Source organism: Endozoicomonas sp. PH6C (genome assembly GCF_059322965.1).
The window spans coordinates 5,139,173-5,196,843 of record NZ_CP185342.1 but is presented as its reverse complement, the minus strand read 5'-3'; the positions used below and the strand labels follow the sequence as shown (position 1 = coordinate 5,196,843).

Below are 57,671 nucleotides of genomic sequence, written 5' to 3'. Positions count from 1 at the left end.
GCTCAGGGGGGCTCACGTAAAGCTCATTAATAGTTGTGCAGCTGTTTTAACGAATGCAGGTGAGAGTATGACCATAGGATGTGCCTTAAAGACACTTTTGTTTTCAGTATTTTTGTTTTTTTATCAGCAGGTGCTGGCAAACGACACCTACGGCCTTGAAGAATTTCGCAGGTATCGTAAGGCAAACACAAATCCACCTTTAAACGAACAACAAAGGCAGGCTTATCAAAGCCCATTTGAAAACATCCGCATTGGTTTTGTCGGACTTAATTTAACCTCTGACGACCTGTCTGGAGATGAGCGATTTGAAATCAGCGGAAATTACGAGGTTGATGAGCAAGATTTTGGACGTCTGATCAGATTTTATTTTCATTATGTGAACAGGACTAACGATCGATATGATCAAAAAACTCGCATTCAAAGAATGCTGAGACTAATACATTATATGTTCGCTATAAATATAAATCAGACCAATGTACAAAGTCCTGACAAGAAAGCGCTAATTAAAGCAATAGCACAAAGCCTCTTTGAACATTTTTTTTCGTCTGTAATGAGAGGTGGCCGGAGAAATCCTTATTTTCATTATTTCTCTTCAGATTGGGGAGCAAGTCAGTCCAATCATGTTGGACTTAATAACAATTTAGTCCTGATGCTTCTGGCTTTTCTTGGTCCTCATTTTCTTTCTGGCAATGACTTTACTAACAATTTTACCGTGCTGCGTAAGAGATATACCGGAATAACCTACAATCGGGCATTTTTCCTTGGTTGGCTTTCTGAAAATATTAATGAATACAGTTCACCGAGCAGCATTGCCGGTCAATTTATGGCAGCCGGATTCGACACGGAAATAGCACTTCTAATTGGTCTGACTGCAATGGCATCAGCAGCTTTCCACAGCATCAACTCAGGGCGGGAATGGCCGGGGACACTGGAAGCATTGCTGCGAGGGTACTTACCCTACGAGATTATGGCTACTATCTACTGGAACTTGGCTCGTTTTTGCCCCTCTGGACATTTACGCCCTGTACCTCAGGTCATGTTTACCATGGAGGGTATGCAAGAGTTTACAGAGGCTATTATGGGTATTTGCACCACACCCTCTGTGCCAGTGCAGGCAGAATCGTCAGAAACTCTGGACTATCTATCGAATTATTTTCGAGGTTCAGGCGACAGCAGGGAGTTTGAAGTTGAGTTTGAGGCTTCTGGTGAGGATCCAGATTCTGCGCAGCAAAACCCGGCTGTAGTCATTCAACAACAAAATGAACTGATAGCCCAGCTGCGACAGGAATTAGCAAGCCAAACTCTAACGGAGGAAGCTGGAGCCGTTGGGGGCGCCCCATGTGAAACCGCTAAATGTCCAGTTTGTTTCGAACCACCGCATGAAATGACGGCACTAGAGCCTTGTGGACACGCTGGTTTGTGCAAGACTTGTGCTGAACGATTTGTACGGGAGCAGCGGGGGTGTCCCATTTGTCGGAAAATAACGCAATCTTACAGGAATATATACCTCGTGCCACGGCCCTGAAAAGGGGAGCCGTTAAGGCTCCCTTATACGACAGCGGATTATTTGTTACGGATAAACTGCAGGAATTCCTGACGGGAAGGCTGGTTTTCACGCATCAGGCCCAGCATGACAGAGGAGGTCATGGAAGAGTTCTGCTTTTCGACACCACGCATCATCATACACATGTGTTTGGCTTCAATGACAACACCCACCCCTTTTGCACCCGTAGCTTCAACAATTGCGTCGGCAATCTGCCTGGTCATGTTTTCCTGGATCTGTAGACGACGGGCAAACATATCCACAATGCGGGCGAACTTGGACAAGCCGAGCACTTTGCCATCAGGTATGTAACCAATGTGGCACTTGCCAATAAAGGGCAGCATGTGGTGTTCGCACATGGAGTAGAGTTCAATATCCCTGACGACCACCATTTCGCTGATATCGGATTCGAACACCGCGTTATTGACAATATCCTCAAGGCTTTGCTCATAACCGCGTGTCAGGAACTGCATGGCCTTGGCGGCACGTTTCGGGGTTTCTCTCAGGCCATCACGGTGAATATCTTCTCCCAGGGATTCGAGAATGGCTTTGTAATGTTCGCTCAGATGTTCGGTCATGGATCGCTCAATAGTGACATGAAAAGTAGTGGCATGAAGAGGGCAGGGGGCGGATACTGTCTGTCCTTCATGGGTAGTTCATGTAAAAAATTGGCCAGAGTTTAACATAAAGGGGGCCATGTGGAACGGTTTGAGTCTCTGAGAGATTTATTTGTTGGCGGACTTGTCAGCTCTGCTCAATCTAGGTAAGTTACAGCGAGTATCAGATGCCTACTGTAAAGTAGTAAAAAAATAACAAACGGGATCGATTATGATAAGAAAACTCAAAAAATGGGTTGCACCTGTTCTTATGCTGGCAGCTACCGGTGCTCAGGCTGAGACCGATAGCGGTACCCTGGAAACCGTGTTAAGCAAAGGTTACCTGAGTTGTGGTGTAAACACCGGTCTGCCGGGTTTTGCGACACCTGATGAGAAAGGCAAGTGGTCCGGCATTGATGTCGATGTCTGTCGTGGCGTAGCAGCTGCGGTACTGGGTGACGCCTCCAAGGTTAAATTCATTCCCCTGACCGCCAAAGAGCGTTTTACCGCTCTGCAGTCTGGTGAAATTGACATGCTTTCCCGTAATACCACCTGGACACTCACCCGTGACGCATCGCTGGGTCTCAACTTTGCCGGTGTCAGTTATTACGATGGTCAGGGTTTTCTGGTGAAAAAAGAGCTGGGTGTGACCAGTGCCAAACAACTGGATGGTGCTGCGATCTGCATTCAGTCCGGTACGACTACCGAGCTGAACCTGGCCGATTATTTCCGCACCAATGGCATGAAATACCAGCCTGTTGTCTTTGATACCTCCGACGGTACGGCCAAAGGTTTTGATTCAGGTCGTTGTGATGTCCTGACTTCTGACCAATCCCAGCTTTATGCCCTGAGACTGCGTCTGTCCAAGCCGGATCAGGCTGTCGTTCTTCCCGAAGTGATTTCGAAAGAGCCTCTGGGGCCACTGGTTCGTCAGGGTGATGACCAATGGTTCAACATTGTGAAGTGGTCTCTGTTCGCTATGATCAATGCCGAAGAACTGGGTCTGACTTCAGCCAATATCGACAAGAGCAAGTCCTCAACCGATCCTTCCGTTCGCCGTTTGTTGGGCATTGAAGGTCCAAAAGGCAAAGGCATGGGCCTCAAGGACGACTGGGCTTACCAGGTAGTGAAGCAAGTGGGTAACTACGGTGAAGTCTTTGAGCGTAATATCGGTGCATCCTCTCCTCTGAAGATTGAGCGTGGCCTCAATGCCCAGTGGAACCAGGGCGGTATTCTCTACGCACCTCCTTTCCGCTAAGAGTTCTGAAAGGCCGACAGCCCCAATAAAGAGGGTTGTCAGCCTTCTGCTATCAGATGCCTATAGCAAATACCTCTGGCAAAATACCTTTAGCAAAATAAAAGTAAAGTCATGAAAGGATTCTTCATGGCTAATAAAAAAGGCACCCTATGTTAGTAAGACTCTGGCGAGACCCGGTCTGGCGGGCTGTTCTTTTTCAGGTTCTGTTGATCCTTGCCGTCGTGGCAATGGTCGCCTGGGTAGTGAACAATACCCTGTCGAATCTCGAGCATCGCGGTATCAGTACCGGTTTTGATTTTTTATCCCAATCCGCAGGTTTTGGCATTATCCAAACTCTGGTGGAGTACGACGAAAGCCACACTTTTGGCAGAACCTTTCTGGTGGGTTTGCTCAATACTCTGCTGGTCTCATTGCTGGGCGTTATCTTTGCCACCGTTCTTGGATTCCTGATCGGTGTCGCCCGCCTCTCCTCTAACTGGCTGCTGTCAAAAATGGCCAGTATTTATATTGAGGTTTTCCGGAATATTCCCCTGCTGCTGCAGATTTTCTTCTGGTACTTTGCGGTTCTGGGCATTCTGCCCAACCCCCGTCAAAGCATCAGCCTGTTTGATGCCGTCTTTCTTAATGTCCGTGGTATCTCTCTTCCCTGGCCCGAATTCAATGCTGGCATGGTGACCGTTGTCTGGGTGTTTGTCGCTTGTCTGGCTGTTGTTCTGACGCTGAGACTCTTTATGCGGCCATGGTTGTTTAACCGTCAACATGGCGAAAACAACGGGCGAACGATTCTTTTTATCAAGCTGGCAATGGCTTCATTCGTTGTGCTGATTCCACTGCTGACCAGCTTTCTGGTAGATGCACAGTTGCAATGGGAGATACCGGAATTAAAAGGTTTTAATTTCTCTGGTGGTCTGGTTTTAATCCCCGAACTGGCTGCACTCTGGTTTGCTCTGAGTATTTATACTGCGGCTTTTATTGCTGAAGTCGTTCGTTCTGGTATTGAGTCCGTCAGCAAAGGTCAGAAGGAAGCCGCTGCGGCTCTGGGTCTCAAGCCCCGCAGAGTTTTGAGTCTGGTGGTGATTCCCCAGGCCATGCGGGTGATTATTCCGCCCCTGACCAATCAGTATCTGAACCTGATCAAGAACTCTTCACTGGCGACGGCTATAGGTTATCCGGATCTTGTTAGTGTATTTGCGGGAACCACACTGAACCAGACCGGTCAGGCCGTTGAGGTGATTGCTATGACCATGGCCGTTTATCTCACGATCAGTCTGACCGTCTCCGTGTTAATGAACTTGTATAACCGCTGGGTATCGCTGGTAGAGCGATAAGGACTCTCTTTATGAAGAGCACGAAGATGGAAGAAAAAATGATTCCTGCAAGAGAGCCCCCGGTCAACTCGAGGGGTGTTTTAGGCTGGATGCGGGAGAAGCTGTTTGCGACGCCCTTACAGTCACTGATGACACTGACCATTATTTACGGGCTCTATCTGATCCTTCCTCCCTTTTGGCAGTGGGCGGTCATGGACGCCACCTGGACGGGCGAAAGTCGCTCGGCCTGTAATGTCGACGGTGCCTGCTGGGCTTTTGTTACTGCACGACTGGATCAGTTTATTTACGGCTTCTATCCCGAGAGTGAAATCTGGCGGGTGAATTTGTTTTTTGCGCAGTTGGCACTGATTCTGGGTTGGCTGATGATTCCGGCCATACCCGGCAAGAAGCTGGCATTGGGGGTGGGACTGCTGGTGTTGCCTGTGACCTCCTGGCTGGTGCTGTCCGGAGGCTACTTCGGTCTGCCCGAGGTTGAAACCCACAAGTGGGGTGGTTTGATGGTGACACTGGTGCTGGCGCTTTATGGCATGTTGGCATCACTACCGGTAGGCGTTTTGCTGGCCCTTGGCAGACGATCTTCCATGCCGGTTATCAGAACTTTCTGTACCGCCTATATTGAACTTTGGCGTGGCGTTCCGCTGATTACTGTCCTGTTTATGGCGTCGGTTATGCTGCCGCTGTTTGTTCCGGAAGAAATTGTTTTCGACAAACTGGTTCGGGCCCTGATTGGCATCGTTATGTTCCAGTCAGCTTATATGGCAGAAGTGGTGCGGGGTGGATTGCAGGCGATTCCAAGAGGCCAGGTAGAAGCCTGTCAGAGTCTCGGAATGGGCTACTGGCAGAGTATGTTGCTGGTGGTGCTGCCCCAGGCTGTTCGTCTGGTGATTCCCGGCATTGTGAATACCTTTATTGCCCTGTTCAAAGACACCAGTCTGGTATTGGTGATTGGTCTGTTTGATCTGCTTTCGATTGTTCAGGCGGCCCTGAATGACCCCGAGTGGCTGGGCAGTGCCGTAGAAGGTTATCTGTTTGCCGGATTTGTGTTCTGGTTGTTCTGTTTTGGTATGTCCAAATACAGCCAGCGCCTGGAAAAGAATTGAATTCAAGAATAATGAAAATGAGAGGTCTTCATGGATAAGATGGTCCGGGAAGTTAAAGACCCTGCAAGTCCTGTCATCAGGTTGAATGGGGTTAACAAATGGTACGACAGCTTTCATGTCCTCAGAGATATTAATCTGGATGTGGTGCGTGGCGAAAAGATCGTGATCTGCGGGCCTTCCGGCTCGGGTAAGTCGACGTTGATTCGCTGTATCAATGCGCTGGAAGAGCATCAGGAAGGCCAGATTATTGTTGATGGCACAGAGCTGACCCGGGACCTGAAAAATATAGAGAAGGTCCGTCGTGAAGTCGGTATGGTGTTTCAGCAGTTTAATCTGTTCCCCCATCTGACGGTACTTGAAAACTGCACGCTGGCGCCGCTCTGGGTCAGAAAAACCGCTAAAAAAGAAGCGGAAAAAACAGCGATGGAATACCTGGAGCGCGTTCGTATTCCCGATCAGGCGGATAAATATCCCGGACAACTCTCGGGAGGACAGCAGCAGCGTGTGGCAATTGCCCGAAGCCTGTGCATGAACCCGGAAATCATGTTGTTTGACGAGCCGACTTCGGCACTGGACCCGGAAATGATCAAGGAAGTACTGGACGTCATGATCGAGCTGGCCAATGAAGGCATGACCATGCTCTGCGTGACCCATGAAATGGGCTTTGCCAAAACGGTAGCGGATCGTATGATCTTTATGGATCAGGGGCAAATCGTGGAAGAGGCGACACCGGAAGTCTTCTTTAATAATCCGAAGTCTGAGCGTAGCAGGGAGTTTTTGGGGCAGATTCTTAATCACTGACTGCCGCAGGGAATTCAGTTTGAATTCCAAACAACAAGGCCGCTAATCTTTTGATCAGCGGCCTTGTTGTATGTTTCTACTGAAAAACCGGCTTAGAAACGGTAAGTTGCAGAAGCATGGAGGGAGTATGAGCTGGATTCATACTTGCCACTGTAAGATGTAGTGTCCTCAGTTAGTTGACCACCACCTTTTACATCGTCATTCTCAACGGTGTCGTAGACAGCCGCAAAGTCCAGATCCACCTGTCCATCAAGAATGCTGGTTCCGGCACCCAGAGTGAAGCTGTGGGCATTGGCTGGAGTAGAGAAGGTAGGCGCAGCATACTCTTCGGGTACAACAGCTGTTGTATAAATATAACCTGCTCTCAGGGCCCAGTTCTCAATGCCGGTGTACTCGGCTGCGATGCGGTAGTTGTACTGGTCTTCCCAGTTGGTGTTGATTGCGGGTACGGCCAGATCGCTGACATCATCGGAGGTAAACTTGATCTGTTCGTTGTTGCTGTATTCAGAGTATGTGACTTCACCAAACAGCGTCCAGTGTGGAGCTACCTGATAATCAATACCAGTAGAGATCTGCATGGGTAATGCTGTTTCTGCGGTTGCATCACCTGTACCGTTTGAGTCAGGGCCAGTGCCGTCTCGGTAGTTGTAATCACCATCCGCTTCAATATCAACTTCAGAGCGGTAGTTGATACCCCAGCCCCAGCGGTTGTCATCGGAGCGGTACATAGCTCCCAGACGGACACCGAAGGTGTTAAAACCGCTCATGTCGTTATAGCCAACAGAAGCTCCAACGTTGCCAATGCCAATATTCTCGGTAGCCAGCAGGTTGATGTCAGCAGTGGCATACGTCAGGCGATATGTACCCCCAACGGACCAGTTATTGTTGATGCGATAAGATAACCCCAGACCCGCTTCAATAATTTTGATGTCAGTAGAGTAGTCGCCTGTGACTGGGTTGGCTACTGCACCGCCAGCAATTCTATCGCCAACCGTTACATCTTCATACTTGGCTGCAGCACCACCAGAAGCATAAACACCATAACCCATAGTGAACTTGTCGTTCAGTTTGTATAGACCTGTCAGGCCGCCTGCGGGGGAAAAATTGGTTTCACCTTCAATAAAACTTGGCTCACCAGCCGCAGGACCATTTACCTGAGTAAAAGTAGGAGACACATGCAGAGCAATATCATTGGACTCCGCAAAAGCCATACCGGCCGGGTTGAAGAAGATGGCACTGGAATCATCGACAGAAGAAACGGCTGCACCTGCCAGTGCACTGTATTCGGCATCCCAGAGCGTCGCTTTCTCAAAACCACCGGCTACCGCATGACCTGCAGAAACAGCAGCAGCGAGAGTGGAAACGAGGAAAAAAGGCGAGGAACGTGTAGGGCTTTTCATTATTACTCCTTAATGGTGGCAAGACCTCAGGCAGCTCCCTGTTTTAAAAAAGGATTTCTTTTTATTAACAAGTGACATCAATCTGCCTGATTGCGAACCGTGTGGCTCTTGTGGATTTTTGCTGGTTCGCTGGTCGAACGAGGGCTATTTTATTTATTCTTAATCGAAATTAATGTTATTTTTTTGTAAATAATTAGCTATTAAAAAGTCTTTTAAAAGTGCTTCAAAACAAGCTTTTGAAACTATGGCAAGCAGTAACTCTATTTCTGGATTGTTGATTCAAGTTGAATCGTCTTGTTAATTATGATTCGAATATTATTCAATTTATGGTTGCAACTAATTCAATACACCTTGATTAGTAGGGAACATTCATCCAGAGACGATAATGAGGTCGGATCGAGTGATTAATACATTAACTGTATTTATGAGAGGGTAAACATCTATTGGGCTGAGGGGAGTAAATAATGATCTAAGAAAAAAACAAAGCCGCAGACTTTAGATCAGCGGCCTTGTCTATTATGCGTCTAACAAACCGACTTAGAAGCGGTAAGTTGCAGAAGCATGGAGGGAGTAGGAGCTGGATTCATACTTACCAGCATAAGATTTAGTAGTGCTGGTCAGGTCACCACCCCCTTTTACATCGTCATTCTTAACTGTGTCGTATACAGCAGCAAAGTCCAGATCCACTTGTCCATCAAGAATGCTGGTGCCTGCACCCAGAGTGAAGCTGTGGGCATCGGCTGGGCTTGAGAAGGTGGGTGCAGCATATTCTTCGGGTACAACAGCTGTTGTATAAATGTAACCGGCTCTGAGAGCCCAGTTTTCGATTCCGGTGTACTCGGCAGCAACGCGGTAGTTGTATTGGTCTTCCCAGTTGGTGTTGATTGCAGGTACCGCAACAGTGGTATCGTCAGAGCTAAAGTCGATCTTTTCAATGTCGCTGTACTTAGAGTATGTGATCTCACCGAACAGGGTCCAGTGTGGGGCTACTTGGTAGTCGACACCGGTAGATATCAGCATGGGCAGTGCTGTTTCCGCAGTGGCATCTCCTGTAACGATGGAGGCGGAGCCTCTACCGTCTCGGTAGTTATAATCACCATCTGCTTCAATATCGACTTTAGAACGATAGTTGATACCCCAGCCCCAGCGGTCGTCATCAGAGCGGTACATGGCACCCAGACGAACACCGAAGGTATTAAAGCCGCTCAGGTCGTTATAGCCCACTGAAGCTCCAAGAGCACCACCAAACGCATCGGGGGCTGACGCCAAGTTGATATCGGCAGTAGCATAAGTCAGGCGATATGTACCCCCAACGGACCAGTTATTGTCGATGCGGTATGATAACCCCAGACCCGCTTCAATAATTTTGATGTCAGTAGAGTAGTCGGCTGTGACTGATGCAGAGCTGCCAACCTTAACATCCTCATAACTGGCAGCCGCACCACCGGAAGCATAAATACCGTAACCCATGGTGAACTTGTCATCCAGTTTAAACAGACCTGTAAAGCCGCCAACAGGGGAAAAGTTTTTTTCACCATCAGTAAAGTTTGTACCATCCGCAGGACTGCTTGTCTGGGTAATGGTTGGAGATAAGTGCAGAGCAATATCATTAGACTCCGCAAAAGCCAGACCGGCCGGGTTAAAGAATATGGCACTGGAATCACTGACAGAAGAAACCGCTGCACCTGCCAGTGCAGTGTATTCAGCATCCCAGAGCGTCGCTTTTTCAAATCCACCGGCTACCGCCTGACCTGCTGAAAGTGCAACAGCCAGGGAGGAGGCTACAGCTAATGGAGAGAGAGAAAAATGCGAGGAACGAGTGTGGCTTTTCATTATAACTCCTGGCGGTGGCAAGACCTGAGGCGGCTGCTTGTTACAAAGAAAGCCACAAAGAAATGACTTCTTTTTGATTAACAAGTGATGTGAGGCTGCCTGATTGCGAACTTTGTTTGCTCTTTTTTGAGTCTTTTCCGGTTCGCTGGTCGAAAGACCGCTGGTCTATTTATGCTTATTATTAGTTTTTGTTGCCGTTTTAAACGTGCTCTGCAATGGACGTTTGAAACGACAGTACGAAATATCTCTGTTTAGAGGTGTCGAGTCAAGACAGGGTTGGGTGTTAATTGTAATTCGAATAGTATTCGATTTTTATTTTAATGAATTTAAGATGTTTTGGTGCGGCTTTTTATTACTAACTTAATGATATTTAATGGTTTTTCTTGAAGGTTGAGATCCGGAACAGTATCGAGAAAAGAAGAAAAAAAATTTTAAAAAAATAGGCAATCGAGTCTCTGATTGCTGTGTAGGCGTCAGTAATCGGGCCATGTTGAATACTTAAGATGTTTTTTATATAAACTGAAAGACAGGCACTCATGGTGTCATCTGAACCTGCATAAGGCTTCGGAGTTTGACGAAAGTTCCTGTTGAATTAAGTAAGCGCCCTGATGTGGCCTATGCGATTTGGAACGTATACTTTGGGTATTCATTCATCGGATTCATTCTCTCTTTCATGCTGCTCTATATTCTGGATTTATTTGGTACTGCAGTGTTTGCCATCAGCGGTGCCTGGCTGGCCTGTCGCAAGGATATGGATATCTTTGGGGCAATGGTTCTGGCGTTTGCCACTGCCGTGGGGGGTGGCACGATTCGCGATGTTCTTCTGGGAGCAACGCCGGTTTTCTGGGTGCAAAATCATGATTATGTTCTGGTTACTCTTGCCTCAACCCTGCTGGCGATTCTGGTAAGGCGCTGGCATCAGAAAACCCATCATATGATGTTGCTTTCTGATGCGCTGGGTCTGGCTGTATTTACTGTGATTGGTGTCACCAAAGCTCTGGATTTCGGAGCTTCGGCTATTGTCTCTGTCATGATGGGGGTACTTACCGGTTGTGGTGGAGGGGCTATCCGTGATCTGCTTTCTGGTGAAGTGCCGCTGGTGCTAAAAAAAGAGGTCTACGCCTTTGCCGCTATGGCGGGTGGTGCTCTTTTTGTTGTATTGGAATCTTATATTGGAGTCAATATGGCAACACTCCTGTCTGCAGGTCTGGTTCTGTTACTCAGACTTTTGGCTCTTTACAAGAAATTATCTCTCCCCCGTTTTGACCTGCCTCCCACCGCTCGCTGACCTGAAAGGAGCTTTGAGATATAGCTATTTGCTCAGAGCTCCTGTGTTTTTAATATCTCTTGATTACTAATCGTCGTTAATGCCTCTAAAAAAAAAGCATGGAAGCGTTTCTGCGTCTATACCTTTCAGAACAACACACACAATGAGGTTTGAAGATGACTTTGTGTTTACGACAGAGGTTGGCTGTTCTGTCACCTCTTCTTGCCGCCATGGCAGTTTCCTTTCATTCCAGTAGTGCTTTCTCTGCAGGTTACGGTATTAATGAAAACTCAGCCAGCTACATGGGTACAGCCTATGCGGGCAGAGCGTCCAACCCTCAGGATGCTTCCATTGCAGCCAATAACCCGGCGGGTATAGCTTATGTTGAGGGTACTCAGGTTTCAGTGGGCTCCGCTATCATTCTTGAGGGAGGTGAGTTTGAGGGGCAGCATACTATTCCTACTGGTCCTACTGGAACGGTGTTTGCTCAGGGCAAAACGGAAGATTTCGTGTCAACAAGCGGGGTGCCTTTTGGGCATTTTGTTATGCCACTGAATGAGCAAATCAGCTTCGGGCTGAGTGGGTATGCCCCTAATGGTATTGAGCTGGATTATGACGAGGATTGGGTGGGTCGTTACTTTGGTAATAAAACCAGTGTTAAAACTGTCAACTTGCAGGGAACATTTTCCTACAAATTCCAGGAGGACTTTTCTGTTGGTTTTGGGTTAATCGGTTCCTATGTGGAAGGAGAATTAACTCAAAATGTCAATCCCCTTGCGCCTGCTGCAAAAGCAAAGATTGAGGGCGATGCTAAAACATTGGGTTGGACTCTGGGAGCACTGTGGAATGTTTATGATAAAACCTATGTCGGCCTTGCCTACTTCTCGGAACTTGATTTTGAACTTGAGGGAGATGTAAAAATCGAGGGCTTGAGCCCTGATGAGATGAAATCGGATGCAAAGCTCGATATCACTATGCCAGAGAAAGCAGCTCTGAGCCTGACCCATGAGCTCAACGATGAATGGACTCTGATGGCAGAGGCCACCTGGACTCGTTGGAGCCGGTTCGAGGAATTTTATGTCAGAGCGGATAATTCTATGCTGTCCAGCTACGTCCCAATCAACTGGAAAGATGTCTGGGCATGGAGTTTTGGTGCTACATGGCAAGTACTGCCAGAGTGGAAGCTAAGGGCGGGCTACATGTTTGATGAGTCTCCCGTCGATGATGATAATCGTACTGTGCGTACACCGGATTCCGACCGAAACTGGTTTACTGTGGGAGCAAACTGGAGGCCTGATACCAATATCTCCATAGACATTTCCTATGCGTATGTGAGTCTGAAAGAAGGCAAAATCAGTGAATCCAAGTACACTCCGGATCAAAGGACTACTCCTGATCCTTCCTACGGCACAATAACAGGCGATTATAAAAACAGCTCCAATATTGTGGCTGCACAATTGAATTATATTTTCTAGACTTGTTGAGTCTGAGACCTTGCCTGTTTTTACAGGCAAGGTCTTGGTAGAGGTTTTTCAGAACCAGGGAATAAGTCGATGAAATCAGTCTTTAACAAAAAAACGATTAAAATTAGTCTTGTGATGTCCGCGCTAATGGCGACAGGAGGTGCTCCGGTTTCGGGGTATGCAGACCAGCCAGCCAGCAACAAAGATGAAGTGATTACCGAAAAGCCGACTGTTGATCAGGACAAGATCTGTCAGGATCTCGGGCATATTTTCACCAAAAGCCAGAATGGTTTTTCGGACATACGTAAACAACCTTCTTTCTACAACAAAATCACCATATGGCAGACAGACTATCAACCACTGAACGGTGGCTGCGAGGTCTGGCAGTGGTCGAATCGTTACAGCTATGTATGCAGTCGTGTTCTGCCTGATGAACAGACTGCGGCTCAGGCTTTTGATGAAGCCAACCGCGTCATTGGTCAATGTCTGCCGAAGAGTTGGGCGCAAAAGCAGTTGGCATTGCCTGACAACAAGGGCGAAAAAATTCAGTATTCCTTCAATGGGCAGGTCAGGGGTTCTCTGGAAAAAGTCAGCACCGGCGGACTGTTTACCCATGACTGGACAGTTTACCTGTTGATTTCATCACCGGAAAATACTCAGTAGTACTGATATGAGTAAAAGAAAGGCATTTTGTCCGGTAGTACTCATGGACACTGTGGCGTGGGCAAAATGTTTTTCGAAAGGCCGTGGTCGTTTAACCTCCATCCTGAAAAAGCTTCCGTTATTAGTGCTTCTTCTCTATCAGGGCACTCTGTGGGCTTATGGCTTTCCTATTAAGGACCCATTCCTGGCGACCGTCGTTGGCACCCCGCCCGGGCAACAGGTGAAGCTTCGGCAAGGTATTGTCCGCGAGGCGATTTTAGGATTGGCTGACGAAACCGTTAAGGGTGCACCGGGTATATTCTGGGATGTGATCAAACCCCGTTTCAAGTTGGCCTGGCAGGAGAAACCTGCTCCACTGATTTTTATTATTGCCGGCACCGGTGGTCGTTTCGATACCAGCAAGGTCGAGTTCCTGAAAAAGGTTTACTATCAGGCGGGGTTTCATGTTATTCAGATCTCATCCCCCACCAGTTACGACTTTGTTGTTTCCGGCTCCCGATCCCATCGACCCGGTCTGACTCAGCAGGATTCAGAAGATCTTTATCGTCTGATGAAAGCGTCTGTCAGGCGGGTTCGCTCCTTTAAAAAAATTCAGATTAAAGGCTGGTATCTGACAGGTTACAGCCTTGGTGCGCTCAACGCTGCTTATATCGCCAGAATAGACAGCGAAAAGAACGCCTTTGGCTTTAATCGTGTGCTGTTAGTGAATCCTCCTGTTGACCTGCGGCGCACCGTCAATAGTCTTGATCGCTTACTGCTGGTCGACGTGCGGGGCGTTGATAATGCAAAAACGCTTTTTAATCATTTCTTTGACAAGCTGGCTGCTTATTTTCGGACGCATAAAAGTATTGATATCGATGAATCCATGTTGGTTCAGGTGGCAAAAAGCGCTTATGCCCTGAGCAGGGAAGAGCTGGCACTGCTGATAGGCGTCAATTTCAGGTTGGTAGTAGCGTCCCTGTATTTCACTTCTGCTGTCATGACCTGGAACATCAGCCTGATTCCCAGGTTTTTCAAATTCACCCTGAGTGATAGCCGAACTCCTTATTTTAAGCGGGCTATGTTTTGCAGCTTTGAATGCTATATAGATAAGGTACTGATTCCTTATGAAGAGAAGCAGAAGGGAATCTACTTTGATCAGAAAAAATCCCTCGCTGCGCAGCGTACTCTTATATTTGAGCAGAACGGTTTGCCTCGCCTTAAGTCGTGGTTGAAGAAAGCCCGGCATATAGGTGTGATGCACAATGTGGATGACTTTATTATTGACAAGAAAGGGCTCGACTTTCTTTATGATACCTTCGATGGGCGAATAAAAATTTACCCTCGGGGTGGGCATATGGGCAATCTGAAGTATCCACAAAACGTGGAGGATATGCTCAGCTTTATCAAAGGTAAGGGCTTTCCCGATGCTTAGAGCCGGACTCCTGCTCCTGTTGTTTTCTCTAACAGTCTGCAATCTCCCGGCTGATCCGAGTATTCCTTATTCAGATCCTATGGATACTTTGAAGTACAGAGACTCCGATGATCAGTTATTGGAAGACTGGCATCACAATATGAATTCAATGTCGTTTATGGATGTCTATGATCCACTGGAGCCCTTTAATCGCGAGGTGTTTGCTTTTAACCGGCAGTTGGATCGCTATTTTCTTGAGCCCGTCATGCAGCTTTATGAAACGGTGACCCCGTTTTTTGTTCGGATCGGAATAGCCCATTTTTTTCAGAATCTGAAAGAAGTTTCCACCCTTATGAACAACCTGCTTCAGTTTGAAGGTGAGCGAGCCGTTAAGTCGGTCGGTCGGTTATTCATCAACACTACTCTGGGTATTTTTGGCTTTTTTGATCCTGCCGAGAGTATGGGGTTGCCCCATCAACGCAATGAGTTTGGCAATACACTGGCAAAATATGGGGTGGGAGCCGGACCTTATCTGGTGGTTCCGGTCGTTGGTCCATTCAGTTTGAGGGATGTGAGTGGTCTGGTCGTTGATCTGGTCGCAGAAGATTATATTGATTTTCTCGGGGTGCCTTCACAGGTGTTTTCCCAGCCTGACCTGTTTGCCATCTATGGAATTAACTATCGCTATACCGTTCCCATGAGCTACGATGACTTCAGCTCGCCCTTCAGCTACGACATTATTCGCTTTTTGTATACCAAAAGGCGGGAGTTGGAAGTGGGCGTTAACAAATAAAGCTCCAATGTGTCTGCAATAGAAGGGAGGTGTCTTCCAGCTCGCAGGCAATGTCGGAGCTGGAAGAAAATAACTCAGGCTTCTTTGCGAATAAACACCCATTCCTTTTCATTCGACATGGCTTCGTTGTAGCTGTAGCCCTCGTAATCAAAACCTTTCAGGTCATCGACTTTTTTCAGGTTGTTATCAATGGCGTAACGACACATCAGGCCCCTGGCTTTTTTAGCGTAGAAGCTGATGATTTTGTATTTGTCACCTTTCCAATCCTTGAAGACCGGGGTGATGATCTGACCTTTCAAAAGTTTGGGCTTAACGGCCTTGAAGTATTCATTGGAGGCCAGGTTAACCAGAATATCATCTTTTTGAGCGGCCATTTCTTCGTTCAGTTTGTCGGTGATCTGTTCGCCCCAGAATGCATAAAGGTCTTTTCCGGCATTATTGGCAAATTTGGTGCCCATCTCCAGACGGTATGCCTGCATCAGGTCGAGAGGTTTCAACAGACCGTAGAGTCCTGAGAGAATGCGCAGGTGTTTCTGGGCATAATCAAACTGTTTGGCATTCATGGTCTCAGCATCAAGCCCTGTGTAAACATCACCTTTAAAGGCCAGGACTGCCTGTTTGGCATTTTCCTGGGTAAAGGGCTGTTGCCAGGCCTGGTAACGGGCAGCATTCAGCTGTGACAGTTTATCGCTGATGCTCATCAGGCTGCTGATATCCGCCGGACTCAGCTCACGCAGTTGATCAATCAGGTTCTGGGATTGGTCCAGAAATTCTGGCTGACTGAACTTTTTCGTCACCACAGCGGTGTCATAGTCCAGGGTTTTGGCAGGTGACACGACAAAAAGCATGGTTTTTTCTTCCTTCTGAATTCCGGTTCTACCCCTAATACCAATCGAACTTTCTAACTCCCTATTGCGCTGAAGATTTGAGCCTTAATCCTGCGTTGGCGATCGTCGCCATAGCTAAGGCTATGACTCCTCACGCCGCCTTGTCTTAAGGCTCAAATCTCCATGCTCATTGCGGGAGTTAGAAAATACGATTGGTATAACAAGCTGAAGTGTTCAGCTTTAGCACTATGGAACACATCCTAGTAGAGGGAGGAGGTGTTTGGTAGTGAATTATCTCTATTATGTTGATAGACCGGTCAGACTAAGGTGTTTAGTTGTGCGGTTGAGGCAGGTCTTAATCAGGAGGATAGGGCTTCAAGGAGAGGTTGATGATTCATGGTTGTCAATTTTTGATAGCCAGACGATCAAGTCTGGCTATCTCTCTGAGGTCAGTGAATATTAAAGGTTTTCTTCAGCGTATGCGGCCAGCGGCGAGCGTGGGACCCCCTGTAACTGGACTGCGCCACCGTGTGGAAAGTTTTTAAATCGTTCAGTCATGTAAGTCAGTCCTGAACTGGTCGGTGCCAGGTAAGGGGTATCAATCTGGGCCAGGTTGCCCAGGCAGATAACCTTACTGCCTGAACCCGCACGGGTGATAATGGTTTTTATCTGGTGCGGTGTCAGGTTCTGACATTCATCAATGATGATCAGGCTCTGTTGAAAGCTTCGTCCCCTGATATAGTTCAGGGATTTGAAATGGAGAGGGACCTGCTTGAGAATGTAGTCCACACTGCTGTTGGTGGATTCATCGTCGTAGTGCAGGGCTTCGAGGTTGTCAGTAATGGCACCCAGCCAGGGCTCCATTTTCTCAGCTTCCGTGCCCGGCAGGAAGCCAATGTCTTCATCCAGCCCCCGGGTTGAACGGGTCGCTATGATTCGACGGAACTGTTTGGTAGCGACTGTCATCTCTATCGCGGCGGCCAGAGCCAGAATGGTTTTACCTGAGCCCGCAGCACCGGTCAGGTTGACCAGGTGAATATCGGGGTCCATTAAAAGATTCAGGGCTATGGCCTGATGAATATCGAGAGGCTGGAGCCCCCAGGCTTCCTGACTCATTAGTGCTTCACGACAGAAGTGCTGCAACTGGACTTCGTCCGGAGTGATGGCGTTCACCCGGGCTACAAATCCAGTGTCGTCCAGGAAAAACTGGTTCAGATAGATATCGTCACCAAGTTCTTCTTTCAACAGTCGATGGTAGGTAATACCCTCCAGCTGCTCTGTCTGAACCTGGGAAACGCGGTCCCAGAAGTTGCCTTCGAACAGTCGGTAACCTTTACTGAGCAAACCAATATCTGAAACCAGTTGATCGCTGTGGTAATCCTCCGTTGGAATTCCGCATCCCCTGGCTTTCAGACGCATATTGATATCTTTAGTCACCAGAACAACCGGTGCACCCGGGTGGGTTTCCTGAAAATGACAGATATCGTTGATGATGCGGTTATCGTTATTGCTGGTGGGCAGTGTGGTAATGTTCTCTACATAATGAGAGCTCAGGATTGAGAGAGTACCCTGAGGCTCTGATTTATTACCACGTCTGATAGGAACGCCTGCTTCGATCTCCGAGGGTGAGGCAGTACCCAGTATCTGGTCAATCAGTCTGATGGCCTGTCGGCAGTCAGCAGCGATGGTTTGCTTTCCGTTTTTAAGCTTGTCCAGTTCCTCCAGAACGGTCATGGGAATGAGCACTTGATGCTCTTCAAAGTTGAGGATTGAGTTAGGGTCGTGTATCAGAACATTGCTGTCGAGAATGTAGGTGGTTGTTTGGGTTGAGATGATCGGCCTGGCTTCCAAGGCGTTTCCCATAGGCAGCTTCCTCGTCCTTTTTTTGGGTCTCTCATATTTGATTTTTATCGAAAAGAAGCAAGTCGGCAAGTTTAAATTTCAGATAGGATTAAAAAAATTTAAATACTGATTTTATTGTTTTAATGAGTGAGCTTTGATTCTAAACTTAGAGGATTACATTCTTATTCCTGCCAGATGCTTCGTCCAGAAACTGTCCTGAACTTTTCTGCTTACATCGCTTTTTAGAGTGTCGAGAGGCATTCGCCAGCGAACCTTCTATCGAACACTCGCTGGTGGTGAGTAGCACGTTAATGATTATTTCAACAGATCTCCGGGTGGGTATTCCAGGTTGAGCTTTGCACCCAGCATTTCTTCCAGGTCGGGGATCAGGAAAGAGTCTTCTTCACAGGCAAAGCTGATGCTGGTACCACTGGCTCCAGCCCGGCCTGTCCGGCCAATGCGGTGGACATAATCTTCCGGGTCTTCAGGCAGGTTGTAGTTGATCACATGACTTATTCCGTCAATGTGAATACCACGGCCCGCAACATCGGTAGCCACCAGAACGGTCAGCCTGCCATTTTTGAAGTTATCCATCGTCTTGAGGCGCTTCTTCTGAGGTACTTCACCGGAAATTTGATCAGCTTTTAGGCCTTTCTTTTGTAGCTTCTCGGTCAGCCGACGGGTTTCATCCCGACGATTGGTGAACACAATCACCCGCTCCAGGTTGTTTTGATTGATCAGGTTGATCAAAAGAGGAACTTTCTGTTCATTGGTGACAATGTAAACCTTCTGATCGACGGTCTCTGTGGCAACGCTTTCTGGTTCGATTTCAACTTTCACAGGCTTCCAGGTCCACTGTGCACCGAGTCTTAGTACCTCATCCGTGAAGGTGGCTGAAAACAGCAGGGTCTGGCGATCGCCAGGACGGGGTGTCATTCGGATAATGCGACGAACCTGAGGAATGAAGCCCATATCCAGCATTCGGTCGGCTTCGTCAATGACCAGTGTTTCGGTCAGGTCCAGATGCAGGTCTTTACGTTCGCAGTAATCCAGAAGTCGGCCAGGCGTAGCCACCAATATATCGATGAAGCCATTACTCATGCGGCTGCGCTGCTTCTCATAATCCATTCCACCAACAACCGTCAGCACATTCAGGGGCAGGTATTTGGTCAGGGCTTCAGCATCCTGACCAATCTGTAATGCCAGTTCCCGTGTAGGGGCAATGATGACGGCACGGGGTTCACCGAGGTAGCGTTGATCCGGTGGTGGGATATCGATCAGTTGTTTGATGGTGCTGACAAGAAAGGCGGCTGTTTTACCCGTGCCGGTTTGAGCTTTACCAATAGCGTCTCTACCAGCCAGCGTGCTGCCCAGTACTTCTGCCTGAATGGGGGTGCAGTACTTGTAGCCCAGTTCCTGAATGGCTCGCATCAGTTGATCAGGCAGATCAAAGTCATGAAAGCGGGTTTTACCCTGCTCTGGCTCTACCTGGAACTGGCTGATATGCCAGGAAGGCTCGGAACTCTTGTTGGCTGAGCGATGAGAGCTGTGAGAGTGGCTACGTCGAGCAGTGTTCTGAGTCTTGGGGTTTCTGGATTGGGCTCCGACAGCTTTGCTGTTTTTCTTCCCGCTCCGGGGCTTGGAAGAAGGGTTTTTTGGTGCCGGTGAAGGCTTTTGTCCACCGGATGAAGGTGCTTTTTTCTTTCTGAAAAGACCTAGTAAACCGCTCAATGCTTTAATCTCGTTCCAATACGATATCGGTATCCCGGTCTGCAGCGTTGGGCTGCCGTGTCCTGAGAGTGTCTCGGAACCGGGGATTGAATCTGCTGATGACGGGTATCTCCGCCCTGGTGTTAAAGAGTCGGGCAAACAGAAAGAGAAAGAGGCCTTCAGGTAACTGGCTGTTAATTGTCAGTTACCTACTCAGCAGCAACGCGCCGCAGGAAACTGGATTTGCAAGGCTGCGGCATTCCAGAGGGATTCTAAGGTATCTGGCGGGTGATTGCTAAAATGATTGCTCATCCACGTCGCTATAATCCGGGCTGTCCTGCTCTTCGTGCTTTCTTTTACGCATGAAGAGTCTGTCCAGCTTACCTTTTTTGCTGATTTTTCTGTTTTTTCTGCGGAGCTTCGATTTATAGAGTATTAACATCAGAGGTTGATCAGGCATGGGTTTTAGGGGACGTCCCTTGAAAAAAAAGCTCACTTCTTCGGCGAACTTCTGGATTTTGGCAGCCAGCGTTTCGGTCTCGGTCTCCGGGCCTTTCTCATGACCCTGAGTCAGTATGTTCATAATGTATTGCACTGGCGCTATTTCCATAGGACAACACCTCAATGTTGGGATTTGTATGCTCTTTTACCCATGAAAATCCGCTAATGGTGGCCGGATGACCTCTTTTCATGAAGAACAATTCTAAAGATACGCAATTTTCTCTCATGCAACCATTAGACATAAGTCTTGGGGAAATGGTTCCTCATGAGCCGCCCGCAATAGCGGAACAAATGATAATCGGAAGTTCTGTCGTGGCAGGGCAGACTTATCGAATTGACAGGTAATCCCCCAATAATTCACAAAAAACCAGAGAGAGATTCCTTGTCAATAGTCAGAGCTCGGAAACAATATCCTTGCTGAATGACTTCTCGCAATAGTGACACTTCAGTCGAATATCGTCGTCTTTTTCCCGCAGGTAGAAATAGCTGCTCACAGGCTCATTGTGAGTGATGCAGTTTGAGTTAGGGCAAGGAAAAGCGCCTCTGAGCGTCTCGGGAACTGTCATTTTGAATTTATCAACGACCTGGTATTCGTCGATGACATTGATGGTGGCTCCCTGTGCGAACAGGGCCAGCTGACTGGCTTCTTGTTCAGTGAACTTCAGGCCAGTCACTTTAATAATATCTTTGCGACCCTGAGCCTTGCTGGGCAGGTTAAAGCCCACGGTAATACTGACATTGGAGTCCAGCAATTGCAGGCGATCCAGAATTTTAACACCCTGACCTGCGGGGATATGGTCAATGACGGTGCCTTTGCGAATGGCTTCAACCTGAAGCTTGTTGGTCATTGCTGTGTCTCCCTTCAGATACTTTCGTTCAAAACCAGAGCCAGGAGCGCCTGACGGGCATAGACCCCATTTTCGGCCTGCTGAAAATAGTAGGCATGAGGTGTGCTATCGACAGCCATTTCTATCTCGTCGACCCGTGGCAGGGGGTGAAGAATTTTCAGGTTGTCTCTGGCTCCCTTCAGACTTTCGACACCCAGAATATATTTAGAGGCCATGTGCATGTATTCAGTTTCATCAAAGCGCTCTTTTTGAACCCGAGTCATATAAATAATGTCAGACTCTGGTACCACCTCTTCAATAGTCTCGGTTTTGCGGTAGTGAATGCCTTTTTCGTCCAGCTCTTCAAGCAGGTAATCGGGCATTGAAAGGGCATCGGGTGCGATAAAGTTAAATTTGGCACCAAACAGTGACATAGCCTGAACCAACGAATGAACGGTTCTGCCGTATTTAAGGTCACCGACAAAGGTAATGGTCAGTTCGTCCAGCGTCCCCTGACATTCTTTAATGCTGAACAGGTCCAGCAATGTCTGTGTCGGGTGCTGGTTGGCACCGTCACCGCCATTGATGATGGGGACATTAGCGAATTCAGAGGCTAGTCGTGCTGCGCCTTCCTGAGGGTGACGCATGATGCAGGCATCGGTATAGGAGCTGATGATTTTGACTGAGTCGGCCAGTGTTTCACCTTTTCTGGCAGAAGTGTTACTGCTGTCAGAGAAACCAATCAGGGTTCCTCCCAGCCTCTGAACAGCGGTTTCGAATGAGAGACGGGTGCGGGTAGAAGCCTCGAAGAAGCAACTGGCGATCACCTTGCCCTTCAACAGATCAGGACGTGGCTTTGTTTTAAGCTGGGCGGCAGTCTTCAGAATTTGTTCAAGGTCTGAACGATTCAGGTCTGCTATGGAAATGATGTCCCTCAGATAGAGCTGGTTTTCCATCAAGAATTACCTGTTCCTGAGTAAGGGTGTAGAGTTGGGCGCTGGTGCCAAATAGCCTTTGGAGCTATATGGACAGCACAAGCCAAAAAAAAGCCCCTGATAAAGGGGCTTTTTTTTCTGAAAAACGGATCACTGTTGATGTCGCCTGGCATCCAGCTCAGAAGTGAGTCTGAAGCATAACAGCCAGTTTCGGATGTCATTAGCGTGTGTCCGTAACAGTATACGTTTCAGCTTTAACAGCCTCTATGCATTAAAGCACCATTAAACCTAAGTTAAAGAAGCTCCTGTTTTCAGGCAAGCCTTCTTAAGCAAGTTGCCACGTATTCTACCGATGCCAACCCCCAAATCAAGAACATGTTGGCAGTGTTTTTCTGTTTGGCTATAGACTCTGGTTTGGTCTGTACCACCAGTTATTCAGGTCGAGCCAGTAAAGCTGGTCTTGTGGTGGATGATCAAGATAATGCCAGTAGGCCAGGTGAGTCTTTTGAGTATGCCATTTGGGAATGACATAATGACCCCACATCAGCACCCGGTCCATAGCCCTGATAATGGGTGTCAGTTTTTCGTAACTGTCCGCTTTTGTAGCTGCGGCCAGCAAGTGGTCAATGACCGGGTTGGTGATGCCGACAATGTTACCACTGTGTTTTTCCATTACGACTCTGCTGCTCCACATGTGATAAAGCTCGTTGCCCGGGTAAGTGGATTGCCAGAAATACCAGTCCACCAGTTCGAAATCGAAAGCCCTGACTCTTTTTCGGAACAGGCTTTTGTCGAGCGTATTTATATTCAATGTTATGCCAAGGTCAGCAAGACTTTTGCGATAAGAAAGTAATAGACGCTCCTGTTTAGGGTCCTCGGTCAGGAGGCTGAGAGTGAGAGGTCTGCCTGATTCTGTTTCTATCATTCGACCGTTTTCCAGCCGGTATCCTGCTTTTTTAAAGAGCGCCAGAGCTTTTCTGACATTCTCCCTGTTGTTACCGCTTCCGTCTGAAACAGGGACACTGACAGCTTGCTTGAAAAGTTCATCGGGTAACTGCTCCTGAAACGGTTCCAGCAGCTTGAGTTCTTCTTCCGTAGGCAAGCCATTGGCTGCAAGAGGCGAGTTGGAGAAAAAACTCCTGGTACGCTGAAAATCACAATTCATCAGAGTTCTGTTAATCCATTCGAAATCGAAGGCCATGATTAAAGCCTGACGAAGAGCCGGGCTTTTGAACTTATCCCTGCGAAGGTTAAAGGCCAGGGCACTCATGCCAGGTGGATAGAGTATGGCAATGTCTTGTTTCAGCACGCGACCTTCCTTTACCGCCGGGAAACTGAATGACCGATGCCACTTTTGAGTGTCTGTCTCCTGATGAACATCGTAAAGCCCCGCTCTGAAACCTTCGGTTACAGCCTGATGGTCACGATAATAGTCCACCCTGATTTCGTCAAAATTGTATCTCCCCTTCTGGCTCGGAAGATTGACTGCCCAGTAATTCCGGACTCGCTCAAAAGTGATGTTTTGACCTAATCTGACCTGCTTGATCTTCAGGGGGCCACTGGTCACCGGGCTGTCCAGGTGTTTGTCCTGAAAGTTTCTGGTGTGCCAGTAATGATGCGGAAGTACGCACAGATAAGCCAGCAGGGCAAGCTGTTTTCTGCCGGGTTTGTCCAGATAAAAAACGACTCGGTAGGGTGACGTTTTTTCAACTCTGACTACGTCTTTATAAAGGTTCTTCAAAAAGGGTGAGCCTTCCTTTTTGAATAATTCAAAGGTAAATACAACATCTTTTGAAGTGAGAGGGTGGTTGTCGCTGAACTTTGCTGCCGGGTTGATATGAAAGGCGACCCAGCTGAAGTCGTCAGGGTATTCGATGGCTTCGGCCAGAAAGGGATAAAGCGAGTGGGGTTCGTCGGCTGACCGGGTCATTAATGAGCCGTAGGTGTGGTAAACGTAATCGGGAACAGTTCCTTTGCCGTTAAACGGGTTCAGGGTATCGAATGATCCTGTCCTGGCCAGTCTCAGGACACCACCTTTAGGTGCATTGGGGTTTGTGTAAGCAAAATGAGTAAAGCTGTCCGGATATTTGTGGGTACCGATCAGGGTAAAGGACTTTTGAATATGTACCTGACATTGGGCCGACAGAGAGCTTGTCAGGCAGAGACTGAAGAGAAGGCTTTTTATTATTCTGATTCTGGAGCCATAAATCTTGTATAAATGGTTGCTGGAAACAACTCTGCTCACAATATCTTCAGCCTTTTTTGTGTCGAGGTGGATTCACGGGGTAAGAACGTTTGGGAGAACTATAGCTCAGCTGCTCTGCACTTTCCTCAGGCCTATGACTGACCCGGCTGCAGTGGTGGAAGGTTAAGCTGGATGTTGGCTTCAAGCGCTCTGAGCAGTCCACTGGCAAGGTGTCGAGACCAGAACTGAGCTAATCCATGCAGCGACTTCTCAGAAGCGGGTACGGGGATCTCCAGCCCTTCAACAGGAAGGCTGCCCTGGGCATAGATTGCGTGAGCCGGACCCTGGATAAAATGTCCCTGAAGGGTATCGTTCAAGAGCTCTCCGTCCAGATAAGCATGAGTGATCAGAGCTTCGGGTCTCAGGTCAGGTTCTTCGTTTTGAACTTGCCAGTAGATGGCTGAGTTCAGGGCAAGACTGTTAAATACCACTGCCTTGAATCGAGTTTTAAACGAAACATATTGGGCGATTGCGCCACCCAGAGAAGAACCCGTCAGCTCAAACTCATGGTCAGGGTAGTGCTCATAAAGATCGACAGTGAGCTCCAGGGCTCTTCTCAGCATGGGGACTTCCAGTGGAAAATAACCGCTGCCAGTGATGAAGCGGTATAAGCTGGAGGTGATCTGAGCCAGATAGCCATATCCGTAGCCACCCTGTGTCCAGACTGCGTTAGTCAGAGAGTTAAGGCTGTCAAATTCTGTCCCGGTGAAAGCTATGAGAATCTTCTTTTGTGAGGTGTGGAGTAGAACTCTGGCTTTCAGCCCGGAATCCTTGTGGTCATGGATTCGGTTTGTTTCGCGTCGGGTGTCAAATACTCCCTGTGTCAGCCATTTTTCAGGGACATCTGTCTTGACTGCGTTGCGATACTGAATGTAAGTCAGGCGATCTTCAAGAGCCTCTTTGGTACCCGCTTTGTCACTGCTAACTTTGTAGCGATAAGACAGGTAACTGGCAAATGCATAGGGATAGAGTGCTTTCAGGCGCTGCCTGAACTCAGCCATCCTGGCCACTTCTTCATCCATAAACTGAACATTGTCGCGATACCAGCGCTTAACGTTTTCTCTTTCGGCACGAGAATGGATGTAACGTCGAATGGGGTCGGATTCCGGGATCTTGTTGAAATTGAGCTTTTCAGGATCAAAAGGCCCAACGTAAGGAATGCTGTCTGCCGGGCGAGGATATTTCAGGTTGAGAACAGACAAAGGGGCGTCTGTTTTGAGAAATCCTGCCTGATAATCCTCAGGACTGTCGCCCACAGCGAATGCGTTATGGCTTAATCCAGGCGTTGGCAATACGCTGACCAGAAGAATAAGCAGCATAAAACGAGGGTGCAGTGATGCCAATTTTCCTGTCATAGTTACGATTCCTCCCTGAAAACTCTGCCGCTTATAAAGTATTAGACAGAGCAAGAGTGCTTTAGTTCAGGGAGGCGACTGGTTGATTGGGGGTAAGGCAAAACGTTTTTTATTTTTAATAGTTATATAAAATTAAGTTTAAATTCTTTTTATTAAAAAGAGGTCTGCTTTTTTCCGGTCATTACTCTTTTTTTATATGACAGCCACCGGGGATCTCAATAGTGAGGTCGCTTTTGGCATGGCAGCAACAGGGCAGGATTTTTCCATCGGGGACAAAAGCGACGGGCTCAGCAAAGTATTCCACTTCACCAGCCACCAGTCCAACCTGACAACTACCACAGAATCCCTCACGACATTGGTATTCAATATCCACCTTCTGTGATTCAAGCGCTTCCAGCAAGTTGAGATCACTTCTGGAAATAAAGCTGAAGCCATCCAGTATCTTGACGATGTTGGCCATGAGGGTCTCCCGGTGAAAGGTGGCCAGTCTTCCGGCCACCTTATTATCTCTCTTACAGTGAGAAGTTGCTGAAGTCATCGGTCTGGACTTCGTTATCAATCTGGCCCACCAGGTAAGAGCTGACTTCCACTTCCTGAGGTGCTACCTGAACAGCGTCGCTATTGAGCCAGCTATTCATCCAGGGCAGGGGGTTCTGACGGGATGGGAAAGCGGGTTCAAAGCCCAGGGCTACCATTCTCTGATTTGTGATGTATTCCACGTACTGACTGAGAATGTCTTTGTTCAGACCAATCATTGAGCCATTTTGGAACAGGTATTCAGCCCATTCTTTTTCCTGTTCAGCAGCAGCAATAAAGATTTGTCTGGCTTCTGCCTGAAGCTCAATAGCAATCTCAGCCATTTCCGGATCGTCTTTACCTTCGGCCATGATTTGCAGGATGTGCTGGGTGCCGGTCAGGTGCAGGGCTTCGTCACGGGCGATCAGTTTGATGATTTTTGCATTGCCTTCCATAGTGGAGCGCTCAGCAAAAGCAAAGCTGCAGGCAAAGCTGACGTAGAAACGAATGGCTTCGAGAACGTTGACTGATACCAGGGTCAGGTAAAGTTTTCGCTTCAGATCCCTGACGGAAACCAGTACTTCCTTACCTTTGATCTGGTGAGTGCCTTCACCCAGCATGTTGAGCTGGCAGATTCCTTCGATCAGGTCATCGTAGTAACGGGTGATGTCTGCTGCCCTTTTGACAATGGCCTCGTTATTCACAATATCATCAAAAACCACGGAAGGTTCGGTGATGATGTTACGAATAATATGGGTGTAAGAGCGAGAGTGAATCGTCTCACTAAAGGCCCAGGTCTCAATCCAGGTTTCCAGCTCAGGCAGGGAAACAATGGGCAGCAGGGCGACATTGGGTGAGCGACCTTGTACAGAGTCCAGCAGGGTCTGATATTTAAGGTTGCTCAGGAAGATGTGTTTTTCATGTTCTGGCAGATGAGCGAAGTCACTGCGGTCGGTTGATAAGTCCACCTCTTCCGGGCGCCAGAAGAATGAAAGCTGTTTTTCGATCAGCTTTTCAAAGATCGGGTGTTTCTGGACATCATAACGGGAGACGTTAACACCCCGTCCAAAAAACATAGGTTCCTGAGTGGCATTGAACTTTTCTTGGTTGAAAGTCGAGTAGCTCATGTTCTCTCTGCTTCTGGGCCAGGAAGGGCCGGCCTCGTCCAGTTGCTGTTAACTCTGTTATAAGTGGGACACTGTTTCAGTGTCCCGGTTCCGACTTTCGTCAAATTTTACAAGCGCCGCCTGCACAGCCGTCATCTGTTTCTTCCTGGCCGTCCGACGCACCATCACGGGTGTTGTGATAGTAAAGGGTCTTCACACCCAGCTTATAGGCTGTCAGAAGGTCTTTAAGAAGGAGTTTCATAGGTACCTTGCCACCTTCGAAACGAGCAGGATCGTAGTTGGTGTTGGCCGAAATGGTCTGGTCAACAAACTTCTGCATGATCGCAACCAGCTGCAGGTAACCGTCGTTACTGTTGATATCCCATAGCAGTTCATAGCTGTTACGCAGCTCTTCGAAGTCTGGTACCACCTGCTTCAGGATACCGTCCTTACTGGCCTTGACGCTGACATAGCCACGTGGCGGTTCAATGCCATTGGTGGCGTTACTGATCTGAGATGAAGTCTCGGAAGGCATCAGGGCAGTCAGTGTTGAGTTACGCAGACCGTGATTCTTGATCTCGCTGCGCAGAGCTTCCCAATCCAGGTGAAGTTCTTCGCTGCAGACTTCGTCCAGGTCCTTCTTGTAGGTATCTACAGGCAGGATGCCCTGAGAGTATGTAGTCTCATGGAACTTGGTACAGGTGCCTTTCTCTTTTGCCAGCTGGTTAGAAGCTTTCAGCAAATAGTACTGAATAGCTTCAAAGGTTTTATGAGTCAGACCGTTGGCTGAGCCATCAGAATAACGAACACCGTTTTTAGCCAGGTAGTTGGCAAAGTTGATCACGCCAATTCCCAGAGGGCGGCGTGCCATGGTGGCATTGTAAGCCGCTGGCAGAGGATAATCCTGATAGTCCAGCAGGTTATCCAGCGCACGAACCAGAAGGTTACTCATCTCTTCCAGTTCGTCCAGGCTATCAAGCTTACCCAGATTGAAAGCAGCCAGGGTGCACAGTGCGATTTCACCTTCCTCATCCATTACGTGCTCGAGAGGTTTGGTAGGCAGTGCAATTTCCAGGCAGAGGTTGCTCTGGCGAACCGGAGCTACTGTCGGGTCGAATGGGCTGTGAGTGTTGCAGTGGTCAACATTCTGCAGGTAAATACGACCGGTACTGGCACGCTCGGATGCAAACAGGGAGAAAAGCTCTACTGCTTTCAGAGTCTTTTTGCGGATGTCAGGATCCTGTTCGTACCTGACGTAGAGCGCTTCGAACTTTTCCTGATCCTCAAAAAAAGCATCGTACAATCCCGGAACATCAATCGGAGAAAACAGAGAGATGTTGCCACCTGTGATCAGGCGCTGATACATCAGGCGGTTGAACTGAACGCCGTAATCCAGATGACGAACACGATTTTCTTCAACACCCCGGTTATTCTTCAGAACCAGCAGATTCTCAACTTCATAGTGCCAGATCGGGTAGAAAAGAGTCGCTGCGCCGCCACGAACCCCCCCCTGTGAGCAGGACTTAACGGCTGTCTGGAAGTGCTTGTAAAAAGGAATACAGCCTGTATGGAAAGCTTCACCGTTACGGATCGGGCTGCCAATGGCACGAATACCGCCGGCATTGATGCCAATGCCTGCACGTTGGGAAACATACTTAACGATGGCGCTGGATGTCGCATTGATAGAATCCAGCGAGTCACCGCACTCAATCAATACACAGGAACTGAACTGGCGGGTAGGTGTGCGAACACCGGCCATAATTGGTGTTGGCAGAGAAAGCTTGAATGTAGAGACAGCCTTGTAGAAACGCTCAATGTAATCCAGTCGGGTCTCTTCAGGGTAGCTGGCAAACAGGCAGGCACCGATCAGCATGTAAAGCATCTGGGGGCTTTCATAGTATTCACCAGTGACCCGGTTCTGAACCAGATATTTGCCTTCCAGCTGTTTAACGGCAGCGTAGCTGAAGTCCATGTCACGCCTGTGATCGATAAAGCCATTCATGGCATTGAAGTCAGCTTCACTGTAATCATGAAGAAGATGAGCGTCGTACTTCTTCATTTCTGCCAGTTTGACAACGTGGTCGTAGAGTCCAGGTGGCTCGAACTGGCCGTAGGCTTTTTTGCGCAGATGGAAGATGGCCAGACGAGCTGCCAGATACTGGTAGTCAGGAGCCTGTTCGGAGATCAGGTCAGCGGCTGACTTGATCAGTGTTTCGTGGATATCTGTGGTCTGTATGCCATCGTAGAACTGGATTTGTGATTTAAGTTCAACTTCGGAAACGGAAACGTTGTTCAGTCCTTCAGCAGCCCAGGTGATAACCTTGTGGATCTTCTCCAGATCAAGCTGCTCCTTGTCTCCATCGCGCTTGGTGACCAGGATATCTTTGTTCATTAAAAGTCCTTACCAGTAAAAAAATAAAACTCAAGATATTGTATTTTTATGTTTCGGCTACTACTGAATGCCAGCCCCTGTCTTGGGTGCAGGAGTTGTGTCGCAGAGGGTTGAGCCGAGAAAAATCTGCAGGTCACTGATCCCGCAGTAAAAACGTCTCGAAGAGGTGTGTTCAGGAGTCAGATGCTGTCCTGAGTGACCTGTCAGCTTTTCTTCCCTGATACCGCAGCGCCTGCGCCACAAATCCCTTTCGTTAGCGACTTCACAGATTCTGTCTTTCAGTTCGGCACACTATCTAATATGTAATGAGCACGCACCAGCCATTTCATTTAACTATCTGGTTAACTGCCCGACTAAACAACACAATATGTTGTGTGGCGACCTTTTATATACACAAGATAATGCGCTATTAGCAGAAGTTCAAGTTGGAAATTTAGTGGAAAAATTGTGTATAACTTGTGAGTTTTTTGCAGTGTTAGTGCTTGCAAACGGCCTGACTGCTTTTGCTGACACGGCTTTCAGTATTCTACAGATCTGCCGACACAGGCCAGACTCTATATATAATAAAAAGTCATAAATAAGTATAAATCAATAAGAAATAGGTAGTATTCGAAAAGACGCACCAAAACGGTGTAACCCACAACATCGAGTGTTTTACAAATGCCAGGTTTACCGTGAAAATCCCCGGAACCAAGTCGAAGAATACCATCCCTGCTCCGTTGCAGGGCGCGATTTGCTCCGTTTAGCTTATTAACTCTGGGACTTCTTGCCTGACCACCGGTAACCAGGCGTCTCTGGATAAGCGAGGGTACCGATGATCACTCCCAAGTCAGTTCAGGCTCAATGGCAAGCACTGAAAATCTGCGGCCACACCCCAGGCTCTGCCAGTCATGAGCGTTCAGGGATTATTCCCTATCCGCTCATTTTTCAATAGGACTGTTATTGAGCATATCTGATAGCTGATAGTAAGTGAACACATGCCACCCCTGGTTTTCAGCGCCGGAAGGCACGAACAATCCTGTTGCTGGATCCTTCAGGTAATACTCATTGAAATTCTCAAGCCTTGACACTTTGTCATGTATCTTCTGCGCCAGAGAGAGGTAGCGCGCATCATCGGTGGTATTGTACATATCCATAAGGGCAATGCCGCAGCGCAGTATTTTATCGGGCCATAATGTGTAGCCATTATTTGCTCTCATTAAGTGCTCATTCGGACCGCTGTTGCCCATAGGGATAAATAACTGACCATCATTGTTGTAGAATTCCTCAAACAGATCGGCGACATCCGGATAATTTTCCTGAGGTACCGCACCGGAAATGATGGCCCAGGCCAGACCGAAAGGGTCTGTGATGCTGCCATCTTTGAATTTTTGTGCGTCCGGTAGCGCTTCTCTTTGAGCAATCATATCTTTAATGATCAAGCCTGGTTGCGTGGGGTTGCTGGCCTTATGCTTGCTGCGCACAAACCAGCGGGGGCTAAATTGTTGGTTGGCATCAAAGAGTAAATGGGTTCTCAGATTATTTTGTAGCTGCTGACTTAAACTGAAAAGCATTGTTTCAACACTGGTCACTGAATCTGTCAGCGACTTAAGCAACGGTGGCAGATATGGGCTAGCCCTGATCAATTCCTGCTTGAACGCAGCATTATCAAGATAGTTCGAAGCACTCTGGAGACTTTTCAGGCCATCAAGAAGAATTGACGCATTGGTCAGCAGACAGCTGTCGGCGAGGAAGTCATTAAAAATATCAAGGTAGTCAGCCCCGACAGGCAGCCCCTGCTCATCCATAACATTGGTGTAAACGTAGATAAGTGCTCTTGCAATCATGGGTGTTAACTGATGACCCTTGGCTTGTGCCTCCGACGGGTCGTCAGTCGCCAGCGTTTTGAGGTATTTGCCACAGAGCGCGAGTATATTGATTTCCGGGTCAGTGGTGCCTGGTGTCAACCTGTCCAAATTTTCGTTTATATAGTTAGCCAACAGGAAACTGGGTTTTGGAAACTTGAATTGCAGTGCGGTCGGCGTTGTTTTTTTCAAGTTTTCAATATGCTGATATACCGCTGTGACTTGCGCTTTCAGTTTTTCGGGAGCTGTTATCTTGACATAAGTAATTGCCCTTTCGACATCCAGAGTAAATAATTCGGGTAATTGCACCCCGAATAACAAGTGGGGGTGTTGATCAAAGAATTCCTGTACTTGGGTGAGATATTTTCGCCTGATAACCCGTTCAATGATAAAGTGAATGGGATTGTTTACCAGAACGATTGGGAGTGCTCCCAGATTATTGTGCTGGAAACCCGGAAAGCTTGTGTTACTGTCGGGTTCCAGTTTGTTTACCTGACGGTTGGCAAATGCAAGCAGGATGTTACCAACGACCTCCAGAGCCTCTGGCTGTAAGAGCACCCGATCAACAGCCATCATGTTGTTATCACGGGCCCATGTAGTACCTTGATAGTGAGTTGATTTTTCGTCTTCGGCAATACTGGCAGTAAGTTGTTGGTCTATGCCAAGTGATACCAGTTCCTGACTTTTTACCATTTTGGCTGAATGAGCAAGGGGATGGGTCTGTGCTTTCCATAAATAAAGTACTCTCTGGCTCGAAATAGTAGTGCAGACCGGATTTTCATCGATATTAACGAGTGTCCCATTACCACCTGCAACTAGTGACAGTGCCGTCAAAAATAAAATCAATGCCATCGATCTGGCTATGTTACTCATTTTTAAGTCCTCTTAAACTTATTCTGCTTTTTAGCATTTTCTGATGTTTGCAAACCTCAGCAAGACTAGCTGCAAAACAGCAGAGGTGCTTCACTTGTCTGCTACGATAATTTCGCTCCAGGTAATCATTGCAACCATTAGGCCTGTGTCTTCCTCTGTATACTATTTACGAGGGTAATGACTGGAGGTTTTGACACAATTCCTCGTGATCTTTTCTGAACGAGCCGAATGAAAACCACGGCAGGATTTCCATGATGTGAGTGACCGAAAAAAAACGCATGTTAGAGGCTCATGACTGACCCAGTCGGTCATCAGCGTTCAGGGCAGGAAAATGACCTTTTGGGGAATTTTCAGGTCACCTAGGGACTCTAAAGCAATGCTGTAGTAGTATCCGTCAGCTGAGCCTGGCAATTAGCTTCGGGCTTGTAGTCTTCATTTTTATAATCTTTGGAAGTTTGGCTGTGGAGAATTCAGAAACAGGTCGAATCCTGATAGTTGAGGACGATGAGCGGTTGGCCACACTCACCAGGGACTATCTCGAGAACAATGGACTCTCGGTCTCTATAGAAGGTGATGGTGGTAAAGCGGTTAATCGTATTCTTGAAGAGCGTCCCGATCTGGTGGTGTTGGATTTGATGCTGCCAGGAGAAGATGGTGTTTCCATCTGTCGCCGTGTTCGCGGACATTACGCTGGACAAATTTTGATGCTGACCGCACGGACCGATGACCTGGATGAAGTTCTGGGGCTGGAAATGGGTGCAGACGATTATGTTGCCAAACCGGTACGTCCGAGAGTGCTGTTGGCGAGAATCCGGGCTTTGCTGCGCCGAAATCAGGTCCCCATGGAAGAACAGGAAGAGCAAGGCAGCAGCCGCCTGACGTTTGGTCCATTGGTTGTGGATAACTCTATGCGAGAAGCCTGGCTGAAGGATGTGAGTGTAGAGTTAACCAGTGCCGAGTTTGATCTGTTGTGGTTGCTTTGCTCCAATGCGGGTCGGGTTTTGAGCCGGGAAGAAATTTTCTCTCAACTGCGTGGTATAGAGTACGACGGGCAGGATCGCTCCATTGATGTTCGGGTGTCCCGTATTCGACCCAAGATTGGCGATGATCCCATGCATCCCCGTTTGATCAAAACCGTTCGCAGTAAAGGTTACCTCTTCGTTAAAAGTGAATAAGTGCTCTGAGCTATTTAAGTAGAGAAGCCTGTGAGTAGTATTTTCTTACGTATATACGGAGGGCTCCTGTTTACGCTGGTGCTCGTCGCTGTTCTGTCAGGTATTTCCGTCACGCTGATCAATGGGATGAGACAGGCTGACTATCGAGAAGATATGGTCAGGGGCACCTTTCGTCTGATCGCAGAGACGGTTGAAACCTTGCCTGAAGCTGAACGTAACTCCTGGCTGGAAGACTGGGGAGAGCGTCTTGCTATTCCCTTCGAGCTGGTGAGTCTGGAAGAGTCAGGGCTTGATCAGGAACAGTTCAAATCTTTGAAGCCTGGTGGCATCTGGGTTCGCATGTTGGATCAGAACAGAGCTCTGGTTCTGACACCTCTGGAGGGAGATATCCTTCTGGAAGGTGTGGTGTCGTCTATATCAGAACAAACAGCCAGTGGTACTCTCAGTCTTCTGAAAGCTAAATTGATGCGTTTTCCTGTCGCAAGCAGAGCAGACAAACTGAAAGAGTTGTCTGTCAATAGTTTCAGTTACCCTGTTCATCTGGTGGAACCTTCCCAGACTCGATTGCTCCCTGTGCAGCAGGAGCAGCTTCGTGAAGGCAGCGTGATGATGCTGCTGGATGATGAGGCACAGACGGTATCTATCTACACAAGCCTGCCGGATGAAACCCGACTGCTCAGAATGGGGCCATTAGGGTTGCTGAACCCTTATCCTTTCAAGCTGATGCTGACCATTGGTTTGTTCGTGTTGACTTCCCTGAGTTTGGCCATTTACATCCTGGTTCGGGGAATGGAGAAACGTCTGCGCAAGCTTGAGAGAGCAGCGACACGTTTCAGTCATGGCGACTTTGATGTCCGGGTCTCTCTGTATGGTGCCGACTCCATTGGTCGTCTGGCTCAGGCATTTAATGCCATGGCAGGTCATATCCAGAGACTGTTGAGCCTGCAAAAAGAAATGATCAGAGGCGTCTCACACGAGTTAAGGACACCTGTCGCCCGACTCAGGTTTGGTCTGGACCTGGTGGCCGATGCCAGAACGCCTGAAGAAAGAGATCATCAGTTAGAAGGTATGGATAAGGATATTCAGGAACTGGATAACCTGGTGGATGAGATTCTGACCTATGCCAATCTTGAACAGGGTGCGCCCGAGGTGCGTTTCAAGCGGCATGATGTCGATAAGGTCATTGGTCAGGTCGTTGGTGAGCACAAGCGTCTTCAGGATCGTGTGGCGATTGAGCATGTTCCCTGCAATATACTGGATCCACGCCGTTTTGCAGACATTGATCGTCGCTACATGCACCGGGCCATCCAGAATCTGGTGGGTAATGCCTGTCGCTACGCAGACAGTAAACTGGAGGTCAGGTTTTCCGCAACACAGGACACCTGTCGAGTTGATGTGGATGATGATGGTCCCGGTATTCCAGAGGATCAATGGGATCGGGTCTTTTCAGCGTTTTCAAGATTGGATGACAGTCGTACCAGAAAATCAGGTGGCTACGGCCTTGGACTTTCTATTGTGAGGCGAATTATGTACTGGCATAACGGTCGGGCAATGGTCAGTCACAGCCCTCTGGGTGGTGCCCGGTTCAGTCTGGTTTTGCCTCGTAAACAAAGACGCTAACCGCCTGTTTGTTTCCTTCCATCACGGCTTTAAGGTTTTTTCCGATATGGCTGGAAGAATTCCCGATAACGTTTTGAAGCAGGTTTCCCTGGCTGTTTCCAGAAAGTCGGCGATGTAGGGTTGTTCTTTCTGTTCCACCCGGATACCCGCATAGAGTGTTGACCAGAGACCTCCACTGCCCAGCTTTCTCGCTGCTACATGATCTTTTTCAAGATATTCCGCCAAAGCCCAGTTAGGCAGTGCACAAACGCCGCGCTGACTGGCAACCAGCTGCAACATCATCAGGGTCAACTCAACGGTTCTGACCTGGCTGGGTTCTACGTCATCCGGATCCAGAAAGCGATTGAAGATATCAAGCCGGTTGTGATCAATGGGGTAGATAATCAGTGTTTCTGCTTCGAGATCAGCAGGCTCAATCCACTCCTTTTCCAGCAAGTAATGTTGTCTGGAGAGAGCCAGTAACATCTCATAGCGAAACAACGAGATATACGTCAGACCAGGAATATCTATCGGGTCAGAGGTAACCACCAGATCCAGCTCTCCTCTGGATAAAGCGGGTAAGGGGGCAAAGTTGAAGCCGGTGGCAAAGTCCATTTCGACTTCCGGCCATTGCTGGCGATAGGCGTCAATGGTTGGCATCAGCCATTGGTAACAGCTGTGACACTCAATGGCAATGTTGAGGCGTCCGGACTCTCCCCCTGCCAACCTGAACAGGTCTTGCTCAGCGTGCCTTAGCTGGGGAAGAAGTTCATCTGCCAACTGCAGGATACGCAGACCGGCTGATGTAAATCTGGGAGGACGGGTTTTACGGATGAATAACTCCATGCCAATCCGGGCTTCAAGTTCCTTAATCTGGTGAGACAGGGCTGACTGAGTCAGATGCAGGCTTCTGGCTGCTTCAACCAGGCTCCCGGTCTGCTTTAGAGCAAGCAGTGTTTTCAGGTGCCTCAGTTCCAATCCTATGTTGGTTGTCATGATAAGCCATGTTTCGTACGGAGGTTGATTTTCAAAAGATTATCAATTTTCTTCACTTTTATCATTAGTAAAATGAGTTTGATTCAACTTTTTTTGTGAGCCAGACTCATACTCCATGAGCAGCCGGGTGTGATGACAATGACTTCGCAACTACGGCAGTTTTCGCATAAACAACAGGAAGCCATGAGCGGCAGGGTAGTTTGTCGTCGCCATGGGATGAACAAATCTCTCTAAATCAACAAGAGTGGATGCTCTGGAGAATCCGGTTATGGCAATTTCACACAGCGGTGGCTTTCCACGCATCGGCGCCAATCGCGAGTTGAAAAAAGCGCAGGAAGCCTACTGGAAGGGTGAACTGAGTAAAGAAAGGCTGTTAGAAGAAGGTAAACGCCTCAGATTGCAGCACTGGGCTGTGCAAAAGAAAGCCGGACTGGATCTGATCCCGGTTGGTGATTTTGCCTGGTACGATCAGATGTTGAGTCACTCACTCATGCTGGGCGCTGTTCCGGCACGGTTTGGTGCAGATTCTGACTGTGAAGATGTTGACACCCTGTTTCGCATGGCCCGGGGCAGGGCACCTGGCGGGACTCCGGCAGCAGCGTGTGAGATGACCAAGTGGTTTGATACCAACTATCACTATATTGTTCCGGAGTTGCACAAAGGCCAGACCTTAAAGCTGTCGTCTACAGAAATTATTCGCGAGACCCGCGAAGCATTGGACGCAGGATTTAAGGTCAAGCCAACACTGATAGGTCCACTTACCTGGCTGTGGCTTGGGAAGGTAAAAGGAGAAGCGTTTAATCGTCTGGAACTGCTGGATGATGTTATAGAGGTCTATGGACAGGTACTCAATGAGCTGGCCAAACTGGGTGTTGAGTGGGTTCAAATTGATGAGCCTATCCTGGTACTGGATCTTCCTACCGAGTGGCATCAGGCTTTTGAGTCCACCTACAACAGGCTGCAAGGCAAAGATCTGAAGATCCTGCTGGCGACCTATTTTGGAGGTCTTAATGGCACAACGACGACTGTAGTCAATCTACCCGTTGAGGGGCTGCATATTGATCTGGTTCGTGATGCTGAGCAACTGACAGCAATCCTTGACAGGCTGCCTTCCTACAAAGTGCTTTCAGCTGGTGTCGTGAACGGCAGAAATATCTGGAAAGCGGATATCCGTTCTATAGTCAGTAAACTTCAGGAAGCCAGTGAGCGTCTGGGTAACCGTCTCTGGGTTGCCCCCAGTTGTTCACTTCTGCATACGCCGGTTGATCTTGAATGTGAAACAGATCTGGATGATGAGTTGAAATCCTGGTTTGCCTTTGCCGTTCAGAAGTGTCAGGAAGTAGCAACCATAGCCAGCTTGCTTTCAGGCAATCAGAGCCCCGAGGTTCAGGCTGCTCTGGCTACTTCGGATCGAGCGATTGAAACCCGGAGTCAGTCATCAAGGATACACAATAAGGCTGTTCAGAAGCGGGTTGCCGGAATCAGCAGTGGCGATGACCAGCGAAACCTGCCTTATGAAAAAAGAGCTGTCGTTCAGGCATCCAGACTTAAATTACCGTTGTTTCCAACTACCACAATCGGCTCTTTTCCTCAGACGGTTGCTATCAGAAAGCAGCGTCGTTTATTCAGAAAAGGTGAGTTGAGTAAGCGTGACTACGTAGCAGCCATGCAGAAGGAGATTCTGGACACTGTTGCCAGGCAGGAGGCACTGGGACTCGATGTTCTGGTTCATGGCGAAGCCGAACGTAATGACATGGTCGAGTATTTTGGAGAGCAGCTCAATGGTTTTGCCTTTACCAGCAATGGCTGGGTTCAAAGCTATGGCAGTCGCTGTGTAAAACCTCCCATCATCATTGGTGATGTTTCCAGACCAGAGCCCATGACCGTGAACTGGAGTCGCTTTGCCCAAGACCAGACCAGTAAGTGGATGAAGGGTATGCTCACAGGTCCGGTAACAATACTCTGCTGGTCTTTCCTGCGGGAAGATGTCGATCGAAGTGTTTCCTGCCTGCAACTTGCTCTGGCGCTCAGAGATGAAGTCGTGGATCTGGAAAAGGCGGGCATTGGCATCATCCAGATTGATGAGCCGGCGATTCGCGAAGGTTTACCCTTGCGCAAAGAAGACTGGCCTGACTATCTGAACTGGGCAGTAAAAAGCTTCAGGATTGCTGCCAGTGGCGTTCAGGATGAAACCCAGATTCATACCCACATGTGTTATAGCGAGTTCAATGACATCATTGAATACATCGCGGCAATGGATGCTGATGTTATTACCATTGAGACCTCCAGATCTGACATGGAGTTACTGGATGCTTTTGAACAGTTTGAATACCCCAATGAGATCGGCCCGGGGGTTTATGATATCCACTCGCCTAATGTTCCGGAGTCACAGTGGATGAAACAGTTGATGAAGAAAGCCGCCGAAAAAATCCCGCCGCAACGTTTATGGGTCAATCCGGACTGTGGTCTTAAAACCCGTGATTGGCCCGAAGTAGAAGCGGCTCTGAGCAATATGGTGCAGGTGGCTAACGAACTCAGGGATGAGCTGGCTTAACCGGTGATGCCTTGACCTGGACTTCAATAATGGGAAGTTCTGGAGGGGAAGCGGTGTAGGAAGCCTCTTGCCCTTCATAAGTCAGGAATGAGGGAGCCATCACTTCGGCATGGACACCGGTGAGAATTTCTACCTCTCCCTCTTGCTCTCCAGGCTTGACAAGGTAGAAAACTTTATAGAGTCGGCCCTTTTCCGCATCCTCGAAATAGACAGTGGCTCCCTGGTCCGCCGAAATGATAAGGCTCCGGGGCTCCAGGGGGCGCTCGTCAACGATCAGGTTTGTATCCAGCCGGTATTGGGTTTGGGTAGCTTCTTTGTTACGGCCCGGCATTGAACACCCTGATAACAGCAGTATAAGGGGGATGATCAGGAACTTCTGATACAGGCTATCCAAGTGTTGAGTATTCTTGTTCGACATCAAATAAAAGTCCTTAATTTTAGTGTTTTCGTCTCTGAGACATTGTTCGTGACATATATTCATGCCTAAAGATAGACGCTTCAGAGAAACTAATCTCTGAAATTTTAAGCCTGAATCTATGAAACGTTCACAAAAAAGCAAAACTGCCTTCTCGAGGGTACGATCACTGCTTCTGCTAATGACAATAATGTTTGGGGAGTCGCTGCCTGCCGTGGAACTGGTCGGCTCAGGCCCGATGCCAGCACATTTCTTGTATACCGATAAGTTGTTTGAACCTGAACAGCCCATTCCTCTTCCGTTTGATTTTATGCAGTTCACCCTCAGTTTGCTGCAGTTGCTGCCGAATAACAGACCTCTTCAGTCTCTCAAGCGGCCTCTCTCCCCGGTGTTATCAATGAAGCCAACACACCGCATTGATCTTGTTGCTGAGCCCCTTGAAGTCCTGGTGAATAATTCCAACATGCTGATCGCCACGGGCGCTGGCGGGGGAGGTGGCGGCGATAAGCCACCTGACGGAAACAGCGGGAGTCCTGACCCAGAACCCCAACCTGACCTTACCCTTATTCCTGATCCTGTCCAAACTTGTCTGCGGCAAAAAAAGCAACTGCTTCTAATATTACGAATCAAACGACATTGGACAATTATGACAGGCCAGACCACGCTGGCGCGGATTTTGTCAGACCGGATCATGGTGATTGAAGCTGATCTTCTTGATCTGGAAAGGTCAGACCCTGGCACGATTCAACCGGGGCTGATTCAGACATGGCTGGCAGAGAATGGTCAGGAACTCAGAGTTTACCGTGAGATGGTTTCTGGCAAATATTCTGGCCGACAGACGGGTAACGGGAAAAAGAATTCACCCTCCCGAACGACCAAAGCATCAACGACTGCGACAACAGGTCAGACCGGCCAGATGAGCGAATCTGCTGCCCGTGACCGGGGAACTGGTTCGAGAGGCGGCAGTGGTCGTGGAGATGATGACCCACTGGGACCTTCGGTTGAGCAGGATACCGGAAGTTCAGTTGTCACTTGTTCCAAGTGTAACAGGGCACTGAATACACAGGAATTAAGACGAATAACCAATGAGGCAACTGCCTCAGTGTTTTTATGCAATAAGTGTCTGTCGGGCACTCATGGTAAAAAAAGAGCAAGACGAAACCCGGAAGAAACAGAGCCGGATTCATCGGAACCTCCTCAAAAAAAACACAAGGGCTTGAGTAGAAAGAGAAATACATCAAAAGCAGCTGCTGCACCACCGGCCAAAAAAAAGAAAGCGACAGAAACTCAGATTCCCGATGACTCATTGGAAAAAGTAAAAGAAAACATCAAGTACGAATTAAGCAAGGAAGCGTTGGAAAAAGCACAAAGCCTGATGGAGGTATTCAAGAAAAAAAACATCACAGTTAAGTCCACTTTTTATAAACTCCTCAGCTTTGTAGAGAGAGGTTCATTTAATGACTTCTTCGATAATGCGATCATTTTTTTTGGGCACTCTTCTGAAACTATCAAAAATACAGGCACGCTGACCGGTATGCTAAATAATAAAAAAAAACATATCCGTAGTTTTGCAGAGCGTAGCCAGAGTGAACTCGAATATTTAGCGAGTCTGGACGTATTGACTACCTTCTCGTCCATGAATAGTTGCAAAGGTGTGCCCACGCGAAAGGAAGTGAAAGCAATACTGGGCTGGCCGGAATGGAAAAACAAGGAAGGCGAGTTCAATATCGAACTGTTCCGCTCTTTTTCGTCCATGAACAATGGCCAGGGCTTGCCCAAACATGAAGTAGTGAAAGAGGTACTGGGCTGGCCGGAATGGAAGGGCAAGGATGGCGAGTTCAGTATAGAGTTGTTCCGCTCCTTCACATCTATGAATAGTGGCAGAGGCATGCTCAAACATGAGCAAGTGAAAGAGTTGCTGGGCTGGCCGGAATGGAAAGACAAGGATGGCGAGTTCAGTATGGAGCTGTTCCGCGCCTTTTCGTCTATGAATCATTGCAAAGGCATGCTCAAACATGGGGAATTGAAAGAGGTACTGGGCTGGCTGGAATGGAACGACAAGGATGGCGAGTTCAGTTTGGAGCTGTTCCGCTTCTTCACGTCTATGAATCATGGCAAAGGCATGCTCAAACATGAGCAAGTGAAAGAGGTGCTGGGCTGGCCGGAATGGAAAGACAAGGATGGCGAGTTCAATATGGAGCTGTTCCGCTCCTTCTCATCCATTAATAGTGGCAAAGGCATACTCAAACATGAGCAAGTGAAAAAGGTGGTGGGCTGGCCGGAATGGAACGACAAGGTTGGCGAGTTCAGTATGGAGCTGTTCCGCTGCTTCTCGTCTATGAATCATGGCAAAGGCATGCTCAAACATGAGCAAGTGAAAGAGTTGCTGGGCTGGCCGGAATGGAAAGACAAGGATGGCGAGTTTAATCTGGAGCTGTTCCGCTCCTTCTCATCCATGGACAATGGTAAAGGCATGCTCAAACAAAAGGAAGTCAAAGAGGTACTGGGCTGGCCGGAATGGAAAGACAAGGATGGTGAGTTCACTATGGAGCTGTTCCGAGCCTTCTCGTCTATGAACAATCGCAAAGGCATGCCCAAACATGAGCAAGTGAAACAGATGCTGGGCTGGCCGGAATGGAAAGACAAAGATGGCGAGTTCAATATGGAGCTGTTCCGCGCCTTCTCGTCCGCGAATAGTGGCAGAGGCATGTTCAAACATGAGCAAGTGAAAGAGGTGCTGGGCTGGCCGGAATGGAAAGACAAGGATGGCGAGTTTACTATGGAGCTGTTCCGCGCCTTCTCGTCCACGAATAGTGGCAGAGGAATGCTCAAACATGAGCAAGTGAAAGAGTTGCTCGGCTGGCCGGAATGGAAAGACAAGGATGGCGAGTTCAACATGGAGCTGTTCCGCGCCTTCTCGTCTATGAATCATGGCAAAGGCATGCTCAAACATGAGCAAGTGAAAGAGGTGCTGGGCTGGCCGGAATGGAAAGACAAGGATGGCGAGTTCAATATGGAGCTGTTCCGCGCCTTCTCGTCCACGAATAGTGGCAGAGGAATGCTCAAAAATGAGCAAGTGAAAGAGGTGCTGGGCTGGCCGGAATGGAAAGACAAGGATGGCGAGTTCAACATGGAGCTGTTCCGCGCCTTCTCGTCCATAAATCATAGAAAAGGCATGCTCAAACATGGGGAAGTGAAAGAGGTACTGAACTGGCCGGAATGGAAACACAAGGATAACCAGTTCAATATGAAGTTGTTCCGCGCTATTTCGTCTATAAATAATGGCAAGAGCTTGCCCAAACATGAGCATGTAAAAAAAATGCTGGGCTGGATACGTTATCGAAGGGTACCCAATCGTAGTCTACTGCAAATTATGACCAGGCTCTGGGGATCAGAAGGGCTACCTGCTACCGAAGTGCTCCAACATCAGGAAAGACAACTGAAACAGTGGCTGTCTACAGAATTTACTGGAGGACATAACAACTCGAATAATAAAGGAGATGACCAATACGATAGCGATTCAGAGAATGAAGAGGATGACAAATGCAATCGCCAGATAAAAACAGTCACTCTGTATCTTTCCACCCCTAAGCCAGACTGGTTACTAAAATGGACGGTTTTAAAACAGTTCTGCCAACTCCATAAAAAGACTAAAACGGTTCTGATGCTTGAATCATTGATAGGGCTTTTATCTTCTTCCGGAGGGGAAAGCGTCCGGCGCTACCTTCAGGCTAATCAACAGGATCGGCATTTTTTGTGGCGTCATTCAATGAAAGCCGTGCCTTTGCGCGTGTTAAATAGAGCAATGTTTCTGTGTTCTTCCGATGGAGACAGGGAGCGTTTTGTCTATTTCGCCAAGCGGCTCAAGTCATTGCCGGATAAAAGACTATGGAAGCATTTCTCAGCCCGGTTGCAACCATTATCGGCGGTACTGAAACTCGACTCTATGCAAAGGTTCTATCTGGAAATCCTGCAACCCTTAACAAAGGATGATCAGCTGCGTTTTCTGGATGCCAGCCATGCCCGGGCTGTATTCGACCTGTTTCCCTCGTTGAGTGCTCTGCAAAAACTCAGCAAAGAGCATTCTTCCCACTGGTTAAAGAAGCTGCTTGAAGCCTGCCTGCAACTAAAAACCCATGACATCACCAAAGAAGGCATCCAGATACTGTTTGAAGCGCTGCTCAAAACCCATAGTCTTCTACCCTGGAATAACGATATTCCCGATCACTTTCTGTCCGGGATGCGAACAAACGACAATAACCATGTTGAGATATCTGTCTCCGGTCTTATCCAAACAGGAGAACAGTTGGCCCTGAGTTATATTGCAGTGTTGATGCAGAACCTCAATGAGATGTCTTTTACCGTCAAAGGGCAATGGCTTGAGGTTGAATTACCAAGTGGCAGAGTTCAAAACTACCGCTTTCCAATGCCACAGCTGGAAATACAGGATGAAAAAATGACTATCAGCAACTGGTCAGAAGAGCAGTTCAGGACTGTTTTGAAAATCACCGGGATATCTGAACACTATTATTTGACCGCAGATCAATGGCAGAAACTGGATAACGTTCAATTCAGGCAAGCTGAAGCATGTCAGGTAGAGAATGAATTGGAACCACAAAAACAGGCGTTTGGCAGTTTATGGTTAAAGCTCAACCAGACAGAAGTTTTTGGCACCGAAATACTGAATTTACTGGAGGAGTACGAGAGCGAAATGGAGCTTATGCATACAGTGACCCTCCTTAAAAAAGCCAAAATCGATACCGATGACTGCATACTGGAAGAATGGCGGCAACGGGCGTGCAGAAAAATAGAACAGTTAAAAAGGCAAGACCCTTTATTATCCGATGTTGATCCTGATGTTTATCAGGGTTGTCAGGAACTGGAGTTGCTTGATGGGTGTGGGAGTATTTTCTAAAAAGACTTGTGTCGTCTGATAAGGCTTCCAAAAACAAACTGTCTGCCAAATCTGTTTATGGCAAGCTTGCCAGTGCGGTGCTATAAAATCTAGCGCAAACGTGAACCATCAGGCCTAAGCCGGATGACGTACGAATTTTTTCCACTAGCGAATGGATTCACAGAAGCTGATTTTATTAGCCGGGATCTATGAGACGCTCACAACAAAAAAAAGCTGCCTGCTCGATGGTCCGATCACTGATTCTGCTAGCGATGGTGTTGTTTAGGGATTCGCTGCAGGCATTGGAATTAGTCGGCTCAAGCCCGCTACCAGCTTATTTCCTGTATTCCAATAAGTTGGCTGAACCTGAACAGCCCGATCCTCTTCGAGGGTGTCACGAGTTGACTCCCGTCATTCCCGGCTTCATTCCCGCGAAGGCGGGAATCCACACTGACTCACCACCAGAACCATCCTGCCCGGTGCCCCCCTGGCCTTGTCATCCCCGAGAAGGCAGGGATCCACCGTTGGCGCTGGATTCCCGCCTTCGCGGGAATGACGACCTCAGAGCATGGGAACGAGTTGTTGGGCTTTTGCGACAGCCTCCGGAGCCTGGGAAGGAGTTGTTGGAGCTTTACGTGCCCCCTGAAGTTTTGGAGAAAACTTCTAATGGACTGATCGTCAGCGGCGCCGCCGGAGGAGGTGATGACGATAAGCCACCTAACGGAAACATTGGGAGTCCTGAACCAGAGCGCAAACCTGACCTTACCCTTATTCCTGATCCTGTCCAAACTTGTCTGCAGCAAAAAAAGCAACTGCTTATAATATTACAAATCAAACGACTATGGTCGATTATCACAGGCCAAACCACGCTGGCCCGGATTTTGTCAGACCGGATCATGGTGATTGAAGCCGATCTTCTTGATCTGGAAAGGTCAGACCCTGCTACGATTCAACCGGGGCAGGTTCAGACATGGCTGGCAGAGGATGGTCAGGAACTCAGAGTTTACTGTGAGATTGTTTCTGGCAAATATTCTGGCCGACAGACGGGTAACGGGAAAAAGAATTCACCCTCCCGAACGACCAAAGCATCAACGACTGCGACAACAGGTCAGACCGGCCAGATGAGCGAATCTACTGCCCGTGACCGGAGAACTGGTTCGACAGGCGGCAGTGGTCGTGGAGACGATGACCCACTGGAACCTTCGGTTGAGCAGGATACCGGAAGTTCAATTGTCACTTGTTCCAAGTGTAACAGGGCACTGAATACACAGGAATTAAGACGAATAACGAATGAGGCAACTGCCTCAGTGTTTTTATGCAATAAGTGTCTGTCGGGCACTCATGCTAAAAAAAGAGCAAGACGAAACCCGGAAGAAACAGAGCCGGATTCATCGGAACCTCCTCAGAAAAAAAACAAGAGCTTGAGTAGAAAGAGAAAAGCATCAAAAGCAGTTGCTGCACCATCGGCCAAAAAAAAGAAAGCGACAGACACTCAGACCCCCGATGACCCATTGGAAAAAGTAAAAGAAAACATCAAGTACGAATTAAGCAAGGAAGCGCTGGAAAAAGTGCAAACCCTGATGGAGGTATTCAAGGAAAAAAACATCACAGTCAAGCCCACTTTTTATAAACTGCTCGACTTTGTAGAAAGAAGTTCACTTAATGGCTTCTTCGATAATGCGATCGTTTTTTTTTGGCATCTTTCTGAACACTTCAAAAGTACAGGCATGCTGACCAGCATGCTACATAATAAAAAAAACATATTCGTAGTTTTGCAGAGCGTAGCCAGAGTGAACTCGAATATTTAGCGAGTTTGGATGTATTGACTTCGTTCTCGTCCATGAATAGTCGCAAAGGTGTGCCCACACATAAGGAAGTGAAAGCAATAATGGGGTGGCCGGAATGGAAAGACAAGGAAGGCGAGTTCAATATCGAACTGTTCCGCTCTTTTTCGTCCATGAATAATGGCCAGGGTTTGCCCAAACATGAAGAAGTGAAAGAGGTGCTGGGCTGGCCGGAATGGAAGCGCAAGGATGGCGAGTTCAGTATGGAGCTGTTCCGCTCCTTCTCATCCATGAATAGTGGCAGAGGCATGCTCAAACATGAGCGAGTGAAAGGGGTGCTGGGCTGGCCGGAATGGAAAGACAAGGATGGCGAGTTCAGTATGGAGCTGTTCCGCGCCTTTTCGTCTATGAATCATTGCAAAGGTATGCTCAAACATGAGCAAGTGAAAGTGATGCTGGGCTGGCCGGAATGGAAAGACAAGGATGGCAAGTTTAGCATGGAGCTGTTCCGCTCCTTCTCATCCATGAATAGTGGCCAAAGCCTGCCCAATCATGAGGAAGTGAAAGCGGTGCTGGGCTGGCCGGAATGGAAAGACAAGGATGGCGAGTTCAATATGGAGCTGTTCCGCTCCTTCTCGTCCATGAATAATGGGAAAGGCATGCTCAAACATGAGAAAGTGAAAGAGGTGCTGAACTGGCCGGAATGGAAAGACAAGGATGGCGAGTTCAGTATGGAGCTGTTCCGCTCCTTCTCGTCCATGAATAATAAAAAAGGCCTGCTCAACCATGAGGAAGTGAAAGCAGTGCTGGACTGGCCGCAATGGAAAGACAAGGATGGCGAGTTCAGTATGGAGCTGTTCCGTTCCTTCTCATCCATGAATAGTGGCAAAGGTATGCTCACACAAAAAGAAGTGAAAGAGGTGCTGGGTTGGCCGGAATGGAAGGACAAGGATGGCGAGTTCAGTATAGAGCTGTTCCGCTCCTTCTCATCCATGAATAGAAGCAAAGGCATGCTCAAACAAAAAGAAGTGAAAGAGGTACTGGGCTGGCCGGAATGGAAAGACAAGGATGGCGAGTTCAGTATGGAGCTGTTCCGCTCCTTCTCATCCATGAATAGAAGCAAAGGCATGCTTCAACATGAGCAAGTGAAAGAGGTGCTGGGCTGGCCGGAATGGAAAGACAAGGATGGCGAGTTCAGTATAGAGCTGTTCCGCGCCTTCTCATCCATGAATAGTGGCAAAGGCATGCTCAAACAAAAGGAAGTGAAAGAGTTGTTGGGCTGGCCGGAATGGAAAGACAAAGATGACGAGTTTAATACGAAGTTGTTCCATTCCTTCTCGTCTATGAATCATTGCAAAGGCATGCTTAAACAAAAGGAAGTGAAAGCGGTGCTGGGCTGGCCGGAATGGAAAGACAAGGATGGCGAGTTCAATATGGAGCTGTTCCGCTCCTTCTCATCCATGAATAGTAACAAAGGCATGCTCAAACATGAGCAAGTGAAAGAGACGCTGGGCTGGTCGGAATGGAAAGACAAGGATGGCGAGTTTAATACGAAGTTGTTCCGATCCTTCTCGTCCATGAATAATGGCCAGGGCATGCTCAAACATGAGCAAGTGAAAGAGGTGCTGAACTGGCCGGAATGGAAACAAAGGGTTGGCCAGTTCAATATGAAGTTGTTCCGGGCTTTCTCGTCCATGAATAATCGCCAGGGCTTGCCCAAACATGAGCATGTAAAAAAAGTGCTGGGCTGGATACGTTACCGGGGGGCACCCAATCATAGTCTACTGCAAATAATGACCAGGCTCTGGGCATCAGAAGGGCTACCTGCTACTGAAGTGCTCCAACACCAGGAAACACAATTGAAACAGTGGCTGTCTACAGAATTTAATGGAGAACATAGCAACTCGAATAACAAAGGAGATGACCAATACGATGGCGATTGCGATTCAGAGAATGAAGAGGATGACAAATGCAATCACCAGATAAAAAAAGTCGCTCTTTATCTTTCCACCTCTAAGCCAGACTGGTTACTAAAATGGACTGTTTTAAAACAGTTTTGCCAATTGCATAAAGAGACTAAAACGCTTCTGATGCTGGAATCATTGATAGGATTTTTATCTTCTTCCGGAGGGAAAAGCGTCAAACGTTACCTTCAGGCTAATCAACAGGATCGGCATTTTTTGTGGCGTCATTCAATGAAAGCTGTACCTTTGCGTGTGTTAAATAGAGCAATGTTCCTGTGTTCTTCCGATGAAGACAGGGAGCGTTTTGTCTATTTTGCCAAGCGGCTGAAGTCATTGCCGGATAAAAGACTATGGGAGCAGTACTCAGCCCGGTTGCAACCCTTATCGGCGGTGCTGAAACTCGACTTTATGCAAAGACTCTATCTGGAAATCCTGCAACCCTTAACAAAGGATGATCAGCTCCGTTTTCTGGATGCCAGCCATGCCCGGGCTGTATTCGACCTGTTTCCCTCGTTGAGCGCTCTGCAAAAACTCAGCAAAGAGCATTCTTCCCATTGGTTAAGCAAGCTGCTTGAAGCCTGCCTGCAACTAAAAACCCATGACATCACCAAAGAAGGCATCCAGATACTGTTTGAAGCGTTGCTCAAAACCCATAGTCTTCTACCCTGGGATCACGATATCCCCGATCACTTTTTGTCCGGGATGCAAACGACCGACAATAACCATGTTGAGATACCTGTCTCCGGACTAATCCAGTCAGGAGAACAGTTGGCCCTGAGCTATATCGTTGTGTTGATGCAGAACCTCAATGAGATGTCTTTTACCGTCAAAGGGCAGTGGCTTGAGGTTGAGGTGCCAGGTGACGGAGTTCAAAACTACCGCTTTCCAATGCCACAGCTGGAAATACAGGATGAAAAAATGGCCATCAGCAACTGGTCAGAAGAGCAGTTCAGGACTGTTTTAAAAATCACCGGGATATCTGAACACTATTATTTGACTGCAGATCAATGGCAGAAACTGGATAACGTTCAATCCAGGCAAGCTGAAGCATGTCAGCCAGAAAATGAATTGGAACCACAAAAACAGGCGTTCGGCAGTTTATGGCTAAAGCTCAACCAAACAGAAATTTTTGGCACCGAAATACTGAATTTACTGGAGGAGTATGAGAGCGAAATGGGGCTTATGCATACAGTGACCCTCCTTAAAAAAGCCAAAATCGATACCGATAACTGCATACTGGAAGAATGGCGGCAACGGGCGTGCAACAAAATAGAACAGTTAAAAAAGCAAGACCCTTTATTATCCGATGTTGATCCTGATGTTTATCAGGGTTGTCAGGAACTGGAGTTGCTTGATGGATGTGGGAGTATTTTCTAAAAAGACTTGTGTCGCCTGATAAAGCTTCTAAAAACAAACTGTCTGCCAAATCCGTTTATGGCAAGCTCGCCAGTGAGCTGCTATAAAGTCTGCCGCAAACGTCAATCGATAGGCCTGAGCCGGACGACGCACAAATTTTTCCCAATGGCGAATGGATTCACAGAAGCTGATTTTTTAAGCCAGGATCTATGAAACGCTCACAAAAAAACAAAACGGCCATATCGAGAGTTCGATCACTGCTGGTGACGATAATATTTGGTGGGCCGCTGCATGCAGTGGAATTAGTCGGCTCAAGTCCGCTACCCGCCTATTTTCTGTATTCCCATAAGTTGGCTGAATCTGAACAGCCCGACCCTCTTCGATGGCATCAAAAAAACCTGACTCCCATGCTTTTAGGCCCTGTGGGCCCTAGACGTGGGGACCCGTATGTTATCTCAAGTCGCAGTATCCGGCTTTCAGGGGGGATATGCATTCCCACGCCGGATGACGATAAGCCACCTGACAGAAACAGCAGGAGTCCTTACCCAAAGCCCCAACCTGTCCTTACCCTTATTCCTGACCCTGTCCAAACTTGTCGGCAGCAAAAAAAGCAACTGCTTATAATATTGCAAATCAAACGACTATGGACGATTATAACAGGCCAAACCACGCTGGCCCGGATTTTGTCAGACCGGATTATGGTGATTGAAGCCGATCTTCTTGATCTGGAAAGGCCAGACCCTGGCACGATGCAACCGGGGCTGGTTCAAAGATGGCTGGCAGAGAATGGTCAGGAACTCAGAGTTTACCATGAGATGGTTTCTGGCAAATATTCTGGCCGACAGACGGGTAACGTGAAAAAGAATACAACCTCCCGAAAGACCAAAGCATCAACGACCGCAACAACAGGTCAGACCGGCCAGACAAGCGGACCTTCTGCCTGTAACAGGGGAACCGGTTCGACAGGCGTCAATGGTCGTGGAGGCGATGACCCACTAAAACCCTCAGCTGAGCAGAATACCGGAAATTCGGTTGTCGCTTGTTCGAAGTGTGACAAGGTATTGAATCCACAGGAGCTAGGACGTGTAGCAAATCAGACAGCAGCTTCAGCGTTGTTGTGCGACAAGTGCCTGTCGGGCATTCAAGGTAACAAAAGGGTAAGACGAATCCGGGAAGAAGCAGAACCGGTTTCATCAGAACCCGCTCCGAAAAAAAAGAAGGGCCCGGGTAGAAAGAGAAATAGTTCAACCGCTGTTGCTGCACCACCGGCCAAAAAAAAGAAACCGCCAGACACTCAGATCCCCGATGACCCATTGGAAAAAATAAAAGCAAATATCAAGTACGAATTAAGTCAGGAAGAGCTGCAAAAAGCGCAAACCCTGATGGCGGTATTCAAGAAAAAAAACATCACTGTAAAAAACACTTTTTATAAGCTGCTTGGTTTCGTAGATAGAGATTCTTTTAATGGCTTCTTCGATAATGCCGCCGCCTTTTTTGGGCACCTTTATGAAAACTTCAAAGATACAGGCATGCTGACCAGCATGCTGGGCAATAAAAAAAAACATATCCGTTGTTTCGCAGAACGTAGCCTGAGTGAACTCGAATATTTAGCAAGTTTGGATGTATTGAATTCCTTCTCGTCCATGAATAATCGCAAAGGCGTGCCCACACATGAGGAAGTGAAAGCAATACTGGGCTGGCCAGAATGGAAAGACAGGGATGGCAGGTTTAATACGAAGTTGTTCCGATCCTTCTCGTCAATGAACAATAGCAAAGGCATGCTCAAATATGAGCAAGTGAAAGAGGTGTTGGGCTGGCCGGAATGGAAAGACAAGGATGGCGAGTTCAATATGGAGCTGTTCCGCGCCTTCTCATCCATGAACAATGGTAAAGGCGTGCTCAAAAAAAAGGAAGTGAAAAAGGTGCTGGGCTGGCCGGAATGGAAAGACAGGGATGGCGAGTTCAGTATGGAGCTGTTCCGCGCCTTCTCATCCATGAATCATTGCAGAGGCATGCTCAAACATGAGGAAGTGAAAGAGATGCTGTCCTGGCCGGAATGGAAGGACAAGGATGGTGGGTTCAACATTGAGCTGTTCCGCTCCTTCTCATCCATGAACAATAGTAAAGGCATACTCAAAAAAAAGGAAGTGAAAGAGATGTTGGGTTGGTCTGAATGGAAGGACAAGGATGGCGAGTTCAGTATAGAGTTGTTCCGCCCCTTCTCATCCATGAACAATGGTAAAGGCATGCTCAAACATGAGCAAGTGAAAGAAGTGCTTGGCTGGCCGGAATGGAAAGACGAGGGTGGCGAGTTCAGTATGGAACTCTTCCGCTCCTTCTCGTCCATGAATCATAGCAAAGGCATGCTCAAACATGAGCAAGTGAAAGAGGTGCTGGGCTGGCCGGAATGGAAAGACAAGGATGGCGAGTTCAATACAGAGCTGTTGCGCGCCTTCTCATCTATGAATCATGGCAAAGGCATCCTCAAATATGAGCAAGTGAAAGAAGTGCTTGGCTGGCCTGAATGGAAAAACAAGGAGTGCGAGTTCAATATGGTGCTGTTCTGCGCCTTCTCGTCCATGAATAGTGGCAAAGGCGTGCTCAAACATGAGGAAGTGAAAGAGGTGCTCGGCTGGCCGGAATGGAAAGACAAGGATGGCGAGTTCAGTATGGAGCTGTTCCGTTCCTTCTCATCCATGAACAGTGGCAAAGGCATGCTCAAACATGAGCAAGTGAAAGAGGTGCTGGGCTGGCCGGAATGGAAAGACAAGGATGGCGAGTTCAGTATGGAGCTGTTCCGTTCTTTCTCATCCATGAATAGTGGCAAAGGCATGCTCAAACAAAAGGAAGTGAAAGAGATGTTGGGTTGGCCTGAATGGAAAGACAAGAATGGAGAGTTCAGTATGGAGCTGTTCCGTTCTTTCTCATCCATGAATAGTGGCAAAGGTATGCTCAAACAAAAGGAAGTGAAAGAGATGTTGGGTTGGCCTGAATGGAAAAACAAGGATGGCGAGTTCAGTATGGAGTTGTTCCGCGCCTTTTCATCCATGAATAATAACAGAGGCATGCTCAAACATGAGAAAGTGAAAGAGGTGCTCGGCTGGTCTGAATGGAAACACAAGGATGGCGAGTTCAATATGAAGTTGTTCCGCGCTTTCTCGTCCATGAATCACAGCCAGGGCTTGCCGAAACATGAGCCATTGAAAAAAGTGCTGGACTGGATAGATTGCCGGGGGGTGCCCAATCACAGGCTACTGCAAATCATGCCCAGGCTATGGGTATCAGAAGGGCTACCTGCTATCAAGCTGCTGCAACACTGGGAAACACAACTGAAACAATTACTGCTTAAAGAACTTACCGGAGAACACAGCAACCCGGATAAAGAAGGGGATGATAAATACAATCGTCAGATAAAAACAGTCGCTCTTTATCTTTCCACCCCTAAGCCAGACTGGTCGCTAAAATGGACGGTTTTAAAACAGTTCTGCCAATTGCATAAAGAGGCTAAAACGCTTCTGATGCTGGAATCATTGATAGGACTTTTATCTTCTTCCGGAGGGAAAAGCGTCAAACGCTACCTTCAGGCTAATCAACTGGAGCGGCATTTTTTGTGGCGTCATTCAATGAAAACCGTGCCTTTGCGCGTGTTAAATAGAGCAATGTTCCTGTGTTCTTCCGATGAAGACAGGGAGCGTTTTGTCTATTTTGCCAAGCGGCTGAAGTCATTGCCAGATAAAAGATTATGGGAGCAGTATTCAGCTCTGTTGCAACCATTGTCAGGAGTGCTGAAATTCGAATATATGCAAGGGCTCTATCTGGAAATCCTGCAACCCTTAACAAAGGATGATCAGCTGCGTTTTCTGGATGCCAGCCACGCCCGCGTTGTGTTCGACCTGTTTCCCTCGTTAAGCGCCCTGCAAAAACTCAGCAAAGAGCATTCTTCCCATTGGTTAAGCAAGCTGCTTGAAGCCTGCCTGCAACTAAAAACCCATGACATCACCAAAGAAGGCATCCAGATACTGTTTGAAGCGTTGCTCAAAACCCATAGTCTTCTACCCTGGGATCACGATATCCCCGATCACTTTTTGTCCGGGATGCAAACGACCGACAATAACCATGTTGAGATACCTGTCTCCGGACTAATCCAGTCAGGAGAACAGTTGGCCCTGAGCTATATCGTTGTGTTGATGCAGAACCTCAATGAGATGTCTTTTACCGTCAAAGGGCAGTGGCTTGAGGTTGAGGTGCCAGGTGACGGAGTTCAAAACTACCGCTTTCCAATGCCACAGCTGGAAATACAGGATGAAAAAATGGCCATCAGCAACTGGTCAGAAGAGCAGTTCAGGACTGTTTTAAAAATCACCGGGATATCTGAACACTATTATTTGATTGCAGATCAATGGCAGAAACTGGATAACGTTCAATCCAGGCAAGCTGAAGCATGTCAGCCAGAGAATGAATTGGAATCACAAAAACAGATGTTTGGCAGTTTATGGTTAAAGCTGAACCAGACAGAAATTTTTGGCACCGAAATACTGAATTTACTGGAGGAGTACGAGAGCGAAATGGAGCTTATGCATACAGTGACACTCCTTAAAAAAGCCAAAATCGATAGCGCTAGCCACATACTGGAAGCATGGAGGCAACGGGCGTGCAACAAAATAGAACAGTTAAAAAAGCAAGACCCTTTATTATCAGATGTTGATCCTGATGTTTATAAAGGTTGTCAGGAACTGGAGTTGCTTGATGGGTGTGGGAGTATTTTCTAAAAAGACTTGTGTCGTCTGATAAGGCTTCTGAAAACAAACTGTCTGCCAAATCCGTTCATGGCAAGCTTGCCAGTGCGGTGCTATAAAATCTAGCGTAAACGTGAATCATCAGGCTTAAGCCGGATGACGTACGAATTTTTTCCACTGGCGAATGGATTCACAGAAGCTGATTTTATTAGCCTGGATCTATGAGACGCTCACAACAAAAAAAAGCTGCCTGCTCGATGGTCCGATCACTGCTTCTGCTAGTGACGATGTTGTTTGGGGATTCGCTGCATGCATTGGAATTATTCGGGTCAAGCCCGCTACCCGCTCATTTCCTGTATTCCCATAAGTTGGCTGAACCTGAACAGCCCGATCCTCTTCGAGGGTGTCACAGAACTCTGGTTCCCATGCTTTTAGGCCCTGTGGGCCCCAGGCGTGGGAACCCATACCTATCTCGAGCTGCAGAGTCCGCTTTTCAGGGGAGGTATGCATTCCCACGCAGAGCGTGGGAACGAGTTGTTGGGCTTTTGCGACAGCCTCCGGAGCCTGGGAACGAGTTGTTGGAGTTTTACGTGCCCCCTGAAGTTCTGGAGAACACTTCCAATGCGCTGATCGTCGGGGGCGCCGCCGGTGGTGATGATGACAATAAGCCACCTGACGGAAACAGCGGGAGTCCTTACCCAAAGCCCCAACCTGTCCTTACCCTTGTTCCTGATCCTGTCCAAACTTGTCTGCAGCAAAAAAAGCAACTGCTTGTAATATTACAAATCAAACGACTATGGGCGATTATGACAGGCCAAACCACGCTGGCCCGGATTTTGTCAGACCGGATCATGGTGATTGAAGCCGATCTTCTTGATCTGGAAAGGTCAGACCCTGCTACGATTCAACCGGGGCAGGTTCAGACATGGCTGGCAGAGGATGGCCAGGAACTCAGAGTTTACCGTGAGATGGTTTCTGGCAAATATTCTGGCCTTCAGGTGGGCAACGGGAAAAAGAGCAAATCCTCCCGAACGACCAAAGCATCAACGACCGCGACAACAAATCAGGCCAGCCAGACAAGCGGATCTGCCGCCCGTAAAAGGGGAACCGGTTCGACAGGCGCCAATGGTCGTGGAGGCGATGACCCACTGAAACCCTCAGCTGAGCAGCATACCGGGAATTCGGTTGTCGCTTGTTCGAAGTGTGACAAGGCATTGAATCCACAGGAATTAGAACGTGTAGCAAATCAGGCAGCAGCTTCAGCGTTGTTGTGCAACAAGTGCCTGTCGGGCATTCAAGGTAACAAAAGGGTAAGACAAATCAGGGAAGAAGCAGAACCGGATTCACCAGAACCTGCTCCGAAAAAAAAGAAGGGCCCGGGTAGAAAGAGAAATAATTCAACAGCTGTTGCTGAACCAGCGGCCAAAAAAAAGAAACCGCCAGATACTCAAATTCCCGATGATCCGTTAGAAAAAATAAAAGCAAATATCAGGTACGAACTAAGTCAGGAAGAGCTGAAAAAAGTGCAAACCCTGGTGGCGGTATTCAAGAAAAAAAACATCACTGTAAAAAACACTTTTTATATGCTGCTTGGTTTCGTAGATAGAGATTCTTTTAATGGCTTCTTCGATAATGCCGCCGCCTTTTTTGGGCACCTTTCTAAAAACGTCAAAAATACAGGCATGCTGACCAGCATGCTGAATAATTGCAAAAAACATATCCGTAGTTTTGCAGAGCGTAGCCAGGATGAACTCGAATATTTAGCGAATTTAGATGTAGTGACTTCTTTCTCGTCCATGAATAATGGCAAAGGTGTGCCCACAAATAAGGAAGTGAAAGCAATACTGGGCTGGCCAGAATGGAAAGACAGGGATGGTGAGTTTAATACGAAGTTGTTCCGATCCTTCTCGTCAATGAATTGTGGCAAAGGCATGCTGAAACATGAACAAGTGAAAGAGGTGCTGGGCTGGCCGGAGTGGAAAGACAAGAATGGCAAGTTCAGTATGGAACTGTTCCGCTCCTTATCATCCATGAACAGTAGTAAAGGCATGCTCAAACATGAGGAAGTGAAAGAGGTGCTGGCCTGGTCGGAATGGAAAGACAAGGATGGCGAGTTCAGTATTGAGCTGTTCCGCGCCTTCTCATCCATGAACAGTGGTAAAGGCATGCTCAAACAAGAGGAAGTGAAAGAGGTGCTGGGCTGGCCGGAATGGAAAGACGAGGATGGCGAGTTCAGTATGGAGTTGTTCCGTTCCTTCTCGTCTATGAACCATGGCAAAGGCATCCTGAAACATGAGCAAGTGAAAGAGGTGCTGGGTTGGTCGGAATGGAAAGACAGGGAGGGCGAGTTCAGTATGGAGCTTTTCCGCTCCTTCTCATCCATGAATAGTGGCAAAGGCATCCTCAAACAAAAGGAAGTGAAAGAGATGTTGGGTTGGCCGGAATGGAAGGACAAGAATGGTGAGTTCAATATGGAGCTGTTCCGTTCCTTCTCATCCACGAACAATGGTAAAGGCATGCTCAAACATGAGCAAGTGAAAGAGGTGCTGGCCTGGTCGGAATGGAAAGACAAGGATGGCGAGTTCAGTATGGAGCTATTACGCTCCTTCTCATCCATGAACAATGGTAAAGGCTTGCCCACTCATGAGCAAGTGAAAGAGGTGCTGGGCTGGCCGGAATGGAAAGACAAGAATGGCGAGTTCAACATTGAGCTGTTCCGCGCTTTTTCCTCCATGAATAGCAGCAAGGGCATGATTAAACATGAGGAAGTGAAAGACGTGCTGGGCTGGCTGGAATGGAGAGACAAGAATGGCGAGTTGAATATGGAGCTGTTCCGCTCCTTCTCATCCATGAACAATGGTAAAGGCGTGCTCAAAAAAAACGAAGTGAAAGAGGTGCTGGGTTGGCCGGAATGGAAAGACAAGGATGGCGAGTTCAATATGGAGCTGTTCCGCTCCTTCTCATCCATGCATAGTCAGAAAGACATGTTCAAACACAGGGAAGTGAAAGAGGTGCTGGGCTGGCCGGAATGGAAGGACAAGGATGGCGAGTTCAATATGGAGCTGTTCCGCTCCTTCTCGTCTATGAATCATCGCAAGGGCTTGCTCAAACAAGAGGAAGTGAAAGAGGTGCTGTCCTGGTCGGAATGGAAAGACAAGCATGGTGAGTTCAATATTGAGCTGTTCCGCTCCTTCTCATCCATGAACAATGGTAAAGGCGTGCTCAAAAAAAAGGAAGTGAAAGCGATGTTGGGCTGGCCGGAATGGAAAGACAAGGATGGCGAGTTCATTATGGAGCTGTTCCGCTCCTTCTCGTCTATGAATCATGGCAAAGGCATGCTCAAACAAGAGGAAGTGAAAGAGGTGCTGGACTGGGCGGAATGGAAAGACAAGGATGGCGAGTTCAATATGGAGCTGTTCCGCGCCTTCTCATCTATGAATCATGGCAAAGGCATGCTCAAACAAGAGGAAGTGAAAGAGGTGCTGGGCTGGCTGGAATGGAAAGACAAGGATGGCGAGTTCATTATGGAGCTGTTCTGCGCCTTCTCGTCCATGAATAGTGGCAGAGGCATGCTCAAACAAAAGGAAGTGAAAGAGATGTTGGGTTGGCCTGAATGGAAACACAAGGATGGCGAGTTCAGTATGGAGTTGTTCCGCGCCTTTTCATCCATGAATAATGGCAGAGGTATGCTCAAACATGAGAAAGTGAAAGAAGTGCTCGGCTGGTCTGAATGGCAACACAAGGGTGTCGAGCTCAATATGAAGCTGTTCCGCGTTTTCTCGTCTAT

Annotated in this window: 35 protein-coding genes (1 of these 35 cut by a window edge); 18 read left to right on the top strand and 17 right to left on the bottom strand. The window is 48.0% G+C overall.

Annotation, left to right across the window (positions count from 1 at the left end):
- The first annotated feature begins 67 nt into the window (after positions 1 to 67).
- Positions 68 to 1,525, top strand: coding sequence for an RING finger protein (locus ACOMG9_RS19075; RefSeq protein WP_494529250.1), 1,458 nt, complete (start codon positions 68 to 70; stop codon positions 1,523 to 1,525).
- A gap of 38 nt (positions 1,526 to 1,563) precedes the next feature.
- Here the strand turns inward: ACOMG9_RS19075 and folE are convergent, their stop codons facing one another.
- Positions 1,564 to 2,121, bottom strand: a complete 558-nt coding sequence (gene folE, locus ACOMG9_RS19070; RefSeq protein ID WP_317145386.1) for a GTP cyclohydrolase I FolE — start codon at positions 2,119 to 2,121, stop codon at positions 1,564 to 1,566.
- Positions 2,122 to 2,371: 250 nt separating this feature from the next.
- Between folE and ACOMG9_RS19065 the strand changes: the two genes are divergently transcribed.
- From ACOMG9_RS19065 to ACOMG9_RS19050, 4 genes are all read left to right on the top strand, one after another.
- Positions 2,372 to 3,397 (top strand): amino acid ABC transporter substrate-binding protein, encoded by a 1,026-nt coding sequence (locus ACOMG9_RS19065; protein WP_422135035.1) that lies wholly within the window; start codon positions 2,372 to 2,374, stop codon positions 3,395 to 3,397.
- 149 nt (positions 3,398 to 3,546) lie between these two features.
- Positions 3,547 to 4,725, top strand: coding sequence for an amino acid ABC transporter permease (locus tag ACOMG9_RS19060; protein ID WP_448218054.1), 1,179 nt, complete (start codon positions 3,547 to 3,549; stop codon positions 4,723 to 4,725).
- Positions 4,726 to 4,736: 11 nt separating this feature from the next.
- Complete coding sequence (locus ACOMG9_RS19055) at positions 4,737 to 5,825, top strand: amino acid ABC transporter permease (RefSeq protein ID WP_422138746.1); 1,089 nt, start codon at positions 4,737 to 4,739, stop codon at positions 5,823 to 5,825.
- Between the two features lie 39 nt (positions 5,826 to 5,864).
- The gene (locus ACOMG9_RS19050) at positions 5,865 to 6,626 is read left to right on the top strand and encodes an amino acid ABC transporter ATP-binding protein (RefSeq protein WP_410493919.1); all 762 of its coding nucleotides are present in this window, start codon (positions 5,865 to 5,867) and stop codon (positions 6,624 to 6,626) included.
- A 92-nt stretch (positions 6,627 to 6,718) separates the two neighbouring features.
- Here ACOMG9_RS19050 and ACOMG9_RS19045 read toward each other — a convergent pair whose 3' ends face one another.
- Together ACOMG9_RS19045 and ACOMG9_RS19040 are read right to left on the bottom strand one after the other, a co-directional pair.
- Positions 6,719 to 8,026 (bottom strand): OmpP1/FadL family transporter, encoded by a 1,308-nt coding sequence (locus tag ACOMG9_RS19045; protein WP_448218053.1) that lies wholly within the window; start codon positions 8,024 to 8,026, stop codon positions 6,719 to 6,721.
- Between the two features lie 537 nt (positions 8,027 to 8,563).
- Entirely contained in the window at positions 8,564 to 9,859 is a 1,296-nt protein-coding gene (locus tag ACOMG9_RS19040; protein WP_448218052.1) for an OmpP1/FadL family transporter, read from the bottom strand.
- 571 nt (positions 9,860 to 10,430) lie between these two features.
- Between ACOMG9_RS19040 and ACOMG9_RS19035 the strand changes: the two genes are divergently transcribed.
- The 5 genes from ACOMG9_RS19035 to ACOMG9_RS19015 all read left to right on the top strand — a co-directional run bounded on the left by ACOMG9_RS19035 (position 10,431) and on the right by ACOMG9_RS19015 (position 15,438).
- Positions 10,431 to 11,147, top strand: coding sequence for a trimeric intracellular cation channel family protein (locus ACOMG9_RS19035; RefSeq protein WP_422135028.1), 717 nt, complete (start codon positions 10,431 to 10,433; stop codon positions 11,145 to 11,147).
- Positions 11,148 to 11,302: 155 nt separating this feature from the next.
- Positions 11,303 to 12,601: an OmpP1/FadL family transporter gene (locus ACOMG9_RS19030; RefSeq protein ID WP_448218051.1), complete on the top strand. Its 1,299-nt coding sequence runs from the start codon at positions 11,303 to 11,305 to the stop codon at positions 12,599 to 12,601.
- Positions 12,602 to 12,679: 78 nt separating this feature from the next.
- Positions 12,680 to 13,252: a hypothetical protein gene (locus ACOMG9_RS19025; protein WP_448218050.1), complete on the top strand. Its 573-nt coding sequence runs from the start codon at positions 12,680 to 12,682 to the stop codon at positions 13,250 to 13,252.
- A gap of 7 nt (positions 13,253 to 13,259) precedes the next feature.
- Positions 13,260 to 14,666, top strand: a complete 1,407-nt coding sequence (locus tag ACOMG9_RS19020) for a hypothetical protein (protein WP_448218049.1) — start codon at positions 13,260 to 13,262, stop codon at positions 14,664 to 14,666.
- Positions 14,659 to 15,438: an MlaA family lipoprotein gene (locus ACOMG9_RS19015; RefSeq protein WP_494529249.1), complete on the top strand. Its 780-nt coding sequence runs from the start codon at positions 14,659 to 14,661 to the stop codon at positions 15,436 to 15,438. The genes ACOMG9_RS19020 and ACOMG9_RS19015 overlap by 8 nt, the downstream gene beginning before the upstream one ends.
- Positions 15,439 to 15,512: 74 nt before the next feature.
- On the opposite strand, the gene yaaA is transcribed toward ACOMG9_RS19015, so the two are convergent.
- The 12 genes from yaaA to ACOMG9_RS18955 all read right to left on the bottom strand — a co-directional run bounded on the left by yaaA (position 15,513) and on the right by ACOMG9_RS18955 (position 32,411).
- On the bottom strand, positions 15,513 to 16,286 hold the full coding sequence (gene yaaA / locus ACOMG9_RS19010; RefSeq protein ID WP_448218047.1) for a peroxide stress protein YaaA: 774 nt from the start codon (positions 16,284 to 16,286) through the stop codon (positions 15,513 to 15,515).
- 438 nt (positions 16,287 to 16,724) lie between these two features.
- On the bottom strand, positions 16,725 to 18,128 hold the full coding sequence (locus ACOMG9_RS19005; RefSeq protein ID WP_422135022.1) for a PhoH family protein: 1,404 nt from the start codon (positions 18,126 to 18,128) through the stop codon (positions 16,725 to 16,727).
- Positions 18,129 to 18,422: 294 nt separating this feature from the next.
- Positions 18,423 to 19,610 carry an ATP-dependent RNA helicase RhlB gene (gene rhlB / locus ACOMG9_RS19000; protein ID WP_448218659.1) on the bottom strand — a complete coding sequence of 396 codons (1,188 nt, stop codon included), beginning with the start codon at positions 19,608 to 19,610 and terminating at the stop codon, positions 18,423 to 18,425.
- Positions 19,611 to 20,112: 502 nt separating this feature from the next.
- Complete coding sequence (locus ACOMG9_RS18995; protein ID WP_448218046.1) at positions 20,113 to 20,427, bottom strand: hypothetical protein; 315 nt, start codon at positions 20,425 to 20,427, stop codon at positions 20,113 to 20,115.
- 283 nt (positions 20,428 to 20,710) lie between these two features.
- A complete protein-coding gene (gene pyrI / locus ACOMG9_RS18990; protein WP_422135020.1) occupies positions 20,711 to 21,166 on the bottom strand; it encodes an aspartate carbamoyltransferase regulatory subunit in 456 nt (151 codons plus the stop codon).
- A gap of 14 nt (positions 21,167 to 21,180) precedes the next feature.
- Positions 21,181 to 22,101, bottom strand: coding sequence for an aspartate carbamoyltransferase (gene pyrB, locus ACOMG9_RS18985; RefSeq protein ID WP_448218045.1), 921 nt, complete (start codon positions 22,099 to 22,101; stop codon positions 21,181 to 21,183).
- A 379-nt stretch (positions 22,102 to 22,480) separates the two neighbouring features.
- Positions 22,481 to 24,325: an extracellular solute-binding protein gene (locus ACOMG9_RS18980; protein ID WP_448218044.1), complete on the bottom strand. Its 1,845-nt coding sequence runs from the start codon at positions 24,323 to 24,325 to the stop codon at positions 22,481 to 22,483.
- 92 nt (positions 24,326 to 24,417) lie between these two features.
- Positions 24,418 to 25,680, bottom strand: a complete 1,263-nt coding sequence (locus ACOMG9_RS18975) for an alpha/beta hydrolase family protein (protein ID WP_448218043.1) — start codon at positions 25,678 to 25,680, stop codon at positions 24,418 to 24,420.
- Positions 25,681 to 25,861: 181 nt separating this feature from the next.
- A complete protein-coding gene (gene yfaE, locus ACOMG9_RS18970) occupies positions 25,862 to 26,140 on the bottom strand; it encodes a class I ribonucleotide reductase maintenance protein YfaE (protein WP_494529248.1) in 279 nt (92 codons plus the stop codon).
- Between the two features lie 52 nt (positions 26,141 to 26,192).
- Positions 26,193 to 27,323 (bottom strand): class Ia ribonucleoside-diphosphate reductase subunit beta, encoded by a 1,131-nt coding sequence (gene nrdB / locus ACOMG9_RS18965; protein ID WP_422135015.1) that lies wholly within the window; start codon positions 27,321 to 27,323, stop codon positions 26,193 to 26,195.
- Between the two features lie 100 nt (positions 27,324 to 27,423).
- Positions 27,424 to 29,694 carry a class 1a ribonucleoside-diphosphate reductase subunit alpha gene (nrdA, locus tag ACOMG9_RS18960; RefSeq protein WP_448218042.1) on the bottom strand — a complete coding sequence of 757 codons (2,271 nt, stop codon included), beginning with the start codon at positions 29,692 to 29,694 and terminating at the stop codon, positions 27,424 to 27,426.
- 920 nt (positions 29,695 to 30,614) lie between these two features.
- Positions 30,615 to 32,411 (bottom strand): hypothetical protein, encoded by a 1,797-nt coding sequence (locus ACOMG9_RS18955; RefSeq protein ID WP_448218041.1) that lies wholly within the window; start codon positions 32,409 to 32,411, stop codon positions 30,615 to 30,617.
- Between the two features lie 455 nt (positions 32,412 to 32,866).
- Here ACOMG9_RS18955 and ACOMG9_RS18950 point away from each other — a divergent pair, with 455 nt between their 5' ends.
- A complete protein-coding gene (locus ACOMG9_RS18950) occupies positions 32,867 to 33,586 on the top strand; it encodes a winged helix-turn-helix domain-containing protein (protein WP_448218040.1) in 720 nt (239 codons plus the stop codon).
- Positions 33,587 to 33,616: 30 nt separating this feature from the next.
- The gene (locus tag ACOMG9_RS18945) at positions 33,617 to 35,206 is read left to right on the top strand and encodes an ATP-binding protein (protein WP_448218039.1); all 1,590 of its coding nucleotides are present in this window, start codon (positions 33,617 to 33,619) and stop codon (positions 35,204 to 35,206) included.
- A gap of 21 nt (positions 35,207 to 35,227) precedes the next feature.
- On the opposite strand, the gene ACOMG9_RS18940 is transcribed toward ACOMG9_RS18945, so the two are convergent.
- The gene (locus tag ACOMG9_RS18940; protein WP_448218038.1) at positions 35,228 to 36,181 is read right to left on the bottom strand and encodes a LysR family transcriptional regulator; all 954 of its coding nucleotides are present in this window, start codon (positions 36,179 to 36,181) and stop codon (positions 35,228 to 35,230) included.
- 268 nt (positions 36,182 to 36,449) lie between these two features.
- On the opposite strand from ACOMG9_RS18940, the gene metE reads away from it, so the two are divergent.
- A complete protein-coding gene (gene metE, locus ACOMG9_RS18935; protein WP_494529247.1) occupies positions 36,450 to 38,735 on the top strand; it encodes a 5-methyltetrahydropteroyltriglutamate--homocysteine S-methyltransferase in 2,286 nt (761 codons plus the stop codon).
- Here metE and ACOMG9_RS18930 read toward each other — a convergent pair.
- Positions 38,716 to 39,153, bottom strand: a complete 438-nt coding sequence (locus ACOMG9_RS18930; protein WP_448218036.1) for a hypothetical protein — start codon at positions 39,151 to 39,153, stop codon at positions 38,716 to 38,718. The two genes, metE and ACOMG9_RS18930, sit on opposite strands and share 20 nt — an antisense overlap.
- Positions 39,154 to 39,331: 178 nt before the next feature.
- On the opposite strand from ACOMG9_RS18930, the gene ACOMG9_RS18925 reads away from it, so the two are divergent.
- The 5 genes from ACOMG9_RS18925 to ACOMG9_RS18905 form a co-directional block, all read left to right on the top strand.
- Positions 39,332 to 44,065 carry a hypothetical protein gene (locus tag ACOMG9_RS18925; protein ID WP_494529246.1) on the top strand — a complete coding sequence of 1,578 codons (4,734 nt, stop codon included), beginning with the start codon at positions 39,332 to 39,334 and terminating at the stop codon, positions 44,063 to 44,065.
- Between the two features lie 224 nt (positions 44,066 to 44,289).
- Entirely contained in the window at positions 44,290 to 45,852 is a 1,563-nt protein-coding gene (locus ACOMG9_RS18920; protein WP_494529245.1) for a hypothetical protein, read from the top strand.
- A gap of 5 nt (positions 45,853 to 45,857) precedes the next feature.
- Complete coding sequence (locus ACOMG9_RS18915) at positions 45,858 to 49,169, top strand: hypothetical protein (protein WP_494529244.1); 3,312 nt, start codon at positions 45,858 to 45,860, stop codon at positions 49,167 to 49,169.
- Positions 49,170 to 49,831: 662 nt separating this feature from the next.
- Positions 49,832 to 53,917: a hypothetical protein gene (locus ACOMG9_RS18910; RefSeq protein WP_494529243.1), complete on the top strand. Its 4,086-nt coding sequence runs from the start codon at positions 49,832 to 49,834 to the stop codon at positions 53,915 to 53,917.
- Between the two features lie 557 nt (positions 53,918 to 54,474).
- Positions 54,475 to 57,671, top strand: partial view of a hypothetical protein gene (locus ACOMG9_RS18905; RefSeq protein ID WP_494529242.1) — the 5' portion only. Its footprint extends 1,603 nt past the window's final position; only the first 3,197 of its 4,800 coding nucleotides appear in the window; the start codon lies at positions 54,475 to 54,477; the stop codon falls past the right edge of the window.

Coding starts and splice junctions, on each gene's coding strand:
- ACOMG9_RS19075 (WP_494529250.1), top strand. CDS start 68: ATGACCATAGGATGTGCCTTAAAGACACTTTTGTTTTCAGTATTTTTG.
- ACOMG9_RS19025 (WP_448218050.1), top strand. CDS start 12,680: ATGAAATCAGTCTTTAACAAAAAAACGATTAAAATTAGTCTTGTGATG.
- ACOMG9_RS19060 (WP_448218054.1), top strand. CDS start 3,547: ATGTTAGTAAGACTCTGGCGAGACCCGGTCTGGCGGGCTGTTCTTTTT.
- ACOMG9_RS18920 (WP_494529245.1), top strand. CDS start 44,290: ATGGTCCGATCACTGATTCTGCTAGCGATGGTGTTGTTTAGGGATTCG.
- folE (WP_317145386.1), bottom strand. CDS start 2,121: ATGACCGAACATCTGAGCGAACATTACAAAGCCATTCTCGAATCCCTG.
- ACOMG9_RS18940 (WP_448218038.1), bottom strand. CDS start 36,181: ATGACAACCAACATAGGATTGGAACTGAGGCACCTGAAAACACTGCTT.
- ACOMG9_RS19005 (WP_422135022.1), bottom strand. CDS start 18,128: ATGGGAAACGCCTTGGAAGCCAGGCCGATCATCTCAACCCAAACAACC.
- ACOMG9_RS18925 (WP_494529246.1), top strand. CDS start 39,332: ATGACAATAATGTTTGGGGAGTCGCTGCCTGCCGTGGAACTGGTCGGC.
- ACOMG9_RS18975 (WP_448218043.1), bottom strand. CDS start 25,680: ATGACAGGAAAATTGGCATCACTGCACCCTCGTTTTATGCTGCTTATT.
- yaaA (WP_448218047.1), bottom strand. CDS start 16,286: ATGCTTTTTGTCGTGTCACCTGCCAAAACCCTGGACTATGACACCGCT.
- ACOMG9_RS18955 (WP_448218041.1), bottom strand. CDS start 32,411: ATGAGTAACATAGCCAGATCGATGGCATTGATTTTATTTTTGACGGCA.
- ACOMG9_RS19030 (WP_448218051.1), top strand. CDS start 11,303: ATGACTTTGTGTTTACGACAGAGGTTGGCTGTTCTGTCACCTCTTCTT.
- pyrI (WP_422135020.1), bottom strand. CDS start 21,166: ATGACCAACAAGCTTCAGGTTGAAGCCATTCGCAAAGGCACCGTCATT.
- nrdA (WP_448218042.1), bottom strand. CDS start 29,694: ATGAACAAAGATATCCTGGTCACCAAGCGCGATGGAGACAAGGAGCAG.
- ACOMG9_RS19050 (WP_410493919.1), top strand. CDS start 5,865: ATGGTCCGGGAAGTTAAAGACCCTGCAAGTCCTGTCATCAGGTTGAAT.
- ACOMG9_RS19040 (WP_448218052.1), bottom strand. CDS start 9,859: ATGAAAAGCCACACTCGTTCCTCGCATTTTTCTCTCTCTCCATTAGCT.
- ACOMG9_RS19055 (WP_422138746.1), top strand. CDS start 4,737: ATGAAGAGCACGAAGATGGAAGAAAAAATGATTCCTGCAAGAGAGCCC.
- ACOMG9_RS19020 (WP_448218049.1), top strand. CDS start 13,260: ATGAGTAAAAGAAAGGCATTTTGTCCGGTAGTACTCATGGACACTGTG.
- ACOMG9_RS19045 (WP_448218053.1), bottom strand. CDS start 8,026: ATGAAAAGCCCTACACGTTCCTCGCCTTTTTTCCTCGTTTCCACTCTC.
- ACOMG9_RS18930 (WP_448218036.1), bottom strand. CDS start 39,153: ATGTCGAACAAGAATACTCAACACTTGGATAGCCTGTATCAGAAGTTC.
- yfaE (WP_494529248.1), bottom strand. CDS start 26,140: ATGGCCAACATCGTCAAGATACTGGATGGCTTCAGCTTTATTTCCAGA.
- nrdB (WP_422135015.1), bottom strand. CDS start 27,323: ATGAGCTACTCGACTTTCAACCAAGAAAAGTTCAATGCCACTCAGGAA.
- pyrB (WP_448218045.1), bottom strand. CDS start 22,101: ATGGAAAACCAGCTCTATCTGAGGGACATCATTTCCATAGCAGACCTG.
- ACOMG9_RS18995 (WP_448218046.1), bottom strand. CDS start 20,427: ATGGAAATAGCGCCAGTGCAATACATTATGAACATACTGACTCAGGGT.
- ACOMG9_RS19065 (WP_422135035.1), top strand. CDS start 2,372: ATGATAAGAAAACTCAAAAAATGGGTTGCACCTGTTCTTATGCTGGCA.
- metE (WP_494529247.1), top strand. CDS start 36,450: ATGGCAATTTCACACAGCGGTGGCTTTCCACGCATCGGCGCCAATCGC.
- ACOMG9_RS19015 (WP_494529249.1), top strand. CDS start 14,659: ATGCTTAGAGCCGGACTCCTGCTCCTGTTGTTTTCTCTAACAGTCTGC.